This window comes from Paracoccus sp. BR5-17, from assembly GCF_055693925.1.
Window position 1 is genome coordinate 2342590 of record NZ_JBVFUV010000003.1, and the last position, 57671, is coordinate 2400260.

General features: G+C 66.4%; 45 protein-coding genes and 11 pseudogenes (2 of these 56 only partly in view). 23 read left to right on the plus strand and 33 right to left on the minus strand.

Annotated features, from left to right (window positions below; genetic code table 11):
* The 3 genes and pseudogenes from ACZ1HC_RS13105 to ACZ1HC_RS13115 all read left to right on the plus strand — a co-directional run.
* A protein-coding gene (locus ACZ1HC_RS13105) for a LysR substrate-binding domain-containing protein (protein WP_472700378.1) crosses the window boundary here: on the plus strand, window positions 1–344 show its final stretch. The gene continues 610 nt to the left of window position 1, outside the view; only the last 344 of its 954 coding nucleotides appear in the window; its start codon lies beyond the left edge, outside the window; the stop codon is at window positions 342–344.
* 37 nt (window positions 345–381) lie between these two features.
* Window positions 382–1172: pseudogene (locus ACZ1HC_RS13110) on the plus strand (fumarate hydratase); the annotation flags it as partial.
* A 51-nt stretch (window positions 1173–1223) separates the two neighbouring features.
* Entirely contained in the window at window positions 1224–1877 is a 654-nt protein-coding gene (locus tag ACZ1HC_RS13115) for a fumarate hydratase C-terminal domain-containing protein (protein ID WP_472700842.1), read from the plus strand.
* Between the two features lie 108 nt (window positions 1878–1985).
* Here ACZ1HC_RS13115 and ACZ1HC_RS13120 read toward each other — a convergent pair whose 3' ends face one another.
* Window positions 1986–2588, minus strand: a complete 603-nt coding sequence (locus ACZ1HC_RS13120; RefSeq protein WP_472700379.1) for a TRAP transporter large permease subunit — start codon at window positions 2586–2588, stop codon at window positions 1986–1988.
* 55 nt (window positions 2589–2643) lie between these two features.
* Window positions 2644–2844 (minus strand): annotated as a pseudogene (locus ACZ1HC_RS13125) (TRAP transporter large permease subunit); the annotation flags it as partial.
* A 50-nt stretch (window positions 2845–2894) separates the two neighbouring features.
* On the opposite strand from ACZ1HC_RS13125, the pseudogene ACZ1HC_RS13130 reads away from it, so the two are divergent.
* Window positions 2895–3143: pseudogene (locus tag ACZ1HC_RS13130) on the plus strand (plasmid partitioning protein RepB C-terminal domain-containing protein); the annotation flags it as partial.
* Between the two features lie 928 nt (window positions 3144–4071).
* Here ACZ1HC_RS13130 and ACZ1HC_RS13135 read toward each other — a convergent pair.
* A pseudogene (locus ACZ1HC_RS13135) lies at window positions 4072–4668 on the minus strand (phage tail tape measure protein); the annotation flags it as partial.
* A 70-nt stretch (window positions 4669–4738) separates the two neighbouring features.
* On the opposite strand from ACZ1HC_RS13135, the gene ACZ1HC_RS13140 reads away from it, so the two are divergent.
* Together ACZ1HC_RS13140 and ACZ1HC_RS13145 are read left to right on the plus strand one after the other, a co-directional pair.
* Window positions 4739–4951 carry an AbrB/MazE/SpoVT family DNA-binding domain-containing protein gene (locus ACZ1HC_RS13140; RefSeq protein WP_036718052.1) on the plus strand — a complete coding sequence of 71 codons (213 nt, stop codon included), beginning with the start codon at window positions 4739–4741 and terminating at the stop codon, window positions 4949–4951.
* A complete protein-coding gene (locus tag ACZ1HC_RS13145) occupies window positions 4951–5331 on the plus strand; it encodes a PIN domain-containing protein (RefSeq protein ID WP_472700380.1) in 381 nt (126 codons plus the stop codon). Before ACZ1HC_RS13140 ends, ACZ1HC_RS13145 begins: the two co-directional genes overlap by 1 nt.
* On the opposite strand, the gene ACZ1HC_RS13150 is transcribed toward ACZ1HC_RS13145, so the two are convergent.
* The 3 genes and pseudogenes from ACZ1HC_RS13150 to ACZ1HC_RS13160 all read right to left on the minus strand — a co-directional run bounded on the left by ACZ1HC_RS13150 (window position 5321) and on the right by ACZ1HC_RS13160 (window position 6975).
* Entirely contained in the window at window positions 5321–5494 is a 174-nt protein-coding gene (locus ACZ1HC_RS13150) for a DUF7697 family protein (protein ID WP_472700843.1), read from the minus strand. The two genes, ACZ1HC_RS13145 and ACZ1HC_RS13150, sit on opposite strands and share 11 nt — an antisense overlap.
* A gap of 68 nt (window positions 5495–5562) precedes the next feature.
* A pseudogene (locus ACZ1HC_RS13155) lies at window positions 5563–5998 on the minus strand (hypothetical protein).
* 2 nt (window positions 5999–6000) lie between these two features.
* Entirely contained in the window at window positions 6001–6975 is a 975-nt protein-coding gene (locus tag ACZ1HC_RS13160; protein WP_472700381.1) for a phage tail tube protein, read from the minus strand.
* Between the two features lie 125 nt (window positions 6976–7100).
* On the opposite strand from ACZ1HC_RS13160, the gene ACZ1HC_RS13165 reads away from it, so the two are divergent.
* From ACZ1HC_RS13165 to ACZ1HC_RS13185, 5 genes are all read left to right on the plus strand, one after another.
* Window positions 7101–7881, plus strand: a protein-coding gene (locus ACZ1HC_RS13165) for an IS5 family transposase (protein ID WP_472700216.1) whose coding sequence is annotated in 2 segments (ribosomal slippage) — window positions 7101–7438 and window positions 7437–7881 — 783 coding nt in all. Because the reading frame shifts where the segments join, the coding sequence is not laid out codon by codon here.
* Between the two features lie 172 nt (window positions 7882–8053).
* The gene (locus ACZ1HC_RS13170) at window positions 8054–8272 is read left to right on the plus strand and encodes a hypothetical protein (protein ID WP_472700382.1); all 219 of its coding nucleotides are present in this window, start codon (window positions 8054–8056) and stop codon (window positions 8270–8272) included.
* Entirely contained in the window at window positions 8269–8769 is a 501-nt protein-coding gene (locus ACZ1HC_RS13175; protein WP_472700383.1) for a DUF2924 domain-containing protein, read from the plus strand. The genes ACZ1HC_RS13170 and ACZ1HC_RS13175 overlap by 4 nt, the downstream gene beginning before the upstream one ends.
* A complete protein-coding gene (locus ACZ1HC_RS13180) occupies window positions 8766–10088 on the plus strand; it encodes a recombinase family protein (protein ID WP_472700384.1) in 1323 nt (440 codons plus the stop codon). Before ACZ1HC_RS13175 ends, ACZ1HC_RS13180 begins: the two co-directional genes overlap by 4 nt.
* Window positions 10088–10468, plus strand: a complete 381-nt coding sequence (locus ACZ1HC_RS13185; protein ID WP_472700385.1) for a hypothetical protein — start codon at window positions 10088–10090, stop codon at window positions 10466–10468. Before ACZ1HC_RS13180 ends, ACZ1HC_RS13185 begins: the two co-directional genes overlap by 1 nt.
* A 3-nt stretch (window positions 10469–10471) precedes the next feature.
* Here ACZ1HC_RS13185 and ACZ1HC_RS13190 read toward each other — a convergent pair whose 3' ends face one another.
* The 6 genes from ACZ1HC_RS13190 to ACZ1HC_RS13215 form a co-directional block, all read right to left on the minus strand.
* A complete protein-coding gene (locus ACZ1HC_RS13190; protein ID WP_472700386.1) occupies window positions 10472–11305 on the minus strand; it encodes a protein NO VEIN domain-containing protein in 834 nt (277 codons plus the stop codon).
* Window positions 11306–11691: 386 nt separating this feature from the next.
* Window positions 11692–13314: an IS66 family transposase gene (gene tnpC / locus ACZ1HC_RS13195; protein WP_472700844.1), complete on the minus strand. Its 1623-nt coding sequence runs from the start codon at window positions 13312–13314 to the stop codon at window positions 11692–11694.
* Between the two features lie 59 nt (window positions 13315–13373).
* On the minus strand, window positions 13374–13724 hold the full coding sequence (gene tnpB / locus ACZ1HC_RS13200; protein ID WP_472699603.1) for an IS66 family insertion sequence element accessory protein TnpB: 351 nt from the start codon (window positions 13722–13724) through the stop codon (window positions 13374–13376).
* Window positions 13721–14116 (minus strand): IS66-like element accessory protein TnpA, encoded by a 396-nt coding sequence (gene tnpA, locus ACZ1HC_RS13205; RefSeq protein WP_472699017.1) that lies wholly within the window; start codon window positions 14114–14116, stop codon window positions 13721–13723. Before tnpA ends, tnpB begins: the two co-directional genes overlap by 4 nt.
* 392 nt (window positions 14117–14508) lie before the next feature.
* A complete protein-coding gene (locus tag ACZ1HC_RS13210; RefSeq protein ID WP_472700845.1) occupies window positions 14509–15231 on the minus strand; it encodes an IS110 family RNA-guided transposase in 723 nt (240 codons plus the stop codon).
* Window positions 15149–15349 (minus strand): hypothetical protein, encoded by a 201-nt coding sequence (locus ACZ1HC_RS13215; RefSeq protein WP_472700870.1) that lies wholly within the window; start codon window positions 15347–15349, stop codon window positions 15149–15151. Before ACZ1HC_RS13215 ends, ACZ1HC_RS13210 begins: the two co-directional genes overlap by 83 nt.
* 271 nt (window positions 15350–15620) lie before the next feature.
* Here ACZ1HC_RS13215 and ACZ1HC_RS13220 point away from each other — a divergent pair, with 271 nt between their 5' ends.
* From ACZ1HC_RS13220 to ACZ1HC_RS13235, 4 genes and pseudogenes are all read left to right on the plus strand, one after another.
* Window positions 15621–16442, plus strand: a complete 822-nt coding sequence (locus ACZ1HC_RS13220) for a sugar phosphate isomerase/epimerase family protein (protein WP_154449512.1) — start codon at window positions 15621–15623, stop codon at window positions 16440–16442.
* 37 nt (window positions 16443–16479) lie between these two features.
* Entirely contained in the window at window positions 16480–17790 is a 1311-nt protein-coding gene (locus tag ACZ1HC_RS13225; RefSeq protein ID WP_325063347.1) for an ABC transporter substrate-binding protein, read from the plus strand.
* 77 nt (window positions 17791–17867) lie between these two features.
* On the plus strand, window positions 17868–18728 hold the full coding sequence (locus tag ACZ1HC_RS13230) for a carbohydrate ABC transporter permease (RefSeq protein WP_233417272.1): 861 nt from the start codon (window positions 17868–17870) through the stop codon (window positions 18726–18728).
* 206 nt (window positions 18729–18934) lie between these two features.
* A pseudogene (locus ACZ1HC_RS13235) lies at window positions 18935–19375 on the plus strand (carbohydrate ABC transporter permease); the annotation flags it as partial.
* Window positions 19376–19429: 54 nt separating this feature from the next.
* Here the strand turns inward: ACZ1HC_RS13235 and ACZ1HC_RS13240 are convergent.
* Window positions 19430–20416, minus strand: a pseudogene (locus ACZ1HC_RS13240) (phage tail tape measure protein); the annotation flags it as partial.
* 70 nt (window positions 20417–20486) lie between these two features.
* Between ACZ1HC_RS13240 and ACZ1HC_RS13245 the strand changes: the two are divergent.
* A complete protein-coding gene (locus tag ACZ1HC_RS13245; RefSeq protein ID WP_472700387.1) occupies window positions 20487–20699 on the plus strand; it encodes an AbrB/MazE/SpoVT family DNA-binding domain-containing protein in 213 nt (70 codons plus the stop codon).
* Complete coding sequence (locus tag ACZ1HC_RS13250) at window positions 20699–21079, plus strand: PIN domain-containing protein (protein ID WP_472700388.1); 381 nt, start codon at window positions 20699–20701, stop codon at window positions 21077–21079. Before ACZ1HC_RS13245 ends, ACZ1HC_RS13250 begins: the two co-directional genes overlap by 1 nt.
* Here the strand turns inward: ACZ1HC_RS13250 and ACZ1HC_RS13255 are convergent.
* The 4 genes and pseudogenes from ACZ1HC_RS13255 to ACZ1HC_RS13270 form a co-directional block, all read right to left on the minus strand.
* Window positions 21069–21314: a DUF7697 family protein gene (locus ACZ1HC_RS13255; protein ID WP_472700846.1), complete on the minus strand. Its 246-nt coding sequence runs from the start codon at window positions 21312–21314 to the stop codon at window positions 21069–21071. The two genes, ACZ1HC_RS13250 and ACZ1HC_RS13255, sit on opposite strands and share 11 nt — an antisense overlap.
* A pseudogene (locus ACZ1HC_RS13260) lies at window positions 21311–21764 on the minus strand (hypothetical protein). The gene ACZ1HC_RS13255 and the pseudogene ACZ1HC_RS13260 overlap by 4 nt, the downstream one beginning before the upstream one ends.
* Window positions 21764–22705, minus strand: a pseudogene (locus ACZ1HC_RS13265) (phage tail tube protein). Before ACZ1HC_RS13265 ends, ACZ1HC_RS13260 begins: the two co-directional pseudogenes overlap by 1 nt.
* 24 nt (window positions 22706–22729) lie before the next feature.
* Window positions 22730–23149: an acyl-CoA transferase gene (locus ACZ1HC_RS13270; RefSeq protein WP_472700847.1), complete on the minus strand. Its 420-nt coding sequence runs from the start codon at window positions 23147–23149 to the stop codon at window positions 22730–22732.
* 91 nt (window positions 23150–23240) lie between these two features.
* On the opposite strand from ACZ1HC_RS13270, the gene ACZ1HC_RS13275 reads away from it, so the two are divergent.
* Window positions 23241–24524 carry a hypothetical protein gene (locus ACZ1HC_RS13275; protein WP_472700389.1) on the plus strand — a complete coding sequence of 428 codons (1284 nt, stop codon included), beginning with the start codon at window positions 23241–23243 and terminating at the stop codon, window positions 24522–24524.
* Between the two features lie 16 nt (window positions 24525–24540).
* On the opposite strand, the gene ACZ1HC_RS13280 is transcribed toward ACZ1HC_RS13275, so the two are convergent.
* From ACZ1HC_RS13280 to ACZ1HC_RS13315, 8 genes and pseudogenes are all read right to left on the minus strand, one after another.
* Entirely contained in the window at window positions 24541–25170 is a 630-nt protein-coding gene (locus ACZ1HC_RS13280; RefSeq protein ID WP_472700390.1) for a DUF6441 family protein, read from the minus strand.
* A complete protein-coding gene (locus ACZ1HC_RS13285) occupies window positions 25167–25478 on the minus strand; it encodes a head-tail joining protein (protein ID WP_472700391.1) in 312 nt (103 codons plus the stop codon). The genes ACZ1HC_RS13280 and ACZ1HC_RS13285 overlap by 4 nt, the downstream gene beginning before the upstream one ends.
* Window positions 25478–25813 carry a DUF2190 family protein gene (locus ACZ1HC_RS13290; RefSeq protein ID WP_472700392.1) on the minus strand — a complete coding sequence of 112 codons (336 nt, stop codon included), beginning with the start codon at window positions 25811–25813 and terminating at the stop codon, window positions 25478–25480. Before ACZ1HC_RS13290 ends, ACZ1HC_RS13285 begins: the two co-directional genes overlap by 1 nt.
* Window positions 25814–25886: 73 nt before the next feature.
* Complete coding sequence (locus ACZ1HC_RS13295; protein ID WP_472700393.1) at window positions 25887–27941, minus strand: prohead protease/major capsid protein fusion protein; 2055 nt, start codon at window positions 27939–27941, stop codon at window positions 25887–25889.
* A gap of 5 nt (window positions 27942–27946) precedes the next feature.
* Window positions 27947–29503 carry a phage portal protein gene (locus ACZ1HC_RS13300; RefSeq protein ID WP_472700394.1) on the minus strand — a complete coding sequence of 519 codons (1557 nt, stop codon included), beginning with the start codon at window positions 29501–29503 and terminating at the stop codon, window positions 27947–27949.
* Window positions 29503–29712 carry a phage head-tail joining protein gene (locus ACZ1HC_RS13305; protein ID WP_036706675.1) on the minus strand — a complete coding sequence of 70 codons (210 nt, stop codon included), beginning with the start codon at window positions 29710–29712 and terminating at the stop codon, window positions 29503–29505. The genes ACZ1HC_RS13300 and ACZ1HC_RS13305 overlap by 1 nt, the downstream gene beginning before the upstream one ends.
* A 9-nt stretch (window positions 29713–29721) precedes the next feature.
* Window positions 29722–30667: pseudogene (locus ACZ1HC_RS13310) on the minus strand (IS110 family transposase).
* Window positions 30668–30872: 205 nt separating this feature from the next.
* Window positions 30873–31568 (minus strand): annotated as a pseudogene (locus tag ACZ1HC_RS13315) (terminase gpA endonuclease subunit); the annotation flags it as partial.
* A 26-nt stretch (window positions 31569–31594) separates the two neighbouring features.
* On the opposite strand from ACZ1HC_RS13315, the gene ACZ1HC_RS13320 reads away from it, so the two are divergent.
* From ACZ1HC_RS13320 to ACZ1HC_RS13340, 5 genes are all read left to right on the plus strand, one after another.
* The gene (locus ACZ1HC_RS13320; protein ID WP_472700395.1) at window positions 31595–32050 is read left to right on the plus strand and encodes a hypothetical protein; all 456 of its coding nucleotides are present in this window, start codon (window positions 31595–31597) and stop codon (window positions 32048–32050) included.
* A 508-nt stretch (window positions 32051–32558) separates the two neighbouring features.
* Window positions 32559–33047, plus strand: a complete 489-nt coding sequence (locus tag ACZ1HC_RS13325) for an amidase domain-containing protein (protein WP_472700396.1) — start codon at window positions 32559–32561, stop codon at window positions 33045–33047.
* Between the two features lie 1908 nt (window positions 33048–34955).
* The gene (locus tag ACZ1HC_RS13330) at window positions 34956–40562 is read left to right on the plus strand and encodes a hypothetical protein (RefSeq protein ID WP_472700397.1); all 5607 of its coding nucleotides are present in this window, start codon (window positions 34956–34958) and stop codon (window positions 40560–40562) included.
* Window positions 40562–43933, plus strand: a complete 3372-nt coding sequence (locus ACZ1HC_RS13335; protein ID WP_472700398.1) for a hypothetical protein — start codon at window positions 40562–40564, stop codon at window positions 43931–43933. Before ACZ1HC_RS13330 ends, ACZ1HC_RS13335 begins: the two co-directional genes overlap by 1 nt.
* Before the next feature lie 44 nt (window positions 43934–43977).
* Complete coding sequence (locus tag ACZ1HC_RS13340) at window positions 43978–47025, plus strand: hypothetical protein (protein ID WP_472700399.1); 3048 nt, start codon at window positions 43978–43980, stop codon at window positions 47023–47025.
* 87 nt (window positions 47026–47112) lie between these two features.
* On the opposite strand, the gene ACZ1HC_RS13345 is transcribed toward ACZ1HC_RS13340, so the two are convergent.
* The 8 genes in view from ACZ1HC_RS13345 to ACZ1HC_RS13380 are tightly spaced (at most 19 nt apart) and all read right to left on the minus strand, a layout consistent with a single transcriptional unit that may run on beyond the window.
* On the minus strand, window positions 47113–48315 hold the full coding sequence (locus ACZ1HC_RS13345) for a hypothetical protein (protein WP_472700400.1): 1203 nt from the start codon (window positions 48313–48315) through the stop codon (window positions 47113–47115).
* Entirely contained in the window at window positions 48312–48464 is a 153-nt protein-coding gene (locus ACZ1HC_RS13350; RefSeq protein WP_472700401.1) for a DUF6127 family protein, read from the minus strand. The genes ACZ1HC_RS13345 and ACZ1HC_RS13350 overlap by 4 nt, the downstream gene beginning before the upstream one ends.
* Window positions 48465–48483: 19 nt before the next feature.
* A complete protein-coding gene (locus ACZ1HC_RS13355) occupies window positions 48484–49560 on the minus strand; it encodes a DUF2793 domain-containing protein (protein ID WP_472700402.1) in 1077 nt (358 codons plus the stop codon).
* A 7-nt stretch (window positions 49561–49567) separates the two neighbouring features.
* Entirely contained in the window at window positions 49568–53533 is a 3966-nt protein-coding gene (locus ACZ1HC_RS13360; RefSeq protein WP_472700403.1) for a baseplate multidomain protein megatron, read from the minus strand.
* Window positions 53534–53543: 10 nt separating this feature from the next.
* Window positions 53544–53978, minus strand: a complete 435-nt coding sequence (locus ACZ1HC_RS13365; RefSeq protein ID WP_472700404.1) for an NlpC/P60 family protein — start codon at window positions 53976–53978, stop codon at window positions 53544–53546.
* The gene (locus ACZ1HC_RS13370) at window positions 53975–54859 is read right to left on the minus strand and encodes a DUF2163 domain-containing protein (RefSeq protein WP_472700405.1); all 885 of its coding nucleotides are present in this window, start codon (window positions 54857–54859) and stop codon (window positions 53975–53977) included. Before ACZ1HC_RS13370 ends, ACZ1HC_RS13365 begins: the two co-directional genes overlap by 4 nt.
* Window positions 54856–55482, minus strand: coding sequence for a phage distal tail protein, Rcc01695 family (locus ACZ1HC_RS13375; RefSeq protein ID WP_472700406.1), 627 nt, complete (start codon window positions 55480–55482; stop codon window positions 54856–54858). Before ACZ1HC_RS13375 ends, ACZ1HC_RS13370 begins: the two co-directional genes overlap by 4 nt.
* Window positions 55482–57671 carry the 3' portion of a phage tail tape measure C-terminal domain-containing protein gene (locus ACZ1HC_RS13380; protein ID WP_472700407.1) on the minus strand. It continues 228 nt past the right edge of the window, so the window shows 2190 of its 2418 coding nt (coding positions 229–2418); its start codon lies off the right edge, out of view; it ends in the stop codon at window positions 55482–55484. Before ACZ1HC_RS13380 ends, ACZ1HC_RS13375 begins: the two co-directional genes overlap by 1 nt.

Below are 57671 nucleotides of genomic sequence, written 5' to 3' on the forward strand. Positions count from 1 at the left end.
ACGGCCTGCGCGAGCTTCTGCTGCGGCACGCCAAGGCGAAGGGCCGCGACCTGGACACCGTCTTCGACGTGGATTCCTATGCCAACATCAAGTCGCTGGTCGAGGAAGGCTTGGGCTACTCCATCCTTCCCGAAAACGCGATCGCCCCGGAGGTGGCCGAGAACCGCCTGCGCAGCTGGGCCATCGTCGAGCCCAAGGTCGTGCGAAGCATCCACCTGGCCCACTCTGCCAGCCGCCCGATGACCAATGCCGTCTCGGTCGTGCTGGCCCTGACCCGCGACATGCTGCGCGATCTGGCGCGAACGGGCCGGTGGAGCGGCGCGCAGGTCAGCCAGGACAGGTAACCCCCATCCCCCCTCCATCGCGCCGCACGAGGCCACCATGCCAGCCATATCCGAAGACCACGTGATCGACAGCATCGCCGACGCGCTGCAGTTCATCAGCCACTATCATCCCCGCGACTTCATCCGCGCCATGTCCGCCGCCTGGAGCGCCGAGAAAAGCCCCGCGGCGCGGGACGCGATGACGCAGATCCTGGTCAATTCGCGCATGGCCGCCCTCGGCCGCCGCCCGATCTGCCAGGACACCGGCGTTGCCAACGTCACCGCCCGGATCGGCGTCAGGGCGGCTCTGGACTGGAACAGGCCGCTGCAGGACATGGTCGATGATGCCGTCCGCCGCGCCTACCGCAGCGACACCAACCCGCTGCGCGCCTCGGTCGTGGCCGACCCGTTCGGGCGGCGGCAGAACACGCGCGACAACGCCCCGGCCATGCTGCATGTCGAGATGGTGGCCGGGGATCGGGTGGAATTCGACGTGTCGGCCAAGGGCGGCGGGTCCGAGAACAAGTCGGCCTTCGCGGTGCTGAACCCTTCGGCATCGGTGGCCGACTGGGTGGTGGAGACCGTCGGCAGGATGGGCGCCGGCTGGTGCCCCCGGGCATCCTGGGCGTCGGCATCGGCGGCAGCGTGGACAAGGCGATGGTGATGGCCAAGCAGGCGCTGAACGAACCCATCGACGCGACTGCCCTGCGCGCCCGGGGCCCCGCCAACCCCGAGGAGGCCCTGCGCCTTGAGCTGATCGACCGGATCAACGCCCTGGGCATCGGCGCACAGGGCCTGGGCGGGATCACCACCCTCCTGGACGTGAAGGTGCGCAGCTTTCCCACCCATGCCGCCTCGCTGCCGGTCGCTGTGGTTCCCAACTGCGCGGCGACGCGCCATGTGCATTTCGCGCTGGACGGCTCGGGGCCCGCGCGCCTGGTTCCGCCCGATCTTGCGGACTGGCCGGACCTGGATTTTCGCGACGCCTGGAAGGACGCTCGCCGCGTCGACCTGGACGGGCTGACGCGAGACCACATCGCGACTTGGCAGCCGGGAAAATCGCTGCTGCTGTCGGGGCGCCTGCTGACCGGCCGCGACGCCGCGCATCGGCGGATCGAGCGGATGCTGGCAACTGGCCAGCCGCTGCCGGTCGCCTTCCGGGACCGGGCGATCTATTACGTGGGCCCGGTCGATCCGGTGGGAGACGAGGTGGTGGGACCTGCCGGGCCGACGACCTCTGCCCGGATGGACCGCTACAGCGACATGATGCTCGACCGGCTTGGCGTGTCGGTGATGATCGGCAAGGCGGAACGCGGCGACGCCACGATCGACGCCATCGCCCGCAACGGGGCGGCCTACCTGATTGCGGTCGGCGGCGCGGCCTATCTTGTGTCGCAGGCGATCCGTGAGGCCCGGGTAGTGGCCTTCGAAGATCTGGGGATGGAAGCCATCCACGAATTCGTGGTGAGGGACATGCCTGTGACTGTGGCCGTGGACGCGCGCGGCCACGCCGTTCACCGGACCGGCCCGGCGCGGTGGCGGATGCCTGACTGAGCCATCCGCGGCCGAGCAGCCGTTGGGCCACCTTGCGGCAGCCCAGCGACCGTCCTCCCGCCAAGCCTGCAAGAAGGCGGCGCGCGACCGCGCGCCGCCTTCCTTGCCTCAGAAGCCCAGCAGGTCCGGCAGGAACATCGTGACCGCCGGAACGTAGGTGATCAGCGCCAGGAACAGCAGCGCGGTGATCAGCCAGGGTACGACCGCAACGGACATGGCCGTAAGCCCCAGGCGAGATATGGCCGAGCCGACATACAGGTTCAGGCCTACCGGCGGCGTGCACAGCCCGATTTCCATGTTCACCACCATCATGATGCCGAAATGGACCGGATCGATGCCCAGCGCCACGGCGACGGGGAACAGGATCGGCGCCATGATGAGGACGATGGCCGACGGCTCCATCACCATCCCGACCAGCAGCAGCAGGATGTTGACCACCAGCAGGAAGCCCACCCAGCCAAGCCCCAGGTCCACGATCCAAGCCGACACCGACTGCGGGATCTGCTCGGAGGTCAGGATGAAGGCGAACATCACCGCGTTGGTGATGATATAAAGCAGCATCGCCGACATGGCGGCCGAGGTCAGCAGCACCCGGGGCACGTCGCGCAGCTTGATGTCCTTGTAGACGAAGACCGCGATGACAAAGGCATAGACCGCGCTGACGCCCGCCGCCTCGGTCGGGGTGAAGATGCCGCCATAGATGCCGCCCATTGATGATGACGATCAGCATCAGGCCCCAGACCGATTCCCGGAACGCTATCCAGCGTTCGCGGAAGGAGGCGCGCGGCAGACGGGGATAGTCGTTCCTCCGCGCCCGCCAATAGGTCGTGACGCCCAGCATCGCCGCCAGGATCAGGCCCGGCACCACCCCGGCGATGAACATATCGCCGATCGAAGCCGCCGCGACGCTTTCGCCATCCGGGCCGGTGACGATCATCCCAGAGGTTGCGACCGAATACATCACCATCACGATCGAGGGCGGGATCAGGATGCCAAGACCGCCCGCAGTCGCAACGGGACGGCCATCTTCGGATCGAGGCGCTGAAGGACGCAGGCGAACAGGAAGTGGAGTGTCTGGTCTCCACCGACGATGAGGCCTTCACCTACAACCGCCAGGTCAGCCGCCTTGCGCCGATCCAGGAACACAAGATGATCCGAAAGGCGATCGAGCGCGGCGTGCCCGAGGAGAAGATCGCGCTCGCGCTCGATCTCAACATGAGCAGCATCCGGCGCAAGGTGCGCCTGTTGGACGGCATCTGCGAGGAACGGCGATGTCTCGGAACGCGATATCCGCCGCATCCAGATCCGCGAGACGATCAAGGCGCATTTAGACAAGGAAAAGCAGCTGTTCGCACAGGGCATCAAGGTCCTGTCGCTGTTCTTCATCGACGAGGTGGTGAAGTACCGGGACTATGGCCAGGCCGACGAGAAGGGCGAGTATGCGCGGGTCTTCGAGGAAGAGTACGAGTTGCTGAAGGCTGAGTACCTTTCGGAGCTCATAATCGACAACGAGGCGTACCGGAAATATCTCGCCAGCATCGACTCCGCGAAGACGCACAACGGCTATTTCTCGATCGATAAGAAGACGAACCGCCTCAAAGACCCTGCCGTTGGCGCCCGCTCGGTCGATTCCGACGACGTGGACGCCTACGACCTGATCCTCAAGGACAAGGAGCGGCTGCTTTCCCTTGCCGAACCCACCCGGTTCATCTTCTCACACTCGGCGCTGCGCGAGGGGTGGGACAACCCGAACGTCTTTGTCATGTGCATGCTGAAGCACAGCGACAACACCATTTCCCGCCGCCAGGAGGTGGGGCGTGGCCTGCGGCTGAGCGTCGATCAGCACGGGGACAGGATGGACCACCCGGCGGTGGTGCACGACATCAACGTACTCACCGTGGTGGCGAGCGAGAGCTACAAGGACTTCGTGGCAGGGCTGCAGAAGGAAATCGCGGAGACCCTCTCGTCGCGCCCGAGGCAGGCAACTGAGGACTATTTTGCGGGCAAGACACTCACTACCGAGCATGGTCCAGTCGAGGTGACACCCGCCATGGCCAAGCAGATATACCGCTATCTGGTGAAGAACGACTACACCGACGATGCGGACAAGATCGCAGACGCCTACCACGAGGCCAAGGCGGCGGGAAAACTGGCCGACTTGCCCGAGGAACTGAAGCCGCACGCCGAGCAGGTGGCGCAGCGTCGCCGTGTCGATCCGCGACATGGCGATGGAGCCTTCCTCGCCGAAGAGCTGGCCCGCGACCGCCGCGCGCTCGGCCGCCGGCACGAAGCTCTCGATGGCCGCGTTGATCGCGCCGACGCGCTGGTCCAGCGGCAGCGCGATCAGCTCGTTGGCCGAAAGCCCGAGCCGGTCCAGTGCGTCGGCGGCGGGGCCGGTCCCGGCGGCCGCCTGGCTGAGACGGCGCGTCAGGTCCTTCGTGGCCTGCTCGATGCCGGACATCGACACGCCCGCCAGCTCGCCCGCTCGCTCCAGCGTCTGGATCGAGGCGACGGTGGTGCCGAGCGACTGCGCGAGCTTGGCCTGCGCATCGACCGTCTGCAGGCCGGAGCGGATCATCGCCACGCCAGCGGCGGCAGCGGCTGCTACGGCGGCGGCGGCCGCGACAGCAACACGCCGCGAGAAGGCCGAGAGCCGGGCGTTGGCCGCTTCCATCTCGCGGCTCAGCCGTCCGAAGCCGCGGGATCCGGCTTCGCCCACGCCTTCCAGCTCGGCGCGCACCTGCCGTCCGCCCACGACCGCGAGGCGGACGGACACTCGCTTTTCTGCCATCGGTCAGAGTCCTTGCTTTCGCCGCGTCGGCGTCTTACGTTTTCGACATCGATCACATGAGGGTATGACCATGGCCGAGACTGCGACCCTGTCCTCGAAGTTCCAGATCTCGATCCCCAAGGCGATCCGGGCGGCGCAGCACTGGGAAGCCGGGCTGACCTTTGCCTTCATCCCGAAGGGCACCGGCGTCCTGCTGGTGCCGGTGCCGAAGCGGGAGGCGCTGAAAGGGCTCGCGCGCGGAGCATCTGCCACCGACTATCGCGACCGCTCGGACCGGTTCTGATGATCCTCGTCGACACGTCGGCCTGGATCGAATGGCTGATCGGCTCGCCAACTGGCGAGAAGCTGTCCGGGCAGTTGCCCGAACAGGCCGAGTGGATTGTCCCGACCATGGTTCAGCTCGAGCTGGCGAAATGGCTGACCCGCGAGGTCGGCGAGGACAAGGCGGATCAGGTCATCGCCTTCACGCAGGTCTGCCAGGTCGTTCCGCTCGATACCGAGATCGCGCTCGCAGCGGCGGAGGCGTGCCGGGAGCATAAGCTGGCAACCGCCGACGCCATCATCTTTGCAACTGCGCGCGCGCAAAGTGCGACGCTCCTGACCTGCGACGCACATTTCGAAGGACTGCCGGGCGTCACCCTGATCGAGAAGATCAAGGCCTGACACCCGGGCCGCCGTTCGCACTCAGCTCCTCGTTCAGCTTCCGCACCATCACCGCTTCGATGACCGGTAGCAGTTCGGCCATCGCGAGCGGCGGGACGCCGAGCGCGTCACCGAGCGCCAGCGCCGCCGACAGGTCCCAGCCGATCACCGCGCCCGGCAGCACGCGCAGCTGACCGCCGAGGCGGCCGACGAGGTCCCAGACCTGCCAACCCTCCGGCGTTTCCGGACGGTTCAACCGCGCCGGGCAGTCCGGGCACGTCGTTTGGCAGGCGTCGCAGTATCGCTCGCCCCCGCCGAAGGACCATTCGGCGAGGGCGCGGAGGCGTTTTTCCTGTTCCAGCAGCAGGCCCTTCGAGACGTAGGTCAGCTGGAACGCCTCGAAGATCGGCCAGACGTCGAGTAGCGCGTCGATGGCCTCGGGGCTCGGGTCGATGGGCTGGCCGTCGGCGTCGCCAATGCCGTCCCAGGCAAGCACCGCCCGCCGCGCCAGCGACTTGGCGAAAGCCACCGCGCGCTCCTCGTCGGAAGCCTCCTCCGGAACTGCCTCGACGGCTAGATCGCTGCGCGTCGCCACCATCAGCGCGGTGGTCAGCGGGCGGAGCTGCACCCGGACGCCGGGGGCGAGGTCATGCCAGCGCGGCGCGTTGGTCAGGTCGAGCGTCAGCATCCTCAATACTCCTCTATGTCGTTGATCAGGGTGGCGGTGCACATCCGGCCGACCACGCTGTCGCGCGCCGCCTGCCAGTCGAAGGTCGCCTGCACGCCCTGCGGCCCAGAAATCTCGATGCGCGGGCGCGGCAGGTAGACGGCGTGCACCGTGAAGGTGAAGCTCTCGCCCGAGGGCAGGACGTAGGCGAATTCCATCTCGCAGGCCTCGCCATTGATCGCCTGCGTCACCAGCGTCTGGTCGGCGAAGCGCACCTCGATCCGGCCGGTGAGCGCCGCGATGGACGGGTCGGCGCCGTCGATGCGCCCGTCCGAGCGGATCGTCTCGATCCGGTCGAGGTTGTTGGCATAGGTGATCTCGGCCGAGACCACGTTGCCGAGAGCCGTGCCATTGCGCGTAATCGACCCGTTGAAATGCCCGAAGCGCTTCAGCTCCAGCGCTGCGGGTGTTCCCGCGCTGGTCGTCGTGCCCGCCGTCTCGCCCTGCGCCACCAGCCGCGCCGTCGCGGTCAAGAGCCCCGAGCGCTGCATCTGCCAGGTGATCTGGTCGAGCACGCAGCCGGAATACATCGCGTAGCGCGGCACCTCCGGCATGCCGGTCTCGATCGACATCGAGGGCAGCGTCCAGGACCCGGACTGGAACTCGTGGGTGTAGGGAGCTTCCGCACCCGTGGTCGAGGGTGCGCCGAACGCCGCCTTCAGCCAGAAGCCGAAGGCCTCGGCGTCGAGCGGCACGACGACATCGCCGTCAGCCGTCACCGCGTCCTTGATCGGCGCCAGCGGATCGCGGCCATAGCCGAGAAGTTCAGAGTTGAGCAACGGCTGCTCCGCGCCGAGAGATGTGCTGGCGAAGGGCATGCGGGTGAAGCCGCTCACCCCAGCTATCGGTTCGAGGACGCGGTGTTCATGAAAACGCCGCTGTGGCGGGCGGCTTTGCGGCTGGATACGGATAGCGCAGTTGAACGAAAGACACGACATTAGCGTCCAGTGGGGGAGCCCCAACCGCTCTATCGACTTCCCGCGTGCGTAGGTGCTAGGTGATGTTGACAAAAGGGGTTCCACCGGCGTTCGCGCTGTGATTCAAGCTGCTCTCTACGTAGGAGATGAGCTTGGCACGCAACCTGATGTCCGACGACGAATGGGGATTCTTTGAGGGCTTCATCCGAGCCGTCCGGCATCCGAACGGGCGCAAGCCTGCGGACCATCGTCTTGTTCTGGATGGCATTTTCTGGATCGCAAGGACTGGTGCGCCGTGGCGCGACCTGCCCGAAGAGTTCGGCAAGTGGTCCTCGGTCTACCGGCAGTTCCGCCGTTGGACCCTTGCCGGGCTGTGGGAGGATATCCTGGACGCGCTGAACCACGCTGGGATCGCGCCGGACAAGCTGCAGATGATCGACAGCACCGTGATCCGCGCCCATCATCATGCGGCGGGCGCAAAAGGGGACTCCGAAAGAGGCTCTTGGCCGTTCGAGAGGTGGCTTCTCGACCAAGATCCATCTCCGCGTCAACGGCGCTGGCCTCCCGATGAGGACCGAGATCACGCCGGGGCAGGATTCCGACTACACCGGCTATGATCTGGTGATGGCCGACAACCTGCCGCAGCCAGCCGTCCTGGTCGCAGACAGGGGCTATGACTCTGATAAAATTCGGGAAGACATCGAGAGCCGCAACGCCCTCCCCATGATACCGATGCGAAAGAACCGAAGGGTGCGCAAGGCTGTCGACATGACCATCTACACCCTGCGCAACATGGTCGAGCGCTGCTTCAACAAGCTGAAAAACAGCCGTCGGCTGGCAACCCGCTACGACAAAACCGCAGAAAGCTTCCGCGGCTTCATCGACATCGCATGCATCAAGCTCTGGCTCCGCCATTTGTCAACATGACCTAAGGGCATCGTGCGCTTGCGGATGCCTCCGAGGCCATCAAGTTTCTTGATCACGAACCCGATCTAGCGCGCAGAGATGCGCGCCCTTGCGACAACCACGTGTTTTGACTTGAATTCTCTCGCCGCGACCGGCGAACACGGAGCAAACTGCCTCAGGAGGTTCGCTCCCCATGCAAGACGACATCGCTTTCGCGCCGCCGGCCGAGACGCTCACGACTGATGAGCGGCTGGCGGAACTGGCCGCCATCCTCGCCAGCGCCATCGCGCGCACCAACCCACGGGAAACGAACGAGAATTCTCCGTTCAGCGGAGACAGTTCGCTGGACATTCTGTCCCTCAAACGCCGTCGTCGGAGACAGGTGCAAAACCGAGTTGGAGACGACGCATGAGGAAAAACACAAGGAAATCAGGCGCAAAGGCTGCGCTCGCGCGGCCGGCGGAGGGGATCGACGTCCTGGCCGAACTGGCCGCGCTGAAGGCGATGACAGTGCCCGAGCTGCAGGGGAAGTGGCGGGTCATGTTCGGCGAACCCGCACCGAACGCCAGCCGCGGAAACCTGGAGCTGCGGATCGGCTACCGCATCCAGGAACTGGCCCATGGCGGGATCAAGCCTGCGACACGCCGCACACTGGACGCGCTGGCGGCCGAGGTCGCCACGGGCGCGCCGGGCCCGCTGATCGCGGATCCCCGCCGCCCGATCCCCGGCACAAAGCTGGTGCGCGAATGGCAGGGTGAGGAGCAGGTCGTCACCGTTCTGACCGATGGCTTCGAATGGCAGGGGCGGCGCTTCAAGTCGCTCTCGGCCGCAGTCCGTGCGATCACCGGTAGCCACTGGAACGGGTGGAAGTTCTTCGGGATGGCCCATGGTGCGGAGGCGCGCCCATGAGCCGCACCAAGCCCGAAGCCGTCCGCCGCCTGCGCTGCGCCATCTACACCCGCAAGTCGAGCGAGGAAGGACTCGACATGGAGTTCAACAGCCTCGACGCGCAGCGGGAAGCCTGCGAGGCCTATATCGCTTCACAGCGCGCCGAGGGCTGGGTCGCCCTGCGCGACCGCTACGACGACGGCGGCTTCTCCGGCGGTACGCTGGACCGCCCCGCGCTGGCGCAGCTGATCGCCGACATCGAGGCCGGGCTGATCGACGTGGTCGTGGTCTACAAGATCGACCGCCTCAGCCGCGCGCTGATGGACTTCTCGAAGCTGGTGGAGATTTTCGACCGCCACGGCGTCACCTTCGTCTCGGTCACTCAGTCCTTCAACACGACCACCTCCATGGGGCGGCTGACGCTGAACATCCTGCTCAGCTTCGCCCAGTTTGAACGCGAGGTGATCGGTGAGCGCATCCGCGACAAGTTCGCGGCCTCGCGCCGGAAAGGGATGTGGATGGGGGGGCCGGTGCCGCTCGGCTATCTCGTGAAGGACCGCAAGCTGGTGATCGAGCCCGCCGAGGCGGAACAGGTCCGGACGGTCTTCCGCCTCTACGCCCGCTCCAGTTCCACGGCCCAGGTGCTGAAGGAGTTGCACGCGCGCGGGATCCGCACGAAGCGCGGCGCGGTGTTCGACCGGGGCTACCTGCTGAAGTTCCTGCACAACAAGGTCTATCTCGGCCTCGCCGTGCACAAGGACGAGGTCTATCCCGGTGAGCACAAGGCGATCATCGACCAGAAGCTATGGGACGAGGTCCACGAGGTCATCGCCAACAACCGCGTCGCCCGCGGGGCGGTGGCGCGGGCGGCGCAACCGGCGCTCCTGCGCGGGCTGATCTTCACCGAGACGGGCGCCGCCATGACGCCCCACCACACCAAGCGGAAGGGCAAGCGGTACTGCTACTACACCTCGATGGACGTGATCCGGAAACGCCCCGCGGCCGAACTGCGCGGGCCACAGCGGCTGCCGGGCGCCATGGTCGAGGAAGCCGTCATCGGCGAAATCCGCCGGATGCTGCGCACGCCCGAGGTCGCGGCGCGCACCGCGCGGGCGGTGCGGAAGGACCGCCCCGATCTCGATGAGAGCACCGTTGTCGCCGCGCTGGCACAGTTCGACGAGCTGTGGAAGGCGCTCATCCCGGCCGAGCAGGCGCGCATCGTCCAGCTGCTGGTGGCGCGGATCACGGTGAGCGAGGCGGGTCTTGCCATCGACCTGCGCCACGATGGCCTCGGCGCCATCGCGGCCCTTATGGCACCGCCCAAAAGGGAGGTCGCCTGATGCCCGCGCCCGAAACCCTGCGCGTCCACATCCCGCTCGAACTCCGCCGTCGCGGTGGTCGCCCCCGGATCCTTCCGCCGAAGCATGTCGAGGCCGCCATGGGGCGCGGACAGGATCCCCACCTCTTGCGCGCCATCGGCCGCGCATGGGGCTGGCGGCAACGGCTGGAACGCGGCGACGTCGCCACGCTCGCCGATCTCGCCGCCGACGAGGGCCTGTCCGACCGCTACGTCAGCCGCCTTCTGCGGCTTGCGTGGCTGGCGCCCGACGTCCTCGAGCGGCTGGTCGTCCACCGCGAGCCTTCGACGATCAGCATCTACGACCTGTGCTTCGTCGCGTCGCTACCGTGGGAAGAACAGCCGGCGCGGGTGTTCGACTGAGCCTCAGTGAAAGCTCGCCCGATACGACGTCGCCGTCAGCGAGACATGGGCATCGAGCGGTGGGCGCAGTTCGAACGCCTTGGGCTCGCGTGAGAAGTTCCACAGCCGGAACAGGCACCATTCCATGCGCCGCTCCTCGGCCACGGCCAGTTCATTGCGCGTAATGTGAAATGGCGTCCGGTCCCAGCCGTTCGTCGTCTTGACCTCGATCAGCCGCGACCGGCCATCCTGCTCGAAACTGGCGATGTCGTAGCCGGCACCGTCCCCGTCCTCCTCCGACACCCAGCGAACCTTGCGCGCCAGGTCATCGCGCCCCGCTGACCGCAGCACCGACCGCTCGTAGGCCAGCACGCGTTCCTCGCCGGCACGGCCGAGGGCGCGGTTACGCTCGTCGCGGCCGGCCACGTCTGACTTCCTCGCGATCCGCAACATCAGGTCCAACTCCTGCGGTGGTGGCTCGTTGGACAGCGTCGGCGGCGGCCCGATCCAGATCTGCGCCGCATCGTAAAGGCCGGTGGGTGGTCTGCCTTCGGGGGACCGCAAAACCCACTCCGGATGCGAGTTCATCCATCGCAGGACGGCATCCTCGAGCGAGCTCTGGAAGTTGAAGGCGGGTGCGAGGCCAGTCAGCCAGGTCTCGCCCAGCGCCTTGAGCACGGCACTGATGTTCTGGTGCTTGTACTCGATTGCCTTCGCGGACCGATGGATCCGGTCTGCAAGCTGTCGATATGATGCCGCCTTGTTCAGGGGTTTCCCCGCGAGATCGTCGACCAGCATCGCGAAGTAATCCGCGACGATCAGATCGTTCTCTTCATCCGTCCAGGGCCCGTTCGACATTGCGCCAGGCTACGGACGGGAAGCCCTTCTGTCATCAACGTTTTCCGGAGTTTTCCCGGGCAAACCACCGCCACCGCTACCCACCATTCGGCCAGCGCACCCAGCGGCTGCGCCTACCGCCCGTTGCGGCTCTGTTCCCCTCGAAGGCGATGGACACAGGGGCCGAAGTTTTGGCGGAGTTGAAACTCAGGCCATTGGAAAAGCATGAAAAAATCCGACCGAACCGAATTTGGCGAGGTTCGCCCGAACAGAGACGGAGGGCCGTTCAGAGCCCCGAACGGGCCAGGCGCGCAGTCTCAGGGGTTCGCATGGGGGAGGCAAAGCCCTTTGAATACACAACTATTTCCGCGCCGCGATGGGCGGTAAGCATCCGGCGTAGGCGGCGGTCATGCAGCGAGTTGGCGCTCCGATGGCTGCCACGTCCATGGCAGAAGGTCCTGCACGCGTGAAGCCGTTGTGTTGGGGAGCTTGGCAAGGACGTCGGCGAGCCAAGCCTGCGGGTCGATGCCGTTCATCTTGGCGGTGACGATCAGAGAATACATGAAGGCGGCGCGGTCTGGGCCGCGCTCGGATCCAGCGAAGAGCCAGGACTTCCGTCCCAGCGCGATACCGCGCAGTGCGCGCTCGGCCGCGTTGTTTGTCAGGCAGACGCGCCCATCCTCGAGGAAGAGCGTGAAGGCGTCCCATCGGTTCTTCTTGAACATGTAGGCGATCGCCTTGGCGACGGGGTTGTGCTTCGACATGGTTCCCTGTTCGGCCCGCATCCAGTCGTGCAGCTCCTCGACCAGGGGGCGGACCAGCCGGTGCCGGGCGTCGAGCCGGCTGGCGATGTCCAGACCGTTGATCTGACGCTCGATATCGAAGATGGCGTCGATCTTCTTCACGGCTTCCAGCGCGACAGGCGATATGTCGTGCGCGGGCTTCTTCTGACGGGCATTTTCCTTGATGTCGGCGAGCTCGAAGAGCTTCCGTCGGGCATGGCTCCAGCACAGGGCGCTCAGCACGGCCCCCGGATCACGATCACCGCGATAGAGGTCGTTGTAGCCACCATAGGCATCGGCCTGGAGAACGCCCTGCCACCCCGCAAGATGCCGGTTCGGATGCGCCATCTCCCTGTCGCGCGAGAAGTGGAACAGCGCGGCCGGTGGCGCGCCGCCGCCAAAGGGCCGGTCGTCGCGGACATAGGTCCAGAGCCGCGCTGTCTGCGTCCCTCCCTTCGCGAGGAGGGGGACCGTTGTGTCGTCGCCGTGGAGGCGCTCGGCCGCCAGAACATGGTTCCGGATCAGGGCGTGGATCGGTGCCAGAGCCGCGGTGCAGGCCCCGACCTGGTCGGCCAGCGTCGAGAGGCTGAGATCGACGCCTTCCTTTGCATAGCGTTCTGCCTGTCGGTTGAGCGGCTGATGCTGACCGAACTTCTCGAACAGAACCATCGCCAGCAGGTTCGGTCCAGCCCATCCCCGCGGCGCGGGATGGAAGGGCGCCGGCGGCTGGCTGATCTTCTCGCAGGCCCGGCAGGTGAACTTCTCACGCACCGTCTGGATCACCTTCCACTGACGCGGGATGACCTCGAGCGTCTCGGTAATGTCCTCACCCATCTTCACGATACGGTCCGAGCCACAGCAGGAGCACGCTGTCGGTGCCTCGATCACCACCCGCTCGCGCGGCAGATGGTCCGGGAACGGCTTGCGCACCGGGCGGCGACGCTCGAACCCGGCGACCGCCGTGGTCTTCGCCTTCCCGGCGGCAATCTCGTCCTCGGTGGCGGCGGCCTCGAGTTCCTCGAGCTGCAGCTCCATCTGGTCGATCAGGCGGGCGCGGCGCTCGGCGCTATGGCCGTAGTGGTCGCGCCGGAGCCTGGCGATCTCCAGCTTGAGGTGTTTGATCATCGCTTCCGAGGTGGAGACCACCGCCCGGGCCTGCGCCAGTTCGCTCTCGGCGGCCTCGGCACGGGCTTGCGACGCCGCAAGTGCGGCACGCAGTCGGGCAATCTCGGAAGCGGTATCGGACATGCCCGAAGCATACCTCGAGCTGGCGAAACGCCCAACAAAATATGGGCTTTCGCAAACTATTATCCCGCCTTTGTCGGGCGTTGTGTCCACCGCGGATTGCGCCAGTCCATCCCTTCCAGAAGATAGCCGAGTTGCGCCGCCGAGATCTGCACGGCCTCGCCGGTGCCGCTGCTCGGCCAGATGAACTTCCCGGCCTCCAGCCGCTTGGTATAGAGCGACATGCCGACGCCGTCGTGCCAGAGCAGCTTGACCAGGTCGCCCTTGCGACCGCGAAAGCAGAATATCTCGCCCGCATGTGGATCGCGCCCCAGACCCTGCTGCACCGTCAACGCCAAGGTGTTCATGCCGCGCCGCATGTCGGTGACCCCGCCAGCGATCCACACGCGCACCCCCGCCGGGAAGGCGATCATCGGCCCTCGATAACCAGCAGGAGCCGGGCTAATGCGTCCGGGTCCACCGACGAGGACACGAGCAGGCGCCGTCCGTTCCGCAGAACGATCTCGAGCTGGACGTCGGGGGCCGGCTGCCGCGGCGACTGCGCATCAATGTCCGGCGCCATCTTCACCGGCACGAAAGCAGGACCGCTTGCGATCGCAAGTTCGCCGTTCCGATACTGTCGCCGCCAGACGGTCAGCAGTGAACGCGAGATACCATGCCGCCGCGCCGTCGCGGTGACCTGGCGAGACCCCCGATGGCTTTCCTCGACCACCCGGATCTTGTCCGCGTCGCTCCAGTGCCGCCGCCGCGGCGCGTCCTCGGCGGACAGGATCTCGATCTGGGGTGTGAACGTAAGGTCGACCATAAGGTCGGACTTATCATCCCCCACAGCGCCCCGTCAGACGGCCCCCGCCGAAGGGTTACGATGGGCGCATGTCCGTGTTCGCAACAGGGATGATGGCGGAGGGAAAGGGACTGCGGTCCAACCTTCTCTTGTGGGTGCCGCTCTCATTTGCAAGGAATTTCCGAGCCTTAGACATGTGATCGAGTGCGGACTCTTGTCAGGCCTGTTCGTGCGGCCCGATAGATGCCGCTGGCCGAGATGGTGATGCGCGGACCGGGGCCAGATCTCTGAGAGCGAGCTCGAGGCTCGGAGAAGGTTTCTGGTTCGCCCAACCCGGATCATGTCGATCATTTGCCCATGCAGTTCATGTCTTCCTCACAACTTGGTGGTCCGGTTCGAACCGTGCCGCCGGATCAGGCAGCTCTTGCGATCTCCGGGCCGCGATAGTCTTCGCCCCGCGTCAGCATCGCCCAGATGCCACGCGCCATCTTGTTGGCCAGCGCCGAGGCGGCCAACATCGGCGGCTTGCGTTCCAGCAGGCGCGCCAACCAGGGATTTCTCGGTGCGCCATGGCGCAGCGCCCAGCGGATCACGGCCATCGCGCCGGTGATCAGCAGGCGGCGGATATCACGCTGGCCCATCTTCGAGGTTCTCCCGAGCTTCTGCTTGCCGCCGGTCGAGGCCTGTCGCGGCACAAGCCCCAACCACGCTGCGAAGTCGCGACCGCGTTTGAACTGCTCCATGGGAGGTGCAAAGGTCTCGACGGCCAATGCGCTGATCGGGCCCACACCCGGCATGGTCTGAAGGCGGCGGGATGTCTCGCCTTCCCTTGCGATCGCGTCGATTCTCTTTTTCATGGCATTGATCCGGCCAGTCAGATGCATGATCTGGTCCAGCAACTCACGACAGATTTCCCGGGCGAGCGGTGGCAAATCCGAGTTCGGATCCTCGAGGACGGCACCGAGACGCGGGAGATAGCCGATCCCCTCGGGCCGATGAAGCCGAACTCGTACAGGTGCGACCGCAGCGCGTTGACCGCTTCTGTGCGCTGCTTCACGAACTGCTCGCGGGTGCGGAACAGGATGGACCGCGCCTGCTGAGAATGCTCTCGGCTTCGGAATGGAAGCGGCCGACAAATTCGGCGAAGCGCACCTGTTCGTCTCGGACACGTTGTGGTTCCAGCGTGCCGTCGATCTCGTAGGGTCCTTCGGGCGGAAGAGTTCCGGCAGCGGGCGCGATCCTGACCTTCTTCACATTAGCCTCCGTCCAGATCGGACAAGCTGATCGGGTTCAGCCTGTCCGGCCCGACCATGCTATCGGTCCATTCTGGACGCAGGCAACGCACTTGTATGGCGGCCACGTGTCCATTCTGGACGAATCGAGGGGTATGCTCGTCGCGGCGGATCGATATTGTCACGGCATCGCATCGACGCAGACGTCACAAGCGGCCTTCCAAGGGCGCGTTCGAGGCGGCTCTCCTCCCCGGGGAGCACGCCCAGCCGTTTGCCGCCTGAGAGGAGCAGGAATGAAACTGTCATTCAACACCTGGGTCTATTCGAGCTTTCCGGTCTGGGTCCCGGCCTACCCGCTCGACGAGGTCATCCGCCGGCTCGCCCGCATCGGCTACGACGGGATCGAGATCGGCGCTGCCGCGCCGCATGCCTTTCCCGACTACCTCACCCGCGATCGGATCGCCGAGATCCGCGGATTGCTCGACGACAACGGGATTGCCTGCTCGTCGATGCTGCCTGCCCCTGGCGGTGGCCCCGGGTTCAACGTCGCCTCGCCCGACCCAGCCGAGCGCGCGGCCGCGATCGACCAATACAAGAAGGTCGCCGATCTCTGTCACGCCTGGGGCGCGCCCACGCTGATGTATGTCGCCGGCTGGCAGATCTTCGGCACCGACCGCAGGCAGGCCTGGGACTGGAGCGCCACCGCCCTGAAACAGATCGCCGATCACGCCGGCAGCGACCTGACGGTCGCCGTTGAGCCGACCTCGGCCGACAGCAACCTGATCGACAGCTGCGACGACGTCATCCAGATCATCGAGCAGGTCGAACGCCCGAACGTCGCGGCGATGTTCGACACCTATCACACGCTCTACCGCAACGAAGTGCCCACGGACTATGTCCACCGCCTCGGGTCGCGGCTGAAGCACGTCCACCTCGCCGACGTGAACCGCGACCCGCCGGGGAGCGGCGTCGTGGACTACCCGTCGCTGATCGAGGCGCTGAAGGCAAACGGTTACGAGGGCTATCTCACGATGGAGATCGGCTTCAACCGCCGCAATGTCGAGCCTGACGATCTGGCCCGGCGCGCGCTCACCTACCTCAAGACCATCATTTGAGATCACATCCGTTCCCTGCGCGCCGGGGGAGGCGGCAGTGGACGAAACCAAGAAGGGAGACGGACAGATGAAGCGAATTGCACTCTTGGCTACGATCGGCCTCTCGGCCGGCCAGGTCGCGGCCCAGACGGTCGTCACGCAATGGGACCAGTTCTCGCAGGCCGGCATCACCGCGGCCGGACCCGCGATGGACGAACTGATCAAGACCTGCGCGCCCGCGCTCGGCGGCGCAGAGGTCCTGCGGACCGTCGCGCCGTCGATCGGCATCCGCGACAGCTACCGGCTTGCCGTGGCCGCGGGAAAGACGCCTGACCTTGCATATACCTGGCCTGCCGCTTCGGTGCTCGCAGGCTACGCGCGGATCGGTGCGCTGGCGCCGCTCGACGACTACTATGCCAAGTACGGCTGGAAGCACGTCAACGATTTCTATCGGGGCCGCAACTCTTACGAGGGGCACATCTACGGTTTGCCGATGGAGCAAGACCTGATGGGGGTCTACTACAACAAGGCGCTGTTCGAAGAGCAAGGCATAAAGGTGCCCACGACCTACGACGAATTCGTCGCAGCGGCGAACGCGTTCAAGGAGGCCGGCATCGTGCCGATCGCCTTCGGGAACCGCGACCGCTGGCCGGCCACCAACACCTTCTCGCTGATCCTTGGTCTCACCGCCGGCAAGCAGACCGAAGAGCAGGTCTTCTTCGGCGACACGCCCTGGACGAACGAGCAATTCCTCAAGTCCGCGACGGTGTTCCAGGACTGGGCCAACAACGGATGGTTCCCGCGCGGCTTCAACGGCGTCGGCTATGACGAGGCGAACGCGCTCTTCCTGTCGGGCCGCGCCGCGATGACGATAACGGGCACCTGGGTGATCCAGGACATGATCCGCGGTTCGGGCAAGATCGACCTGGGCGTCTTCATGCTGCCGCCGATCGCCGAGGACATCAAGCCCGGGACGATGTGGGGCGAAGGGTCGCAATGGCAGCTCTCGGCCACGGCCGACCAGGCCACAAAGGATGCGGCGGCGGCTTATCTCGACTGCCTCGTCAGCGACGACAGCCGGAAGATCTGGGTGCAGAAGGGCTATACCGTGCCGATCGGCACCACGCCCGAGGAACTCAGCGAATGGGGCGCCGACCCCGTGGTCCATTCGTTCTTCGAGCAGGGACTCGCGACGCCGGACACCAACTTCTACGACCTCCACACGACGCTGCCCGAAAGTGTCACTCAGGTCCTCTACCCGGAACTGCAGCGCCTTGCCGGCGGCGACACCACGCCCGAGGAGTTCCTGCAAGCGATGCAGACCGCCTGGGAGACCGCGATCGCCAACGGCGAGCGCTGGGTCCCCTGAACCTTCACCGGCGGGCCGGCACGACCGGCCCGCCAACTCTCGCCCGCCCGCGATCTTTCGCCCGTACGAGGAAACCCATGCACTCGCCCCGCACCGCCTACTGGTTCCTGGCCCCCGCACTCATCCTCTACCTCGCCTTCGTGGCCGTGCCGATCGCGCAGGTGGTGGGCTACAGCTTCTTTTCGTGGGACGGCGGTCGGCTCGACCAATTCGTGGGGCTGGCGAACTTCGCGCGCCTGGGATCCGACACCGTCTTCTGGGCCGCCTTGTGGCACAACGCGATCTGGGTCGTCCTGACGCTCGCATTTCCGCTCTTGGCCGGCCTGCTGCTCTCGGCGATCCTTGCCGAGCGGCGACCGAACACGGTGCGGGCGCTGGCGGCGATCTACTTCATCCCGCGCACCATACCGCTCGTCGTCGCGGGGATCATCTGGGGCTGGATCTACAACCCGATCTTCGGTCTGCTGAACTACGGTCTCGAGGCCATGGGCCTCGGCCAGTTCGGCCACGCCTGGCTCGCCGAGGAGTCCACCGCACTCCTGTCGCTCAACGTGGTCGGCGCCTGGACATTCTTCGGCTTCTGCGTCGTGATCTACCTCGCGGCGATCCAGTCGATCGACCCGTCGCTCTACGAGGCGGCGGATATCGACGGCGCGGGCTGGGGCGCCAAGTTCCGCGACATCACCGTTCCGCTGCTGCGAAACTCGACCCTATTTCTCGGGCTTTATGCCGCGATCGAGGCGATGCGCTTCTTCGACCTGATCTGGGTCACCACGCAGGGCGGTCCGGGCTACGCCACCGAGGTGTTGACCACGCATGTCTACAAGACCTTCTTCCTCGTCGGCGACTTCGGCTACGCCGCTGTGCTGTCGGTCGTCCTTCTCATCATCGTGCTCAGCCTCGCGTCCCTGAGCTTCTGGCTGCTGAGGTCGAAATGAAAACCACGACCCGCCCGATCCAGACCCTGGTCCTCGCCGTCTTCGCGATCTACGCGCTGGCCCCGGTCTACCTCGTCGTTCTGGCCTCGATGCGCAGCGAGGCGGACCTGTTCTCCGGTCCGCTGTCGCTGCCCTGGCCGTTCAACCTCGAAAACTTCCGCCGGGTCTGGTCCGAAAGCGGCTTTTCCACCTATTTCTGGAACTCGATGGTGATCTCGCTCAGCGTCACCATCATCGTCCTGCTGACGGCACCCCTCGCCGGGTTCGCCTTCGCGAAGGTGCGGTTTCGCGGGCGCGAGGCGCTTTTCGCCCTGTTCCTCGCTGGACTCGTGGTGCCCGCGCCCTCCGTCATCGTAGCACTCTATGGCAACCTCCAGGCGCTCGGGATGATCGACAGCCGGCTCGGCGTGATCCTGCCGCAGGCTGCCCTGCTGACGCCGTTCTCCGTCTTCATGATGCGCACCGTGATGCAGGACGTCCCGGACGAACTGATCGAGGCCTCCACGATGGACGGCGCGAGCCTGATCCGGACCTTCGTCGGCGTCGTGCTTCCCGTCGTCCGACCCGGCCTGATGTCGCTGATGCTGATCGTGTTCCTGTTCTCGTGGCAGGAGTACCTGCTGCCCCTCGTCGTGCTTCAGACCGAGACGCTGAAGCCGATCACCGTCGGCGCGGCGAGCCTGCAGGGGCGCTACGGCGTCGACTATGGCGGGATCGCCGCGGCGGGTCAGCGCGCCGCGCAGGACGACGAGCGCCGTGGCAAGGCCGCGCACGGAGAGCGCCGCAGCGGCCATGCCAGCGACCCAACGTCCCGCGAGGAACGCGGCGAAGGTGGCGGCATAGGTGGTCAGGCGGCCGATGTTGTCGAAGAGCCCGCGGATCGCGATGCCGAGCGGACCCGTGCGGCTCGCGACCGCAGCCATGGCGTTGGCGACGGCCTCAAGCGCAGGCGCTGCGGCGACGGCGAGCTGGTTCGACAGACCGCGCCAGATCAGCCCGAGCCGGGAGATCGCATCGTTCGTCCGCTCGATCTGGTCGGCATCCTGCTCGGAGACGACAACGCCGAAGGCGAGGACGTCCTCGGTCGCCTGCCTCAGCGTGGCCGTGTCGATCCGGCTCATGGCGATCGAGCCTTCCTCGCCGAAGAGCTGGCCCGCGACGGCCGCGCGCTCGGCCGCTGGCACAAAGCTCTCGATGGCCGCGTTGATGGCGACGACGCGCTGGTCCAGCGGCAGCGCGATCAGCTCATTGGCCGAGAGCCCCAATCGGTCCAGCGCGTCGGCAGCAGGGCCGGTCCCGGCGGCCGCCTGGCTGAGACGGCGCGTCAGATCCTTGGTGGCTTGCTCGATGCCGGACATCGACACGCCCGCCAGTTCGCCCGCCCGTTCCAGCGTCTGGATCGAGGCGACCGTGGTCCCGAGCGACTGCGCCAGCTTCGCCTGCGCATCGACGGTCTGCAGCCCGGAGCGGATCATCGCCACGCCCGCGGCGGCGGCAGCCGCCACGGCGGCAGCGGCGGCCACGCGCACCCGGCGCGAGAAGGCCGCGAGCCGGGCGTTGGCCGCCTCCATCTCCCGGCTCAGCCGTCCGAAGCCGCGCGACCCGGCCTCGCCCACGCCTTCCAGCTCGGCGCGCACCTGTCGCCCGCCCACGGCCGCGAGGCGGACGCTGACGCGTTTCTCGGCCATCGGTCAGACTCCTTGCTTTCGCCGCATAGGCGTCTTACGTTTACGCCATCGATCAAATGAAGGTATGAACATGGCCGAGACCGCGACCCTGTCTTCGAAGTTCCAGATCTCGATCCCCAAGGCGATCCGGGCCGCCCAGCACTGGGAGGCCGGGCTGACCTTTGCCTTCATCCCGAAAGGCACGGGCGTCCTGCTTGTGCCGGTGCCCAAGCGGGAAGCGCTGAAGGGGCTCGCGCGCGGCGCGTCCGCCACCGATTATCGCGACCGGGCGGACCGGTTCTGATGATCCTCGTCGACACGTCGGCGTGGATCGAGTGGCTCATCGGCTCGCCGACCGGCGAGAAGCTGTCCGAACATCTGCCCGAACAGGCCGAGTGGCTGGTCCCGACAATGGTCCAGCTCGAGCTGGCGAAATGGCTGACGCGCGAGGTCGGCGAGGACAAGGCGGATCAGGTCATCGCCTTCACGCAGGTCTGCAATGTGGTGCCGCTCGACACCGAGATCGCGCTGGCGGCGGCGGAGTCTTGCCGGGAGCACAAGCTCGCGACTGCCGACGCGATCATCTTCGCAACCGCTCGCGCGCAGGGCGCGACACTGCTGACCTGCGACGCTCATTTCGAGGGACTGCCCGGCGTCACCCTGATCGAGAAGATCAAGACCTGAATTCCGGGCCGCCGTTGGCCGCCAGTTCCTCGTTCAGCTTCCGGACCATTTCTGCTTCGATGACGGGCAACAGTTCGGCCATGGCGAGCGGCGGCACGCCGAGCGCGTTGCCGAGCGCCAGCGCCGCCGACATGTCCCAGCCGATCACCGCGCCGGGCAGGACACGCAGCTGACCGCCGAGACGGCCGACAAGGTCCCAGACCTGCCAGCCCTCCGGTGTTTCCGGACGGTTCAGCCGCGCCGGGCAGTCCGGGCAGGCTTGCTCGCGGCCCTCGTAGGGTGCGCAGGCTTGGCAGTATCGCTCGCCCCCGCCGAAGGACCACTCGGCGAGAGCGCGGAGGCGTTTTTCCTGTTCCAGCAGCAGACCCTTCGAGACGTAGGTCAGCTGGAAGGCCTCGAAGATCGGCCAGAAGTCGAGCAGCGCATCGATGGCCTCGGGGCTCGGATCGATGGGGTTGCCTTCGGCGTCGCCGATGCCCTCCCAGGCGAGCACCGCCCGCCGCGCCAGCGCCTTGGCGAAGGCGACGGCACGCTCCTCGTCAGAGGCCTCCTCGGGAACGGCCTCGACTGCCGGGTCGCTGCGTGTCGCCACCATCAGCGCGGTGGTCAGCGGGCGCAGCTCCACCCGGACGCCGGGGGCGAGGTCATGCCAGCGCGGCGCGTTCGTCAGATCGAGCGTCAGCATCAGTAGGTCTCCACATCGTTCACTAGGGTGGCTGTGCACATCCGGCCGACGACGCTGTCGCGCGCGGCCTGCCAGTCGAAGGTCGCCTGCACGCCCTGTGGTCCGGAAATCTCGATGCGCGGACGCGGCAGGTAGACGGCGTGCACCGTGAAGGTGAAGCTCTCGCCCGAGGGCAGGACATAGGCGAACTCCATCTCGCAGGCCTCGCCGTTGATGGCCTGCGTCACCAGCGTCTGGTCGGCGAAGCGCACCTCGATCCGACCGGTCAGCGCGGCGATGGACGGGTCCGCTCCGTCGATCCGCCCGTCGCTGCGGATGGTCTCGATCCGGTCGAGATTGTTCGCGTAGGTGATCTCGGCCGAGACCACGTTGCCGAGCGCCGAACCGTTCCGCGTGATCGCGCCGTTGAAATGGCCGAAGCGCTTCAGCTCAAGCGCGGCGGGTGTTCCGGCGCTCGTCGTCGTGCCCACGGCCTCGCCCTGCGCCACCAGCCGCGCCGTCGCGGTCAGCAGGCCCGAGCGCTGCATCTGCCAGCTGATCTGGTCGAGCACGCAGCCCGAGTACATCGCGTAGCGCGGCACCTCGGGCATGCCGGTTTCGATCGACATGCTGGGCAGCGTCCATGACCCCGACTGTTACTCGTGGCTGTAAGGGGCTTCCGCACCCGTGGTCGTAGGTGTCCCGAAGGCGGCCTTCAGCCAGAAGCCCAAAGCCTCGGCGTCGAGCGGCACCACGACATCGCCGTCGGCAGTGACGGCGTCCTTGATCGGCGCCAGAGGGTCGCGGCCGTAGCCGAGAAGTTCCGAGTTCAGCAGCGGCTGCTCCGCCCCCAGCGAAGTGCTGGCGAAGGGCATGCGCGTGAAGCCGCTAGCCGGCGGCGTTCCATAGGTCGTCTCGAACGCAAGCGCCATCAGCGCCCGCGCCCCCTGGGCTCGTGCCATCGTCGTCTCCTGTGGTCGGTTGGATCAGGCCAGTTGGTCGGCCGTGGAATAGTGCAGCACCACCGGGATCACGGCGGCCTTCAGGCTGGCCGCGCCTTCGACCGGCAGATCGACAGGCCGCGGCGCCTCCGCCTCGACCCAGTCGCACAATCCGCCCAGTGTTCGGTCGGCGGCGAGCGCCGTGCCAATGCTGGCGGTCAGCGTGTCGAAGTCGATATCACGCGCTGCGCCCTGCACGACTGCCTCGATTTCGGCGCGGTGCTGGTAGTGGTAGGCGAGCGGCGACAGCGTCACCTCGGGATCCCCCGGCTCGCCGTCACGCAGGATCAGCAGCCCCTCGGCCGGCACGCGCTCGGGCAGCACCTCGCCGCGCAGGGCGGCGGCGGGCAGCGCCGACAGCCGCGCGTGCAGCGCGGTGAGGATGGTTTCGCGTATCGTCATGATTGTCTCGACGGGTTAAGCTTCTGGGGAAGTGACGCGATTCGGAGCTGGGCTGTCGGCGCATTGATATTTTAAGCGATTGCAGGACCTTTGTATGTCTGAATCCAAAAATCAATTGAAGAAGAGCCCCCCTTCATATTATGCCGGATGGCTATTTAATAAGATTTCCAACGTCGCGTTTATTATGTCGGTTGTTTCGTTTCTAAATGGCCTCGAGACATTTCACCAAATTCGTGAAATTTTCTATGGAACGCTAGGCGAAATCCGCATTTTCCTTGAGCGCCTTGGCGACTTCGTTTCGATGTTAGTCTGGCCATATGTAGTTTCAAGGGACTATGTTCTAGACTTGCTTCAAGTGTCGCTCTCAAGTGCCCAAGCGGATGCGCTGTTCATCTCTTCACTTCTGTTCTCGATATGGCTCTCAAAGCTCTATGCGGGATTCGCGGGCTCCATGTACAAAACTGCCTTTACGTATTACATGTTGCTGAAGCAAATGATCTCGCAGTCGTCCGACGCGAAGGATCCAAAGGCATTAAGCAAAAGCATACGAACTCTCGTGGAGAAGAATAAGCTTGGACATCTTGCAGCTGGCCCTGTGGAAGATTTAGCGAGGGGGCTCGACGCAGGAATGAAGGGGGAATATCTATCGGATCGCATCCGCGCCGCTGATCAGACTGTCAACTATGCTTTCGAGAACCTTGGCACCGCTTTTGCGGCTGAAATTACGGATTATGATCAAGGAATTCGAGGAATAAAGCTTAAAGTCTATGTCTCATCCTTCCTGCTTTGCCTTTTCGTCATTAATCACCTGCTCTCAGGTCAAAGTGTTGAGATTATTCGGATCGCTCTCTTCATTCCATCATTCGCCCTTACAATTATGGTTGCGTTCTTTGGGTTCTATTTCGCCATCGTGGTTCTCGCGCTGCTGATATTCGTAGCTATTGCATTGATATCAAAACGGTTCCCGAATTCATTCGTGGCAAAGAAAGTTGGTGAGCCACTTTCAAAATTTTTCCGTACGATATACCTTGTAAGTTTCTGGTCTCCAGCCTCGGGCACTCCACCAAAAATTGACTCGATGTCGCCTAATTTTGGCGAAGCTGAAGTCTTTCAGAGCACTTTGAAGGATGGATCGAGCTGCCTCGTGTTCAAGCACTCAAAGGACCTTTCGTACTCGATGATCAAAGGGATCACCTTTCAAGTGAGTTTATCGAAAGTCACCTTTCACGCAGCCACCGGGCGGACATTTTTAGGTAGCGGCTCCATAAAGGTTCTAAATGAGCTGAAGAACCTACAGACCGGGCGCGTCAATATTCAATTTTGCCCCGACGAAGCTATTGTTGATAGTGTTTGGCGGCCCGTTGAAATTTTACCTTAAGACCGATTGAGTGCGTTCACCTCTTTGAACTCACCCAGTTCCCCACGATCAGCCCCGGCACGCTGTCCAGCGCCCTGTCTGCGTCCCGCGCCAGATCGAGCCGCTTCGGCAGCTTGACCTGCGGCACCAGCAGGAAGATCGGCGCGGTGACCTTGCCGCGCCCGGTCTTCGAGCGCGACACCACCGCCTGGCCCTTCGTGTTCAGCCGCCCCTCCGCCACCAGCAGGCTCGGCCCCGTCCGCCGATAGACGAAGCGCAGGCGCAGCCCGCGTCGTCGTTCCCACTCGCCAGGAGTGATCCGGCCGCCGCGCAGGGACTTGCCCGCCGCGGGCAACGGGATCGCCAGCCAGAACCCGTTCTTCGAGCGGATCAACGGCCCCGTGTCATGCGCGCCCACGATCACCGGGGCCTTCGACCAGACGAGCGCCGCGGCGTCCAGGCTCTCGCCCGACCTCGGGAAGTTCTGGCTGCGGATGGAGTTGGCGAGCCGTGTACCAAGCCCCGCGCCGGTGATCTGCAGCCGCCACGCCGACTTCAACCCGGTCCCAGCCTCGCGCACGGCTGCGGTTACGGCGCGTTCGCCCGCCGCCACCTCGGCCGCCATCATCGCGACGATGTCGGGATCGATGTCGAGCTTCAGTTTCACGCGGGCCTCAGATCGACGGTCCAGACCAGCCGCTCGCGGTCACGGACCGGCTCGCCCTGAATGAGGAAGGCCTCGCCGTCGATCTCGACGCGGTCGCCGGGGCGCGGGTTCTCAACCTCGGCCACCAGCAGGTCGATCCTCGTGGTTTCGGACCACAGCCGCGCATCGCCGAAGTCGGTGACCGCATCGGCACGCCGAGCAACGACGCGCACCAGCACGGGCGCGCCGCCGTCGGCGATGTAGACCGCGTCCCGGCCGATGTTCGGATCGGCGAAGAGCGCGCCCACGGCAGCGGCGAAGGCGCTCATCAGAACGTCGCGTTCAGGCGGACCCGGCCGATGGTGTCGCCCGCGCCGCTCGCCACCGCCTCGACGGCCACGCCGATGAGCGTGTTGTCGGTCGCGACGGTCGTGGTGCGCTTGTTGGTGTCGTCCCAATAGACCTTAGCGCCGACGGTCCAGGCCTGCGAGCCGACCTTGGTGATGTCGAAGACGCCGACGAGCGTGGTCTCGACGGGTTCAGCGATGGCAGCATCCCCGGCGGCGACGCCGAAGATGGAGCCGACGAGCAGGCCGTCGCCGGAGGCGACGGCATAGGGCGCGGTCAGGGTGATGGTGTTGCCGGGCTGGACGAAGTTTTTCATGGGGATGATCCTCGTGGAAAAAGAAGGGCGGCCCGATTGGACCGCCCGGATGTCAGGGTTCAGGAAGCGCGGGTTACGCGCCCGGGTTCTTGTAGAGACCGCGCCAGTCGATGGCCTTGGCGCCGAAGTCGAGGCGGCACTTGATCTCGACGCCATCGACGTCGAAGCCGTTGCGGGTCTCGATGTAGGCGCCCTGTTGGCCTTCCAGATAGGCGTACTCGATGGTGTCGATCTGGTTGGGCGAGGCCGCCAGATACCAGGCGGTCTCGCTGGCGGCGTCGAGGCGCGGCTCGCTGATCGGCGCGAGGGTCCGGATCGACTGCGGCACGACGCTGGCCGTCGCGGCGGGGACCAGATTCTGCGCGACCAGCTGCTCGGCCTTCAGCTCCAGCGATGCGGGCACGATCAGGAAGGCCGGGCGGACGTTCAGCACCGTCTTCTTGTCGAGCCCCGTCTGCTTGGCCATCGCGGCGCGCGCCGCACCGACACTGCTCACGTCGAGCGCCGCGCCGGTGCCCGCGAGGTTCTTGTGCGTGGTGTGGAACAGCGCGTTGCCGTCGGCCATCGCCGGGTTGGCGGTGATGATGCCCCAGACCACATCCGACTCCAGCTGGGCGATGGAGTTGCCGTACATCGCCGGGATCCGGGTGAAGGCGTCGAGATCGTCGTTGATCAGCGTCTGGCGGGTGATCGCGACCACCCGGCCATAGGTCTTGACCTTGTAGCTCTCCTTGCTTTCGCCGAGCGTCCCGCGCTTGAACTCGCCGCTTTCGCCGACCTCCAGCAGCTGCGGGGCTTCGCCCAACTGCACCCGGTGCATGGCCTTGAAGTCGGTGGCGAGCACCTGGCGGCAGAACAGCATGAAGGTGCGGGGATAAGCCTCGTAGGCCTGCCTCAGCGTCTTGTTGGTGACCGCCGACAGGATCTCGGGGAAGTCCGAGGTCGAGTGCAGCGCGCGTGTCGCCACCTCGTCGCGCGAGAGGCCGCGCGTGTTGACCCCGGCATTGCCGAGGCTTTCGCGAGCCAGTTCCAGCAGGGTCATGCCGCGATACTGCCGGGCGGCGTCCTCCAGCTGGAACAGCGTCGGGCTGTAACGGTGCAGGAGCGCGTTCGCCACCGCGTCGCGGCGGGTGATGCGCTCGTCCCGACCGCCGAGCGGGACGGAGACATGCGGGAAGGTCCGGGTCTCTTCCGACTTGGCCGCGACCTGGTCGAGGATCAGGCGGCGGGACTCGTCGACGCTGACGCCGCGCTTGACCAGGTCCTCGGCGAAGCCGCGCTCGAGGTTCAGCCGCCCGGCCAGATCGTAGATGGTGGAGACGCGGTCGCGCTCGGCCTCGCGGGCGCGGGTGGCGACCGCCTCCGTGTCGGGCGCAGGGATTGCCTGCGTCTTCGGCTGGGTGCGGGTTTCCACTGCGGCGACCTTCGGGTCGGGCGCTGCCGATTTCGGCTCGGTCATGGGGGTGTCCTCGGTTTCGACCGGCGCGGTCGGCTGGGTGGTGGCGGGGGTTGCGGCGTCGCTCGCCGGGGTCTGGGTCTTGTCCGTCATCGGGGATGCTCCTTGCGGTGTGGGGGCGTCCCGGCGGTGAAGGACGCAGTCGTGAAGGGGATGCTGGGCACGGAAACCGGCAGCGGGGTCGGCTCCGACCGCGACGGCGGAGACCTCGAACGGGGTCCAGTCCACCGCGCGCCAGAGTTCGCGGGCGGCCTCGGGTTTCGAGACCTCGAAGCGGTGGACCTGGTAGCCGATGGAGACCGCCCGGATGTGCCCGGCCTGGATGTCGCGCCAGATCGGCTCGACATCGGCGCGCTCTGAGATGCGCACCAAGGCGATGCCCCGGCCGTTCTCGATCCGCGCCGAGCCCGGCACGACCGAGCCGATCACCGCGTCGAGCGTGTCGAGCTCGTGCACCTTCAGGAACGGCGCGCCCGCGTTCAGCCGGTCGAGCCGGACATGGGCCGGGTCGAGGCTCAGTTCCTCGTCGTAGGGCTCGCCGAAGAAGGTCGTACGCCGGACGCGGGCCCCGGTGGACCAGACCACCTCGACGGTGCGGCTGTCGGCATCGGCCGTGTTCGGCGCAAGCTCCGCCGACCGGCGCATGGCCGGCAGTTCGATCATCGTGTCCATGAAGGTCAGTCCTGTTGGGCGGCCTGCGCCGGGTCATTGTCCGCGTCGGCGGCCGGGTCGTCGGCGGTGGTGTCGTCGGCGGCCGGATCGGTCGCTGGATCGCTTGTCTGGGCGCTGCCGGTCTTGGTGACCCGCCGCGGGTCGCTGTCGAGCACCAACCCCAGCGCATCGAGCTTGGCGTTCGTCGCGGCGATCTCTGCCAGCACCGCGTCGGGATTGCGGCCCTGTTTCGCGATCACCTCCGCCAGCGTCATTGTGCCGGAGCGGATCGAGAGCAGGTTCGCCATCGCATCCTTCTGCGGATCGACCGCCTCGAACTTCGGCGGCGACCATTCCACCGGCACGATCGGCGACGGGATCTGCCCCGCCGCCCACGCTGCTTCCGTGAACCAGCGCCAGACCGGCGCACAGAACATCGGGATGAACAGCTGCCACTGCACCGCGTCGATCTGGCGGCGGAACTCCACGAGCCCCGCCCGGATCGAGGAATAGTTGACTTGAGACAGGTCCCCGGTCAGCAGCTCGTAGGGCACCCGGAACCCGGCCGAGATCGTGTGCAGGCTCGCCCGCTTGTACTCGCCGTAGCCGCCGGTGGCGGCGGGCTGGTTGAACCGGATGTCCTTGCCGCCGCGTGCATAGGCGATCAGCCCCGGCTCGAACTGCTCGACCCGGTTGCCGTCGGCATCGACGACGGAGGGCGCGATGCCCTGCTGGGCCTCGTCGTCGCCGAAGACGATGGCGGTGACGCAGGCCTCGGTCTTCTTGCGGACCAGTTCCGCCACCTCGTAGTCGTCGAGGTCGCGCAAGCTGCGGATCACCGGGGCGCCCCAGGGAACGCCGCGTGCCTGCGTGCGCTGCTTCTCGTAGATGTGCGCGATCTCTGTTGCGGGGACGGGGCGCGAACCAAGCCCGCCCTGCAGCGCGCCCCAAGCATCGCCGGGATGCCCGGCGTGCAGCCAATAGGCCCTTCGCTTGCCGACCGGATCGAACTCGATCCCCTGCACCAAACGTCCGTCGCCCAAGGCGCCGGACTTGGTGGCGTCGAGGAAGTCCGCCTCGAGCACCTGCAGTTGGAGCGGCACCGGCAAGCCATCGCTTGCCCGCCGCAACCGGCGGCGCACCAGCACCTCGCCCGCCTCGACCATCTCGCGGCAGATCAGCGTCTGCAGACCATAGAAATCGAGCTGACCATCGGCGTCGCACTCCGCCGTCCAGCGTTCGAACAGCGCGTCGACCTTCCGATCCAGCGTGTCGTCGCCGCTTGCGGCGCGCGGCATGATACCAGCGCCGATGATGTTGTTGACCAGCACCGCCACGGCCTTGGCCGCATGCGGGTTGTTGCGCACCAGATCGCGCATCCGGTCCCGCAGCAGCGCCCCGGCGACGCCGATCTCGGTGTCGGCCGAGGATCCCGGCGCGCGCCAGCCCTCGGTCCGCCGCCCGCGCGCGGCGCCGTCATAGCCCCGCGTCAGGGTCTCGAAGGCCTGCCGCGCCATCACACGGCGCGCGGCCATGCGCGGCGCCACCGTGGCGATGGCGTGATCGAACCAGGTCGCCGACATCACCGGTCCCCGCGCGAGAAGCCCGCGAGCCCGGCCACAGGCAGCGGACGGCCCACGCCCGCGATGGCGCGCTCGATGGTGCGGATGCGGGCGAGCAGGTCTTCAGCCGAACCGTAGTCGACGGACTTGCCGTCATAGCTCACCCGGGTCGTGCCGCTGGCATAGGCGCGGCGCAACGCCGAAAGCTCGGTTTCCGTCCAGTCGGTCATCTTCAGAAGTTATCCGTTTAGATCAAGGCGCGGTTTCGGCCCATTTTCGGTCATCCCTGATCAGGGCGTTCGCGAGGATCAGGAGCTTTCGCATCACGGCGGTGATCGCGACTTTCGCGGGCTTTCCCGCGCTGCAGAGCGCCTGATAGGTCTGGCCAAGCTGCCGGTTGTGCCGGGTGGCGACGAGGGCCGGCATGTAGAGCGCCCGCCGCAGTCCGCGGCGCCCGCCGCCGATCCGCGACTGGCCCTTCCACCTGCCCGACTCGCGGGTGATCGGGGCAAGCCCGGCGAGGCTGGCCGCCTCCTTGCCGTCCATCGTGCCCAGCTCGGGCATCTCCACCAGCATGGCGATCGCCGCGACCAGACCGATGCCGGGGATGGACAGCAGGATCCCGAAGCGATGGGCGAGCGCCGGATCCTTTGCGACGAGGCGCTGGAGTTCGGCGTCGATCTGCTCGATCTGGCGGTCGACCTGCCGCAGACGCGAACGCAGCTGCGCCAGGACGACCTTGTTGCGTGCCGCCTGCAGACGGTTGCGGCAGGCGGTGCGATCCTTGATCAGGGCGAGGCGCGCGATGTACAGTTCCCTGATCTCGTGCATGGCTTCACTGCGAACCGGCGTTGCCTCGAGCTCGAGCACCGCGCCCATCCGCGCGAGCATGGCGGCATCGACGCGGTCGGTCTTGGCCCCGTAGCCTGCAGCCTGTGCGAACCGGCGTGCGCGGCCGGGGTTCACCTTGACCAGCGCATGGCCCGCCACATCCAGCGCAGCCTCCATGTCGCGGTGATAGCGCCCGGTCGCCTCGTAGACGACGCGGACGGGCGCCTTGCCGATCCAGCGGCGCAGGGCCGAGAGACCCGCCCTGTCGTTGCCGAACCGGGCATGCCGGCCGTCGGACTGACGGTGAATGTCGAGCATGTCTTTGGAAATGTCGATGCCGATGGTATCCTGCATTGCCTTTCGTCTCCTGTGCTTGTCGTACGGGGCAATGCGTACAGCACCCCCCACCTATCCGTTCAGGACATGCGAAAGGCGGGGGCGATCCAACTTCTGACCGGTCCTAAGAACCTCCATCCTTTCGACCCGTCCCCCGCCGCTCTCCGGCATGTGTGAGGTGCCGGAGAGCGGCTCCTGTATCGCACAGGAGCCGGGACCGATCTTAAGACAACCATCCTCCGCGCCGCCCGAGCCAGTCGGAGCGGCGCTTGCCTTGCGGGGCCTGTCCCTGCCTGTTGATCTGCCCGGCAGGATCGGTGTCGGTGGGGGCCGCCCCGAGCTGATCCTCGAGGTCGCGCCATTTCTCGTCGGGCCAGCGGTCCGCGCCCGCGATCCAGGCGGCGGCGCGGGCGTAGACCCGGCAGTCCAGCGCCTCGTTGCGTTCCCGCAGCTTCTGCCATTCCAGCCGGGCGAAGCCGCGCTTGGTGCGCACCGTCACCAGCTGCTCGGCGACGAACTGCTTCAGCCATTCGTTCTCGACCCAATGCGGAAGGTGGACCGAGCCGGGCGGGAACGCGGCCCCGTCGGCCATCTCCTCTTCGGTCGGGCGCGCCAGCCGCAGGAAGCGGTAGGTCTCGGCCTTGAAGGTCGAGACCGCCACGGTCCAGAGCCGCGCGCCGCGCCGCAGGCGTTTCCCGCCCTCGGTCGCGTCGACGAAGGTCGGGCCCGAGACCGGGCTCGAGCGGTTGAACCCCTCGACGCCCTTGACCGGCGACACCTGCCCAAACCCCTGTGCCCGCGACCAGGAATAGACCGCCGGGGCCTCGTAGCCGGTGTCGATGGCGAGCCGCGCAATCCTGAGATGTGCGCCGCGTTCATGCGGCCAGGACCGGTCGAGCAGCGCAGTCAAGTCCGACCAGGCGTCGTGTCGATCAAGCGTTCGCCTTGGACGACGAGATTGCGCTGCGCTTCTTCCGGCTTCAGCAAATGACCGAAGGATCGATAGACCTGTCCGACGGCGAGGCCGACCCGCTCAAGGGTCCAACGGACGTGGGCACGGCCCGATCGCCCGACGAAGAAGTGGCTCTCTCTAGCTTGATCGAGAAGCTTAACGAGCGCTTTGGTACCGATTTCACTGAGGCCGATCAGCTCTTCTTCGATCAGATACGCGTGAGCGCTGAACAGGACGAGAAGATCGTGGAAGCTGCGCGTGCGAACAACTTGGCAAATTTCTCGTCGTATCTTGAGCGGATGCTAGACGAGTTGTTCATCGACCGCATGGAGGGCAACGAGGAAATTTTCTCTCGTGTGATGACGGACAAGCAGTTCCGCGCCGCGGCGCACGAGCACCTCGCCAGTGAAATCTTCCGCCGGGCCCAGAAGACAGATCCTGTTGAGTGAACCGCTGAGGAGGTCGCCAGGCATTTGGATTTCAGGTGCGCTCGCAAGGCGAAAGGAAAACACAACTATCATGCGGGTGCAGCTTGAAAAAATGGATGCGTTTCAGGGTGTTGGTGCTGTGCACCGGATGCGAAGCGGTTCACAGCCCCGGAGAATATCGGCCCTGAGAGACCGCCTCCGAGCCTCCAGGCCCCGGGGCCAGTGCTCAGCCCCTCCCGCATAACCCTCGAAAACAACGAGAAAATCCGGCTGCAACCGGATCGGGAGAACGCTTTCGCCAAGGCAAGTGGCGGAGGGGATGGGCCTGACGTCCAACCTTCTCCGGTTTAACTAATTGATTCTATTTAATAAGTCTATCTGGATGGCCAGAATCCGAGCGTCAATGCTGTCGTCCCCTCGGCGCGCGCACGTTTGGAGCAAGTCATCACCGAAGCCGGAGGCGAGTATTCTCTTGCCTTGCAATCTCCTCCGGGTAGCATGGGCAGAGGGTGCACGGGGGGACAGGAGCATGGCCAGACATCCGTACAATAATATTTCGGCAATTAACTATGCAAAGAAATATTGCGGAAAAACTGGAAAAGAGGGCAACTCCTGTGGTGAGTACCTTTCCGGAGAAAATAAATCAGATTGCGCTCATTTTTTGGCACATTGCCTCGCTGCTGGTGGAATAAAAATCACTAACACAAACCCTGGCACGGCATTCTGCCCGGACGGTCTTGCAGTACGCAACACTGATATAGAGGCCGAGCTCAAGCGGCTCGGGAAGAAGTTCGACAACATCAAGGAAATTGATCTGTCGAATGCCATTGTTGGAGACGTTGGTTTCCTTCAGGCCCACCGCCCTTGGCATGCATTCATGGTTTGCGAGGTTTGGAATGTCGGCATGCCGACCTCGACACCCAAGGTATGGGCGCATTCTACCGCCAGATGCTGCGAAGAAATGGACACGGGCTGGAAGCATTGGTTTTCCTCGGCCTATCGGCTGGAGGACGGCTGACCAAAGCGTATTTGAGGGAGGGGATCTTGCTCAATGGCCCTGGCTTTTGTTTCTACGGTGATTTCGAGTGGCCGCCGTCACCGAACAAAGCGGATCGGACCGAGGGCACTGCCGCGGGCGCGGTCGTGGTGCGCTTCGCCGAGCATCCGCAGACGCCGGGCCGCAAGGCTGCTTGGATGGTCTGGATCCCCGCCGCCATCCTGCGAAAGGTCGACAGCTTCGCCGACCTGCCGCCACTGGAACTGCCGCAAGAGGACGTCTACGACGCCGACGACATCTGGCGGACATTCGACAAGAATCAGCTTCGGTCGCTTTGGCTGCATGACCAGACGCCTGTAGTTGGCAAGACGGCGACGAGAGACCGGCTCTGGTTCACCGGCGGCTGGCTGCTCGACGTCTTTCACACTTCCACTGCCGCGACCCCCAGCCTGCGCCTGCCACTGGCGCGGCGGTTCGGCCTCGCGAAGGGCGCGGTCCAGTACTCGCGACTGATCTTCGGGCAATCGACCAACACCAATTTCAGGTTCGATCTGGGCCTGCCGGTGCCCGTCGAGCAGACCAATCGCAACGGCTGGGCGAATTCGTCCGTTTTTGTGTTCTCGGTACTGTATCAGCCGACGCCCGATGCCGGCACGAATCCGATGGTAATCGACACCGTCGTCGCAGGGCGGGCCGAGAACGGTTCCAAGAAGCTGGGGAGCAACAACCTGCCCCCGCGCGAGACCCGTTTTCTGGGCTCCTTCGGCTTTGCGATCGGTTCGAACGACCGAACTGGTTTTGCCAATTTCAAAGGAATAGCGGGGAGCAACCACTGGCCCACCTCAAACCAACAACCGGTCCTGAGGGCTATCGAGCGCCTGGGCTTCACCGTGGTGAAGCTTTCGAGCTACACGTTCCTGACGACGAGTGCCCTGAGCGGCTCGATGGACGACGAACTGAGCCTCGCCTTCGCGAGCAATGGCGTGCGACACGAGTTACGCTACAAACTGCGTCAATCGGTGGAGATCGGTGGCAGCCATGTGAAGCCCGATAACGACGACGATGTCGTCCGGCGCGATCGGAGCACTGGCAACAAGGAAGCCGATAAGGAAAAGGTCCTGCATATTCGCTTCCGCCACGACACTGGCCGGTGGCTGAACGCCGAGACCAAGGCCATCGACTATGACTTCGTCTGGTCGTGGAACAAGGCGAAGGATGCTCCTGGTCACACTATGGCGGCCCTCCTCGACAATGGGCAGAATGACCTTCTCTCACCTGAGATAGACGTACAGCTGAGCTGGACTCAGCCAATCGAAGAAAGGGCCGGTCGCGACGTCCCGCTCGAAAACGAGCAGGAGGACACCGACAGGTTCGGTCTCCTCGACGGCGCGATCCGGTCGATGCGCTCGGCGCGGCGGGCGCTGCAGCAGGCCGAGGGCGCGCAACCACAGAGCTTTCTACCCGAGTTGGAGCTGCGCAAGCTCAAATACGCGGACAAGACGGATGTTGACGAGGTTCGCTTCGCGCTCTTTCCCCAGAACCTGCGCGCCCGACTGGACGATGACGGCCTGCTCGACTGGGGCAATCCGAAGCCCGAAAGCTCCGGCCGGCGACAGTTCCGGCTGAGCCTGGCGAAGTGTCCTGCGGACACCCCGAACGGCGACGCCTGCAAGGTCCACCGACTGAGCTTTCGCGCCTGGTTCGCCTCGGCGCTTGGCGAGACGCCGAACTATGCCCAGCACTCGCACCTCATCCTCACGCACGACGAAGAAGCCGCCGCGACCGGCGGCGGCGACACGAGCTTTGCCAGCTACCGAGATCCACAACGACGGGGAGGGCGACGCGGCAGGCTCAGACGAGCACCAGGAGGGCCACAAGACGCGCCGCTATGTCCTCGGCGCGCTCGATTTCCACCGGTCCGCAAGCCTGGTGCTGCACGACGATGCCGGCGACCTCTATTCTCAGCTGGCGATTTCGCGCGGGGCGCTGGGGCCCAAGAGGATCATCGAGAAGGAAACAGTAGCCGGGGCGCCGCTTGGCGTCGATCTGACCCTGCGCCTTGCCATCGACCGGGTCATGCCGCACACTGTGGATCTGCCGCGCGGCAGTCGCGCCGACCGGACGGCCCCGATCCTGATCCCGGCCGAGACGGTCAAGGACAAGCCTCAGGACGCGGCGGAATTCATTCTGGACGTCGCCGAGCATGTGGGCGACCGAAGCGACTGGCGGCTCACCGCGCGTCTGACCGACGTTTCGGCCGCCGCGACGGGCGAGAAGGTCGGCTATGTGGTGATGAGCGAGCAGCCCTTCGGCCTGTTCCGCTTCTTCCGTGCCCCCTTCGGCGAACAGGGCGATGCCGGTCGCGCGGTGGTCGCCGAATATGACAGCGTCGCGCGCAGCTGGCAATTCCTCAATTCCGCCTCGTACAGATACACCTTGCCGGCGCAATCCTTGGGCGAGGGCGCGGACAAACCACGCCGGCTCGAGATCCATGACCCGGTGGCCGACGACTTCGCCGCCCACCGGCCCTATCCCTGGGACACGGTAGGCGACAAGGCACGCGATACCTCAAGCTTCGTCGTCGATTATCGACTGACGCCTCCGGCCGACCTCTGGATCAGCCCCAGCGACGTCGAGCGCGGTTATGCCCTACCGGAATGGTCGGCGCACGACATTTTCCGTCAGCGCGGCGATTTCGGTCTTGGCGTGGCGATGCAGGGTCTGAGGGCCGAGTACCTCTATGGCATGCCCGTCGGTGTTGCCACCTCCCGTGAAACCGGCCCGGGCCGCACCGCGCGCGTGGCTGAGATCGAGGCGCTGACGGGCGAGACCCTGGACGCGGCCACCCTTAATGCGCCGTACAAGCCCTTCGACCAGCGCTGGAGAGCGGTGCAGCAGGCCCTGCGTAACCGTCCCGAGCGGCTGGAGGTCTGGACACTGGACGCCGCCGGCGACCGCCCGTTCGGCAGCACTCGGTTCACCGACGGCACAGCGTTCGCGCTGCGCCACACGGCGCTGCATCGTCCGCCGATCGCCGCGCCGGGCGATCCCCTGGCCGAAGATCTGCCGGCGACACCGCGTCCCGGCATCAGTCCGCGGTTTCACGAACAGGGGCTGAGCGGCGGCGCGCTCTGGCCACTCGAGTCGCGCAACTTCTTCGACCGACTGCTCGAGCGACCCGAGAGCGCCGGCGGCACTATCGAGCGTCTGGCCTTGTCGCCCTTCGGCGGAGACGCAGACCAGACCGCCAGTTTCCTAAACGGGACGTTGCGCGTCATCAGCCAGACCCGGAACGGGCGCATCCAGCGCCAGCGGGTGGAGATACTAGGCCGCTGCGCGGCGTTCTGGCATCGGGCCAAGCATGTCGTCGTCTACGAGCCCACGGTGAACGCGTCGGCCCAGTTCGCACCCGATATCGACCCGGCGAACCCGTCCGCGCACAAGACCCGCACCCGGCGTCCCGTGCTGCGGAAGGTGGCGGAGTATGTCGAGCTCATCGAGCCTACCCGCTGCTATCCGGATTTCGACGGCGTCTCGGCCAGAATGACAGGATTCCTCGATTCTGTGCGATTCAACGCGCGCATCATCAACGTCGACAGTGCCTGGTCCGAGGATGTCGGAACCGAGGGCTGGAAGATCCCGCTGTGGAACCGGCATGCGGCGCGGCGGCGGCCAAAGGTCTATCCCCGGCCCGACATCAGCTTTGTCACCGTGGCCGACGGTATCGGCGAGCGTCCGCTTGTGGCGCAGGAATGCCTCGATCCGGAGAACATCTTCTTCTTCGCCGAGGCGCTGGGGAACCCCGACACGGACACATGGAAGCCGTACCTCGGGGTCGATTATGCCAACGTGCTGGACGCCGGAGAGATGCTCCGCTGGTTCAACGACAACGCCCCCCCGCAAGAGGCAGACCGCTACGACAGCCCGCGCGCCCGCAATGCCAGCCGCATCCTGCCCGGGTATCGGCGTTTCACATGGCGCCTGGCCCCGGCCGGCGCGCGCACCCGACTGAATGCCGAGCGCGGGCAAAGACCGATCTATTCCGGGCTGGAGAGCGTGACCTTCATGCGGGCCGGCGCCGGCGAAGAAGACGACGCGGTCAAGATCAAGGTCCAGACGCTGCTGACGGAAGCGGCGCGGCTGACCGGCGACCTGGGCAAGACCGCGCCGCCGATCTGGACGCCGAGCAGGGTGCCCAAAGGGCTGGAGTCGGAACGCGCGGCTTTCCAGGCCGTCCTCGATGCGGTCGATACCGAGGACAAGGCAGCGGCCAAAGATGCGTTTGACGCATGGGTCAAGGCTCATGTTGGAGAAGTCGGAAGCCGCCCGGTCATCGATACCCTCCTGAACAATGGGCTTGGGACATTTGTCGGCGGTGTGTCTGGCAGGTTTGCCGACTTGCTCAAGGCGGGCGAGAGCTTCGAGAAGGGCCTCGGCTCGAAGTGCGGTGAGCTGCGTGACCGGGCGCGGCGCGAGATACAACAGAAGCGGCGCCTGATCGCCGAAGATATCCGCGACTTCCGCGACACGCTTGACGCAAATGGCTTTCCTAACAACACCAAGGCCGAATGGATCGATCAATGGGTCGGCGACCTGACGGAACGCCTCGACGATCTGCTGGAGCCGGCCCGGGCCGATGTCGGCAACGTGCGGGCCGGTATCGAGACGATCCGTGCCGCCGTGGACGATGCCGAGGCCGACATCGACGCCGCGCTGCGCGCCGCGGCAAGCCGGATCGACCAGCTTGTCGCGTCGTACGATCAGGCTAAGCCCTGGTCCCACGCCCGGCTGGCGGAACTGCGGGCCAAGCTGGTGCACGAGCTCGACGCGATCCGGGCCGACATCGACGCCGCGCTCGACGAGGCCCGCCAGCGGATCGCCACGGAACTGGAAGACACCGCGCAGCGCATTGGCGCCGCCGCGACCAAGCTTCTGGGCGATATCGCGGCGGCCAAACTCGGGTCGCTGGACGCTCTCAACCGGGCCAACGATGCGATCCGCGGCATCTTGGCCAAGGCCGATGGCCCGGTGTCCAAGGCCGACCAGGCGCTTGGGAAGGCGGAAGACGCGATCGCCAAAGCGCTGGCGAAGGAGCCCAACAAGGAGATCTATAAAGACGCCAAGACGGCGGTCGACGGCGCCCGGGTGCTGGTGGACAGCGTCGAGGGCCTTATTAAGGGCTTGGCCAGCGACGAGGCCAACCTCGTCAATAACCTGCGCGTGAAGATCCCCGAGATCGCGGACAGGGCGGCGGGCGTGGTGGATTCCGTGCGCGCCGCTCTGATCGACAACGTCGACTGGATCGATGAGCTGGCCACGGACGGTCTCGAATCGTCGTCGGACGAGCTGAAAGCGCTGCAGGACGATCTTGCGGTAGCACTTGACGTGTACGCGGACTGGGCGACCAAGGAAGCGAGAAAGGCCTTCGACTATGCGCTGCACTTGGTGCGGCCGCTTCGCGACTGGCTCGACAGCGAGCTTCGAGTGGCGATCCGCGCGGCGGCGACGCTCAACGCAGAGCTGATGGCCGAGATCGACGGGCTGGCCGCGCAGATCGACGGCCAGGTCGGGAAGCTGCAAGCCGCCCTGGCCGGGTCGCCAAGCGTCGTTGCGACAGGGATCGGCAAGGCCGTGTTCCGCCCGGCGCTCGAGAATGTCCTGGCCCCGATCACCGAGGCTGACCTCAAGAACGTGCAGAACGGCCATACGCGGGTGCAGGCGGCGCTGGACGAATTGGCCGACGAGGTCGAGCAGCGACTGAAGGATGTCAGCAGCGGCGCCTTGGGCGCGGTCGACGAACTGACCGAGGCCTGCCAGGCGATCTCGGCCGGCGTGAAGGACGTGCGGGCCTATCTCGAGCGCGACCTTGCTGCACTAAGAAACGATTTCGAAGCGATCTATGGCGACCAAGTCGTTGCGTTGGAGAAGGTGCTCACGGAGTTCAAGGAGTCGCAGACCGTGCTGCGCGAGCTGCGGGCCTTCGACGGCAGAGTTAGCGCGCTATACAACGATGCGGCATCGACCGTCGAGTATGGTCGCGCCTATGCCGACCGGGTTCTCGACGAAGCGGGAAAGCTTGGGACCGGCGGGCTGAGCGCCGCGCCGAACAATCTGCTGCGGCTCTATTCCGCCGCCACCTCGGCGCCCGAGCTGGCCATGCTGCAGACCAACATCGACCGCATGCGCACCACCTTCAGCGAGGCCGAGGACTTCCTGAGGTCGTCCAAGGCCAAGGCGTTCCTGGGGCGACTCGGCGATGCATTGAAGGCGATGGGGCTGGACCTGCCTTTCGACGAGTTGGGTGATCAGTTCCGGATTCGGAGCAAGGATCTGAAGGGCCTCGATCTGTCAAAGTTGTTCCGCAATTTCGGCGGGATGAAACTCGACGGGCTGTTCAACGGGGTGACGGTACCCGAAGACGTGCGGAAGGCGATCGACCGCCATGTCCGGGTCAGCCACGATTTTGACCGCAAGGCGGCCCGGGCCTGGGTGCAGGTGGATGTCGACGTGCCGATCCGGGGCACGCGCACGCTGTTCGAGATCGGGCCGTTCAAGGCCAACCTGCGCGATTCGACGCTGATCGGGCGGCTGCGACTGGAAGCCTCGAAGGATGCCGACCGCGTGCAGGAGACCGGCAACGCGGTGATCGCCACCGCGATCGAGTTGCAGGTGACCGGTCAGACCATGGTGACGCTGGAGCAGGTGGCCCTTCGGTTCTCGAAGGAAGGCGGGATGGATTTCGAGTTCGATCCCAAGCGGATCCGACTGAATCCCGCGTTCCAGTTCATCCAGGACACGCTGGGCAAGCTTTTCCCCGACGAATTCGGCGGCCTGCAGATCCTCAAGGAGAACGGTATCCCGGTCGGGCTGGAGCATGTCTTCACCATGCCGCCCGTCAGCCTGAATTTCGGCACTTCGGGCGTGTCGAACATCGCGATCTCGAACCGGTTCAGCCTGCGAGCCTTCCCGGACTTCGTCATCGCGGACCGGTTCAACCTGAGCCGGTCGGAACTGCCGTTCATCTTCTCAATCTTCATCATTGGCGGCACGGGCTACATCCAGATCGACACCGAGTATCGGCCTTTTGACAAGCGGCTGTCGGTGATGGTCGAGGCGGCGGCCGGCGGGTCGGCGGCGCTCGCTTTCGCGCTCGGGCCGGTGGCCGGAGGCGTCTACATCGCGCTTTCGGTCGCGCTGACCTACCGTAAGGTAATCGGCTCGCCCGAGGGCGGGCTGTCGGTGGGCGTGGTGCTGGTCATCGCGGGCAACGTCTCGCTGTGGGGGATGGTGACGATCCTGCTCACCATCATGCTGCGCATGACCTACCACGACGACGGCCGGATCGACGCCGTGGGCAGCCTCAGCGTCGAGGTGCGGGTGTCGCGGTTCTTCAAGCTCAAGTTTCGCAGCGCGGTGACCTATCAACTGAGGGGTGGGCGCGCGACGACGACGGTGGCCAGCAGCATCGATACTGAAATCGACCCGGAGTTGAAGGAAAAGGCCGAGCGGCTGAAGAAATTGCGGGAGAAGCTGTAATGCAAAAGCGCGTTCTGCACATCACCGCCGAGCCCGAGCCACAGGCCTTTCACGACACAGCGTATGCTCATGCCTTCGGGGTGACGGTGGCCCCGGAGTATCTGGCCGAGGACCCGCTTTCGGAAGCCCAAGAGGCTGAGGCGGCGGCGTATCTCGACCGCGCGCTTCCGAAGCTGAAATCGGCGAAGCTCTATCTCTACAAGGTGAGCAACAGCGCGCCGCCTTTTGCCCTGACGCTCGAAGGCCAGGTAGACGAGGTCATGTCAGGGCCCGGCGGACCGATGGTAAGCGATTTCGCCGCGTGGATCGTCGAGAAGAACAAGGCGCTGGCTGAAATAGAGGCGCGCCAACACCCCTATGCCACTGCGCCCATGGATGACGTGACGCCGGACGGGGCGGAGGCCTCGGTCGGGCAGATCCTGCGGGCCTCGCAGATGCTCGAGGCGCCCGTCCCGCAGCGGCTGGGCCTTGCGCGCCTCGCGCGGCTCGACAGCTTCGAGCCCGGGCCGGACCCTTGGCATGTCTTCCTGATCTTCGCCGAGGACGTGACGCAACCGGACACGCTGGAAGCGGTCGCTCGGTCGGACGACAATGGCGGCGCGCTGTTCCGGATCGAAACGGGATACATGCCCTTCGACGACATGACCGAGGTGGCGGTAGAAACGAACGCGCTGCGCGCCTTGCCCACGGACCTGGGCCTAATCGACCCCGACACGGGCTTTCTGAAGGTCGAGGTCCAGGATCTGGCGCTGTGGACGGCGCTCAAACGCTTTGAGGACACCGCGGCCAGCCAGCTCTGGTCCTTGCCGCGGCTCCTGGCCGCGGCCGAGGAGGTTCCGCGGGGCGACACCCTCAAGACAGAAGCGGCGGCCCGCAGCTGGCGCCGCTGGCTGGCCCTTGCCGGGTGCGTCTCGGCGTTCGACCCGATCCTGCATGCCCTGTCCCCGGCAGAGGCCGAGGGGCAGGCGAAAAGCGACATCCGGACCGAGGGGCAGATCCTGTCTGCCATCGTCGAGCCGGCGGCCGAGCTGTACAGACAAGCGGTCGAAGTCTATAATAAGGAGTTTCCTGCCACCCCGCTCACACTGCGCCTGGCGGCGATCATCGAGCATGTGCCGGCGACGCTGCTCACCTTGGCAGCCGAGCGGGTGGCCGAGGTGAAGCCCGGCGGCGCGGCCGATCCGATCGGGTTGCTAGAGGCGCTTGGCGACGCCGAGGTGCTAGTGCCGCTCAGCGACGCGCTGGCCGGCGCAGGCGGTCCGCCGGGCGACTACGCGCACGAAGAGCCCGCGGTCGTGCAGGCGCTGAGCGCGCTGATGTCGCTTCTGCAGGAGGAAAGCGGCGCCGAAACGGTGATCAAGGCCCTGCTGGGCCCGCTGTTTCACAGCGAATCGGTGCCGCCGCGCAGCAGATTCAGCAAGGAGCTGATCGACGCCATCGAGACGCGCGGGGCGATCGGCGATCCGGAAAAGGCTCTGCTCGCCGACTTCGTGGCGCAGCTCTGGCGTCGGGCCGAGGCGCATTTCGAGACCCGGTTTAACGGAGCCGAAGCCGTTCGCCGCACCACGGGCGAGGCTTGGCTGAAGGCCCTGACCGACGATGCGCGGGGGCCGAACAACGACAAGCCGCTTTCGCTGATGAGGTGCCGGGGCGCCCTAGTCGATGACACCGGTTTCGCTAAGGCCGATCCGCCGCTCTACGCCTATCGCTACCGCATTGCCGATGGCAGCGCGGATACTCGCCGGCTGGCGGTCATGGCGACACGGTTCTGGACGCCCGATGACCATCTGCCCGATCAGGCGGTCTTGGACCTGCTCTTCAAAGTCCCGCCCGGGGCTCAGAACGATCTTGGGGCGCAGCAGGTGGCGCAGGTCGGCGCGATGTTCGGCATCGTCGAGCCCGCGGCAGAGAATCTGCGCTTGATGCAGCCTGACCCGGTGCCGGCGCCGCTGCCGTTGCGGATCGCCGACGACATTTCGGGCGAGGATCTGGCCGAGTTCCAGCGGGTCTTCGATGGGTTCGGGGTTCTCGTCCAGCGCGAGAACGGCGACACGGCCGAGCCGTGGCAGCATGCCAGCGCCATCGAGCTCGGGACCTTCGCCGGGGTCGATGCCAAAACCGCGCCGAAGTATACGGCGCTTCCCGACCTTGCGATCCGTCCGACGAACCCGATGCCGGTGGACGGGCGCATGACGCTGTTTCTGGACTATCACGGCCTGCCGCTGTCGGGTGCAGCGTTCGACAGCGCGGTGTCGTCGGATACCGCACCCGCCGCGCCGGTGAGAACCGCGTTCAGCGCCTTCACCGCAGCCGCGGATCCTTGGACCGACAGCGGCGTGCGGCTGCCGGGGCTGTCCTATGGCAGCGTGATGCGGGCCGCCGCCTTCGGCGTGACCAAGACCGGAAGCCTGCCGAAGTCGCTTCAGGCCGGCAAGCCCTGGCTGCCCGGGCCGACCTCGGTGCCCGACGGCTGCAAGCTGGAGGTTTCGTATCAGCGCCGCACCGCCATCGGGCGTGTGGCGCTGGACGTCGCGGCGATTTTCGATCTGAACCGCTCGGCGGTGAACGGTCCCGCCGATCTGAAACGGGCACTGGCCGGGTGCCAGGCGCTGTCCGACGACTATCCCCGCGTGGCGGCCTCGGCGATGGCGGGCGGCACCGGCCGGCTGGATCTGTTCCGCAACACCGACGGGCGCGGGGCGCTCTTGGGCAAGGACGGCCCAAGCCGAGAACTGACGCTGAAGGACCTGCAGGCCTGGGGCGGCGACGTCCACCTGTCGCTGGCGTTCCACGTACTCGATTGGGACAAGGGGCTGGTGACGGAGCGTGCGGCGCACGACGCGCTGCTCCTGTCTGTCGCGCCGCACGGACCCTTCCTAGACCTCGTCGTCAAGATAGCGGCCGATGGCACAATCGAGGCCGAGTATGGCGGCCGGACGGTCTCGCAGCAGGTCGATCCGGGCGCGCTGGCCGGGCCGCACTGGCTGCGCCTGTCGGTGGCCGCGGCGAACCCGCAAGACAGTGTGGCGCTTTCGCTGGGCGCCCCCGACGGCAACGATGCCGGCGCGCCGGAAAAGGTCGAGTTCTATGCCCGGCCGGATCTGACGGCGGCGACGCTCGTGGCGCCGGCGCCAGGCGACGGCGGGCGGCGCGACTGGAAGCCCGGGGTGCCGGCCCAATACGACTATGCGGTGTCGTTTCCCCGCGTGACTTTCGCCGATTTCGACCGCTGGACCGAGAATACCGGTCTCCGGAAGGGGCTTTGGGGCCTTGACGACACGTTGGCCGACAGGACCGTGGAGGAAATCCTGGCCGCCTATGTCTATCGCCACACGGCCTATGAGGGGGGCGGCCCGAAGATGCCCCGCTGAAGGACCATGTCGACCGGCTGCCCGATCCCGCCGTCTCGTATCTGGTGTTAGACCTGATCCCGCAGGACACGCTGACCGGCCAGACGCTGACCCCGGAGCGCCGCGAGATCTCCGCGGACAAGCTTTTGTCCCTGACCAAGTACGACATCCCTGCGACCGGACGGGACAAGTTGAGGGACTACGAAGAGTTTCTGAAGAAAATCGACGCGGCCTTCACGCTGAACCTAACCGTCCGTGGTGTCGACAAGGGCGCTCCGGATCTGAAGCTCGACTTGGGGTCGCGGCGGATCGAGGTGACGCTGCCCAAGGGCGTTGTGGCGCGGCTTCTGATCCGGCCTGCGGTGCCGGCGGCGCACTTCGAAGCGACGGCCGGCCAAGTGGCCGCCTTCGACGCCGGTCTGAAGCCGCACCACCGCGACGTCTTCGCGTCCGGCGGGGTCGACCATCTGATCTTCGCCGGGGCCGAAGCGGTGTTCGAGGCGATGCTGGCCGATCTCGATGATCAAGACAACAAGCTGCGCGAGATCGTCAAGAATACAATCGTCTGCGATGCGGGCGGGGCGGAGCGGGGCTATGCGCTCCGCATCGTCGAGCCCGGGACCGAAGGCGACCGCCGGATCTGGCGGCGCCTCGCTCGGCTCGACATCCTGACCCAGCGCTGGCGGTTTTCCGGCAGGCCGATCTACAACTGGCCCGATCCCGGCAAGCTCGCGCAGCCGGGCAACCCGGTGGTGCCCCTGCCGCGCATATTCGCGATCGACCATACCGACAAGATCCACGATGATCCCGCCGCGATCCGCGATCCCGTCTACAGGCATTTCGAAGAAGAGGCATTCTTCGACCGGGCCGACAGCGACGCCGACCGAGTGTCGGTACGGCTGGAGCCGATCATGTTGCGCGATCCGGTCGTCGTAGACGGAAGGCCCGAATACGGGCAAGAGGTGCTGCGCGTCGATTGGTCGTCACCTACGGCGACCCTTTTCCGGCACCGCTTTGAGATGGCCAGCCGCTATGCCGGCGCCATGCTGGCCCGGTCGCGCCCGGTCGTGACAAGCTGGAAAGCCCCCGAGAACAGCGCGCGGGTGCAGACCTTCGAGCGCCCCACAGACGAGCGGTTCGACACATGGACATTGCGCGTCGCCATGTTGGCCGACCGCGCCAGGGTGGCGCTCAATCGGCCGCAGATCCGGGCGCTCTTGCCGCTGACCCAAGCGCCGCACGACGCCGAAGCTGCCACCGGCGACGTGGTCTCGCCACCGATTCTGGCGGTGCTGGAAGATCGCCCGCTGGCTCAAGGCGGGCTGGCGGAGCGCATGGTCGGGGAGATCCGGACCGGCATCCATTTCGGGTTTCTAAGCACGGACAAAACCGTCGAGCCAGTGGACCTGCGCAAGGAGTTCGGCCCGGATCCGCGGATCGAGCTTGTGCCCACCGATGCGTCCGAGGCCCAGCGCCTGACCTTGGAACAGGAAGGTCCGGTCGGCCTGACCTTTGATAGCCGCAATATCGCCGCCCCCGCCTTCCCCAATTGCCAGCACATGTTCCGTCCAGTCCGGCTCGACGCCGACGGGCGCGGTCTCGGCTATTGGCAGGAGCATGCCATGGGCCTATCGCTGCGCCGTGTGCTGGATCCGGGATGGACGGTCCGGGACGGCAACGACGAGGCCGTCGACAGGCTGGATCTGAACCGTGGCTGGCGATACGATTTTCCCGATCTTGGGAGTTTGACAGCCCACGGAGTTACCGTGCTGGATATCGTGCGCGGCGGCGATGGCTCGCGCGAGGTCAAGGTCCTCAACACCGCTGTCTACGAGACTGGGCAGGACGAGGAGTTCCTGCCGCTGTGCGTGGTTCCGGAAGGGCCGATCTCGATTCTGCACCAGCCTCTTGCCGATGGCAGCTATATGGCGAGCGTGCTCTACGCGCCCGTGGCGGACGATCCCGAGAAACGGCTCTCGCAGGGGTTCGACAACGCGCCGCGCCTGCTGGGCAGCATCGCCTGGAGCATTCCGCCGAACGCCGTTCCAACTCCCGAGCCCCGCGGGTTGCAGGCCGTGGGGGCCACGTCGGTGGTGCCCGCAAGCGCCAGTTTGGCCACCGAGACGGAATGGATCACGCAGGCCCGCGATGCCGCGGCGGTGCACCTGACCGGCAAGGACGGGCTGCCTGACGACACGCCCACCCACGTGAGCAAGTTACGCGCCGCCGTGACGGATGGTCCGGAGGTGAAAGTCTACCGAGTCGAGGATGCTAAACCATATCCAATATCGGTGCCGGTATGGGTGCAGCCGCGCATCGGCGAGGCCAGGATCCCGAAAAGCGTGCACCGCCATCTGGCGGTGATCGGCACCACATGGTCGACCGGTTTGGGCCGACGCTACGAAGTATTTGCCTCGAAGGTCATGGCGACTGGGTGTCTGATCCCGCTCGACGCTGAGGCCCCGCTTCCCGATCGGCTTCGGTTCGTTGAGTTTGAGACCCCGGCATTGCCGGTCTGTGCCAACCACTGTGACTCCGTCCCACCCCGATATCGAAGTGCCTATTTCGATCTGGTGGCTACGGGCGGCACCGAGGCGGCGCACTACCGGTTCCTTCTGCGTCCCGTGCGCGGGCCGACCGATCTGGTGACCAATCTCAAGCTCTCGGTCACAACCGACGATAACCCAGACAATGACATCTCACTTGAGTTGGAACTGAACGAGACCGGGCCGGAAGACCGGGCGGCTTTCGTCGAGATGAACTGGACTATGGAGGACAGCGACGCCAAGGTGACCGCCAGAAAGATCCTGGCAGACGGAACGGCGGTGAACCTTCAGTTGCCCGTGCCTCGCATCGCCGTGCAGCGGACGCCCGGTATCCGGTTGAAAAAGATCGTTACCGACGGGCAAGGGGGGCATCTCTGGTTCGACATCTCGGTGCTGCACCGCGCAAAGGCAGGCACAGCCTTCGACTTTGACTGGGTCTTCGGCAACAACCATCGCGACGAGACTGCGGCCTTAGGCACACAGCCTGACGCTCTGGCCGCCTTGAAGGAGGCGCAGGCTCGTATCGTTGCTGTGTCGCCGGCGCTGGAACTGAACCGGGGCGGATAGGATACCAGATTTGCTTGCGGCTTCGTTGGGGCGTTCGCCATTCAATTGTTAGAGCGCCAGTTCAGCCAGCGAGGCCACAGACCAATTTCACACGTCCCTTATCACGACCGTCACGTTGGCTCCGTTGGACGGCATGATGCGGCCTAGGATTTGCTCCATCTTGTCACTTTCCACTGCGAAGCAACCATCCGAGTTCTCGGGGCCGGCTCCCCGATGAATAAAGATCGTATTGCCCCCCGAAATCTTAGACTTCGCCCCGGCGACGTAAATTGCTGGGATCTTGAGCTTGTCCATGGTGGTCTTTGAACAATTCGGATAATCTCCAGCGTCTATCCGGTTACCCTTATCCCACCAGCAGGTCGCGGTAATCGTTCCGTGAGCATCATTAAAGACCAGCTTCCCCGTCTCGATGGCGTGGTCCGACGGGCGATCGATGAGAACATTATAGAGTGCGCCGGTGGTCAGGACGACTGTTGGCGAGACACCTGTTGTGGGCTGCGCCGGGGCTGTCTCGCGCAAGGCTCTGGAGCTTGACAGTGTCGTCTCACCGAGTCGCAGAACCTCTTCAACTAGCTTTGCGACGCGGTGGAACAGACTTGCACCGCCGGCCATAAGTCCGGCTGAGATCAGCACGTCCACGCCGAACCACACCGCGGATCGGATCAGACCCGCATCCGCTGCCGGATCGGCGACTGTGTTGAGGATGCGCGCCCCGCTCGCTGCGACTAGGAGCCCGATCACCAAGCCGGCGCGCATGGCTGGCTGGCTGGCGTCGGTGAGCTTGTCGATCTGCCGGGTATCCGGGTTCACGATCTCCTTCCCGTCTTGGCCGCTGGCCTTCAGATAGACATCGACGGAGCGCTCGATTAGAATTGAGAGCACTGCCAAAACTTGAAACCGGGCCCAGAACGCATCGAGCCAGCCGTTCTCATTCGATTTAAACTCTAACTTTGCGTCGAGCCAGTAGGCGAGAATTCCTGCGCCGAACGCGCCTGCGAGGAGCAGTACGTAGAACCACCACCCTACGCTGGGATTCGGAGTATGTTTCGCGCTATGCAGTGACGTTTCGGGCATGGTGCGGATTCCGAAATGGTGTCGCAAACCTTTGTCAGAATATCGTGGATTGTGCGGCGGCTTGGCGATGTTCTCACTATGAGGCTTACTTAGGCGGAGACAAAGCGTTTTTTCGCTCTGCTCAGCAGCGCCAGCATTGCTGCGGCGGGGATCATGCGGACGGCGGTCTGCATCGCGGTGCGGCGCACAAGCCGGATGCAATCGAGCAACGATCACAGATCCCGGATGGCCATCCCAGCCTCATCGCCATCGAGGCCGACATCGGCCAGCACCCGTCTCGTGCCTTCTTCGGCGGCCCGGGTCAGGATCGCCTCGAACTCGGCGTCGGGCATGCGCACGAAGCCGTCGGATCGGCGTGGTGTCATGGGATCCTCCTTCCGCCGCTCAGCCGACCTTGCAGCCCCAGAAGGACGTGTGATCGGCGGCGAAGTAGCCGTCCGCGACCCGGAAATACCCCTGCAGCTCGACGGTATCGCCCGCGGTCAGCGGGACCATGGTCTGCAACCAGATGGTGGTGGCGAGCGAGACATGGGTGGCGGAACTCTCTCCGCGCGATCCACGGATCTCGGTCGTGCCGTTCAACACGAGCCGCCCGCTCATCCGCGCGGTGGTGCTGGCGTTCACCTTGTACATGAGCGTCGCGCCGAAGAGGTAGGTGCCGTCCACGGGCGCCACGAAGCGGTTGTTCGCGGCGTCGAACGCCCCCTGATCGTTGTAGTCGGTGTTGTTAAGGCCGATCTTCGTCCAGGTCCCGACGCCCACGTAGTTGTCGTAGTTGGTGTACGCCTTGAAGCGCGGCAGCCGGGGCTGATCGACGATGCCGTTCGCGTTGTCGACGCTCAGCCCGTCGAAGAAGGTGCTGCCGTCGGCGGAGACTGCCAGCCGGAAGCGGTCCGAGCCGAAGAGGCCGACCAGCGCCTTGGTCACGAAGCCGGTCTGGAGGGTCAGCCCGAGATCGTCGCCCGCGGCCTCCTTGTTCATGGTGTAGAACAGATCGCCGGTGCCGCCCTCGGCCACGGTCTTCGCCGTCCAGAGCGCGGCATTGAGTTTGGCCGAGAACGGGTTTGCGGCATCCGCCGTCGTGCCCAGCCCGAGCAGAGCAAGGTTCTGCAGCGCGGCAGGCGTCGTGCCGATCCAGCCCGCGCCGTCATAGACCAGTAGAACACCCTCGTCCTCCACCCATGCCCGCCATCCCGTGCGCGGCGGCAGGCGCAGCCAGGCGCCGTCAGTCCAGAGCGCGACGTTCAGGTCCCAGCCTGCCCACGCCCCGGTCGCGCCGGAGGCGACGATGTAGCGATCGCCATCGGTGGGAGAACCGGGCGGCGCGGTCAGGTCGCGATCCTTGACGGAAAGCTGCACAAGCCCGTCGAGGATCCGCAGCGCCTCGTTGTGGGTGACGTGCTTCTGGGCCTGCGCCGCCAGGATGTAGGGCAGCAGGAGATGGGTCGTGGCGTCGGACATGGGGTCCTCAGAATGTGAGCGTGACGGTTTTCGGCGCGCCCCGCCCGACGAGGGCGGAGAGCTGGAAGATGCGGATCGTGAGGTTGTCGCCGGGGCCGAGCGGCGCACCCCAGTCCGCAGTCTGGTCGGCGCTGCTGTAGACCGCGCTGGACGTGGTCGTGCTGAGCACCCGCTTCACGGTGGCGCCGTCGAGGATCTCCACCTCATAGGCTTCGAGTTCCTCGGCCAGCGGCACCTCAAGCCCGCCCCAATTGTTGGCCGCGAGCGTGCGCGACCGGCGCGTCCAGCGGATCGTCAGATTGCCGAGCGCGCGTGGCGTGCGCCACGGCTGCTCGACATGGGCGACGGAGAACGGCCGCAGCCCCACGCCCACCGGCGTGAAGGCCTGCGCCACATAGGTCTCGTCGCTGACCGGGCGGCTGGCCGGACCGATGCGCCAGTTCCACGGGATCCCCAGATCGGCCTCGGCAATCGGCAGGGACGCGAGCGCGGTGTCCAGCACCACGACCCGCGCGCCCGCGGGCGCCGGGTCGCCCATGGCGCCCTCGGTGCCGCGCTGACCGCGCAGGAGACGGGTCAGGCGATAACGGCCGGGCGCCAACAGTTCGGCCGCGCCTGCCTGCACGATCTCCCAGGTGCCGGGCGCGCTCTCGATGGCCAGCGCATTGGCGCCGCCGAACAGGGTCAGGTCCGTGACGCTCTCCAGCGTGCCGGTCAACAGATCGACGACAAGCGCATTGCCGAGATCGAAGCGCGAGGTGGGCCCCGCGTAGAAATCCGAGACCAGCATCCCGATCCGGGCGCGACTGCCGAACGTGGTCAGCAGGTCGAAGCCATCGGTCGAAGGGCTGCGGAACACAGCCATCTCGCCGGGCCACGGAACCGCGTGCGCCGCCACAAACGGCCGATGCGCGGGCTGGTCCTCGGTCAGCTGCGGCAGGTCCGTCAGCACCGCATCCGGCGCACCGAACACCACGGCGCGCGTCAGCGACGCTGCGCGGGGATCGCCGGGCGGCAGGTCGTAGGTCGCGCGGTCCTGGCGGACCGCCTCGATGCCGCGCGCCTCGGCGTCGGCGATGGAGACCAGCCGCAGATCGACCAGCCGCCCGTCATGCTCCAGTCGGATCGCATCCGCCGGATCGAGCGCGAGGCGCGAGGGCGGCAGACGGAACGCCGCGGTCTCGCGCCCCACCCACGCCTCCATTAGCGCGCGGCGGCAGCGCCGCTCGGCCTCCTCGGGCGGCACCGCCATCGGGAAGGACTCCGAGGCGATCCGGGTCGTGTCCACGGAGATGCGTCGCGCCTCGACGAGGGCCGCGTCGTAATCCTCGTCGGCGCGGGCGACCTGCCATTTCAGGGCCTGCGGCAGTTCGGTCTCCTGGCCGCGCGTCAGCTCCAGCACGTCGCCCTCGCGGGCCACGACCAGATCGTCGGGCGCGAGGGTGGCGACGGAGGCCCGCCCGCGCATGACGAAGCGGATCACGCCCTCGGTCTCCACGGCGTCGAAGCCGAAGTGGCGCGAGAGCGTGGTGATCGAGGCGCGCGGACTCTCCAGCGCCGTGATGGCGTAGCCCTCGACCGCGCCCCAGAGGCCGGTGACGTCGATGCGACCCTCGGGCAACCCGGCGCGCAGGCAGAGGTGCCGGACCAGCGCGGCGAGCGACACCGCCCCGAGGCGCCCGGTCAGCCAGTGGCCGAGCCGCCAGTTCGCCCCGTCCGTCCAGACATCGGTCAGCGCCGGGAAGAAGGGATAGGGCCGCGCGTCCCAGGTCCAGGCAGCGCATTCGGGCACATGCACCATGCGGCCGCCGTAGACCGACGACAGCGGGTTGTTCGCGGTCTCGCCCCACCAGAGGTACGTCGCCTCAAGATAGGCGCGCTGGATGGCGTCGTCCCGCCAGCCCCGCGAGAAATGCGGCGTGAAGCTCTCGGACGACTTCGGATCGAAGAAGACGTTGGGCTGGTTGGTGCCCCGGTCGATGGCCGGACAGCCCAACTCGGTGAACCAGATCGGCTTCGACTGCGGCGCCCATGCCGTCGGCGTCCCGACCTCCACCCCGCCCGGGCGATTATAGTGCGGGTTCGCCCACCAGGCGCGCACATCCTTGTAGCGGAAGACCCACGGCTTGTCGGCGGCGCCGTCGGTGATTGCGGTCCGGATCTGTGCCGAACGATCGGCCGCGCTGGCGTAGAACCAGTCGAAGCCTTCGCCGCCCGCGATGTTCGCCTGCAGATAGGCCCGGTCGTAGATCGCGGGCCAGCCCTCGGCCGCATCGGCATGGTCGAATCCGTCCCGCCAGTCGGAGAGCGGCATGTAGTTGTCGATGCCGATGAAGTCGGTGTTCGTGTCGGCCCAGAGCGGATCGAGATGGAAGAACACGTCGCCGCTGCCGTCGTCCGGCTGGTGCCCGAAATACTCCGACCAGTCGGCCGCATAGCCGATCGCCGTGCCTGAACCGAGGATGGACCGCACATCGGCCGCCAGATCCCGATACGCCTGCACGGCGGGATAGCTGCTGGCGCCCGAGCGGATCGTCGTCAGCCCCGGCATCTCGGTCCCGATGAGGAACGCATCGACCCCGCCCGCTGCCGCGCAGAGATGGGCGTAGTGCAGCACCATGCGGCGCAGTCCCCAGTCGCCGGAGGGTCCGATCCAACTCACGCTCTCGCCCGAGACGCTGAAGCTCGCGGGCGTCGCCGCGCCGAACAGCGCCGCGACCTGACTTGCGGCCGTCGCCGTCTTGTCCACGGTTCCGGCGAAACCCGCCGCAGGCGAACAGGTGATCCGGCCCCGCCAGGGGAACGCGGGCTGGCCCGTCTCGGCGGCGTTGTCGGAATACGGGTTCGGCAGCGTGTTGCCGGGCGGCACGTCCATCAGGATGAACGGATAGAAGGTGACGCGCAGCCCGCGCCCCTTCATCTCCTGGATCGCCTGCACCACCGCGAAGTCGGACGGCGTGCCGCCATAGACCGGGCGACCCTCGGCGTCGCGGCTGACGAGGAAGGCATTGGCGCGGCTCACGCCGTTCACCGACCAGCTGGCGGGCGTGGTCGACTTCGCCGAGACCTCGACGCCCGGCCGCACCTTGCAGGATCCCGCGCGCAGATCGTCGCCGAACCAGGCGACGACAAGGCTGACGCTCTCGACCGCCGGGGCCATCGCCTGCAGCCGGTCGAGCGCTTCGACCATGTCGGTGGAGTCGGCCAGCGCGTTCAGGTTCTCGGGCACCGTCACGCCGCCATCGGTCTTGCGGATGGCCTGCGTGGCGTAGGTGAACTCGCCCGAGGCGGGGATCATGGTGACGGCGCGGGTCAGCCCCTCGGCGGTGTCGGGATCGGCCAGCGGCCGGAAGACCTCGAAGGAAAGCTGCGGCAGCCGGTTGCCGTAGGTCGAGAGCGCCAGTTCCTCGAAGACCACATAGGCGGTGCCGCGATAGGCAGGGGTATTGGTCGCGCCCATCTTCGCCGCGATGAACGGATCTGCGGTCTGGGTCTCGTCGCCCGGATACCAGCGCCACGTGATCCCGGCGGTGTCGAGGAGCTTGCCGTCGGCCCAAATGCGGCCGATTCCGGTGATCGGGCCTTCGCACAAGGCCACCGCGAAGCTGGCGTAGTAGAGATACTCGGTGGTCTTGACCTTGCCGCCCCCGCCGCCCTTGCCGCCGCCCTGCGTCGTGGTCTTCGTCTCTTCGCGGAAATCCGTCGCCCAGATGATGTTGCCGCCCATCCGCATGCGCCCGTAGAGCCGCGGGATCACCGCGCCCTCGGTGGCCGAGGTGATGCGCAGCGTGTCGAGCCGCGCGCCCTCGATGCGCTGGGTGGGCGCCAGCGACGAGATGATCCAGCTGTCGACCACCGAGCCGATGGTGGAGCCGATGAAGCCGCCGATGGTGGCGGCGCTGACGCCGAGGATCGCGCCGCCGATCGAACCGCCAATGGCGGCGCCGGCCGCGCCGAGGACGAGGGTGGCCATGTTCGGGGTCTCAGCGTTGCGGAAACAGGAAGGCGAAGGCGATGCGCCGCCGCCACGATGGTGTGAGCGGTTCCTCGATCACGCCAAGCCGCTCGTAGGCGTGGAGGAAGGAATCGGGACCGGTCAGGATCCCGACATGCTTGGCGATGGCGCGGGGCTTCATGCGGAAGAGCACCAGCGCGCCGGGACCGGCCTCTACCGGAGGCACCTCGATCATCATGGCGCGCGCGCCGTCGGCCAGCACCTCGCGCGGGCCAGTCTCGCCCCAGTCCCGGCTGTAGGGCGGGATCGGGAATGGCTCGGGGCCGGCGATCTCGCGCCAGACGCCACGCGCCAGCCCGAGGCAGTCGCAGCCGACGCCGCGCAGGCTCGCCTGGTCGTGGTAGGGCGTGCCGAGCCAGGACCGTGCGATGGCGATGACGCGGGTGGGATCGGCCGAGGTCACAGCACGCCTCCCTCGTGCCCACCATCCTTGGTGGCGTAGCGCAGGACCGCGTCCTGGCCGGGGATGTGCGGGAAACCGCGGAAACTGGCGGTGTTTGCGAACTTGGCCCCACAGGTCTCCATGCGCTTGTCGCAGCCCGCACGGATGGTGAAGCTGTCGTTCTCGGCGATCGCGCGCACCGGCGCTTCGAGCAGAGTCAGGATCGCAACGCCGTCGGTCACGTCATGGCCCAGCACCTCGGTGCGCCGTCCCATGTTCGCGCCGCTCGTCCAGTCCAGCGTGCCGAAGGTGAACCAGCCGGAGGCGAAGCCGCCGAGACCCGAGGCGCTGAAGGCCCGGTCGCGCAGGAGATCGATCACGGCACCGGAGCCCTTGAAGGCGGGGGCCTCCAGATCGACGCCGCAGCGCGCGTCGCCGAGCGCGGCATCGCAGGTCGCCTGAAAGGTCCGCCCGACCGTCTGGCCGAGGACGTGGGCGAGCGAGCGGACCTCTGCGACGAAGGCCAGCCTCCCGCGCCGGATCTGGCCGATGGCGCCGCGGCGCATCAGCACGCGCTGGTCCGTGTCGGCCCAGTTCACGCGCCAGACCTCCACCTCGGCATTGTCCCAGCGTCCGTCGAGGATGTCGGTCTCGGTGATCCGGTCCGAGGTCAGCACGCCTTCGGCGTCCTGCGCATCGACCGACAGGTCCGATCCGGAGCGGACCTCGGATGCCGTGAGCCCGCTCTCGGGCTCGAAGTCGGTGCCATCGAAGGCGAGCGTCCGGTCGTGATCGGTGAAGCCGAAGCTCACGCCGTCGGCGCGGGCGATCCGCCAGCACCAGGCGAGCGTCGTCGTGCCCTCGTCGAGATGGGCCTGCAGGGCGGGCGAGAGTGATTTCATCGGCGCAGTTCCAGAAGCGGAATGGAGGTGATCGAGCCGAGCCGTTCGAAGTCGAGCGTCACGTCGAGCACGTCGGTGTCGAAGCGGACCGGCACGTCGAACTCGAAGCCCGCGGTGATGGCGACGCCAGCACCCGGCGCAGCGCTGAAGGTGACGACGCCGGTGGCGGTGTCGACCGACCAGCCGGAGAGCTGCTCGACGCCCGCCAGCGCGATGCGCACGCTGCCCGCCACCGGCTTGGCGATGGCGCGCGTCCAGGATTGCGCCCCGGATGCGTAGCGCTTCACCAGCTGGAACGCAGTGGCGGTGCCGTCGCCGGTGCCGATCGACTGATCGGTGGGCGACGGCGTGGCTGACGGCAGGCAGGACTTGTGATCGCCCCAGTCCTTGAAGCGGAAACCGTGCAGGCGACCGTTTCGCGCCTCGAAGAAGGCGACGACCGCCGCCAGATCGTCGGCGCGGCGGATGCCATAGGCGACGTCGTAGCGGCGGCGCGAGTTGGCCCAGCTGGCGTTGCGCTCCTCGTCGCCCGAGGCGAGTTCGACGATCTGGGTGCGCCGCTCGGGCCCGCCCCGTGCGCCCCGGCTGATGTTGTCGGGAAACCGGACCTCGTGAAACGCCATCACATGCCCCTCCGCCCGAGCGACACGGCGCGAGCGATGTCCGCCGCGACCTGCGTGCGGGACTGCCGGAAGCTCTCGGCGTCGCGGGCCATGATGGTGACGTTGACGCCACCGCTTGCGCCGTAGGTCTGGGCCTCCCGCCGCGACAGCACGCGCTCGCCGCGCTGCAGGATCGCGGGCACCTCGTCGTGACGAAGCCCGGCCATGCCGTCTGAATGCATCCGGGGCGCGGCGGCGAAGGCCATCGCCGGGACCATGCGCGAGGGCCCGGCAGATCCGACCATCCCGCCCGCATGCAGGACGTTGGCGAAGATGCCGCCAGCCCCGGAGAAGACGCCGGAGAGTGCGTTTGCGATCGGCCCGAGGATGAACCGCCGCGCCGCGAGCTGAGCGAGATCGGCCAGCAGCGAGGTGACGAGGTCGCGGAAGTTCAGCTTGCCGGTCTTCACGAACTCGCCGACCGCGTTCTCGGCCGACTGGAAGGCGCCGACGAGGCTCTGGCCGATATCTCCGCCAATGTCGCGGGCCTTGCTGGCGTAGTCGGACAGCGCCGCGGTGACCGCCTGCCACCCGGTGACGGCGGCCTCGGTCGCGGGCTCCGCGGCAGCGGCGGCGGCTCCGGCCGCCGCGCCCGCACCTGTCGCAGCGCGTCCGGCTTCACCAAGCGCCGTCTCCAGCCGCTCGGCCGCGCCTGTGGCCTCGGTCAGGGCATCCGCGCTCGCCTCGTCGGTGCCGCGCACGGCATCGCGCAGGGCCTGCCAGCCTTCCAGTGGCGCGCGGGCGCCTTCGGCCAGATCGCGCGCGGCGCCACGGTAGAGGTTCGCGGACTCGAGCGCCCTGTTCGCCGCCTCGGTCAGGCCGAGATCGGGCGCGGTGAGCGGGTTGTCCTCGAAGGCCCGGTCGAACGCCGCCTGTGCCGCCGTCGTCGCGGCGGTCGCCGCGCCCTCGAAGCGGTTCTCGATCTCGCCGAGGTCGAGGTCAGGAACCAGCGAGATGCGGCGCTCGGAGCCGAGCGCTTCGAGACCCTGGTTGATGCCGCCGATGAAGCCGTTGATCCGCGAGACCACGCCGTTCAGCATCGCCTCGACGCCGTCGACCAGGCTGTTCGCCGCCTGGAACGCCAGATCGCCGATGGCGGCGGGCAGCAGGCCCCAGATCGCCTTGATCGCCTCGTAGGCGCCTTCGAAGGTGTTCGCGGCCGTGTTGCCAAAACCGATGACACTCTCGATGGCGCTCTGCATGCCGGACGCCGCATCGGCCTTCAGGTCGAAGAACATCGCCGTGGCGGCAGCGCCCGCCGCTGCAGCACCCATCCTGATCCGTTCCCATACCTCGACCGCTAGGTCCTTCAGGAGTGACATCGCCTCGCCGAAGCCGCCCGCACCGGAGACCAAGCGGGTGAACTGGTAGACGAGCTCGCCCGCGCCCACGATCAGCGCGCCGATGCCGGTGCGGATCAGCGCCCCACGCAGGACGACCAGCGCCGTGGCGAGGCCACGGACAGAAAGGGCAGCAGCGGCCATGCCAGCCACCCACCGTCCCGCGAGGAACGCCGCGAAGGTGGCAGCGTAGGTCGTCAGGCGGCCGATGTTGTCGAAGAGACCACGTATCGCGATGCCGAGCGGCCCGGTGCGGCTGGCGACCGCCGCCATGGCGTTGGCGACGGCTTCCAGCGCAGGCGCTGCTGCGACAGCTAGTTGGTTCGACAGCCCGCGCCAGATCAGCCCGAGCCGGGAGATCGCGTCGTTCGTCCGCTCGATCTGGTCGGCGTCCTGCTCGGAGACCACGACACCGAAGGCGAGCACGTCCTCGGTCGCCTGGCGCAACGTCGCGGTGTCGATGCGCGACATGGCGATGGAGCCTTCCTCGCCGAAGAGCTGTCCCGCGACGGCCGCGCGCTCTGCGGCGGGCACGAAGCTCTCGATGGCGGCGTTGATCGCGCCGACACGCTGGTCCAGCGGCAGGGCGATCAGGTCGGTGGCGGAAAGGCCCAGCCGGTCCAGCGCGTCGGCAGCGGGGCCGGTTCCGGCAGCCGCCTGGCTGAGACGACGCGTCAGATCCTTGGTGGCCTGCTCGATCCCCGACATCGAGACGCCCGCCAGCTCTCCCGCCCGCTCCAGCGTCTGGATCGAGGCGACAGTGGTGCCGAGCGACTGCGCGAGCTTCGCCTGCGCATCGACCGTCTGGAG

Coding starts and splice junctions, on each gene's coding strand:
- ACZ1HC_RS13120 (WP_472700379.1), bottom strand. CDS start 2,588: ATGGGCGGCATCTATGGCGGCATCTTCACCCCGACCGAGGCGGCGGGC.
- ACZ1HC_RS13140 (WP_036718052.1), top strand. CDS start 4,739: ATGGCCGAGACTGCGACCCTGTCCTCGAAGTTCCAGATCTCGATCCCC.
- ACZ1HC_RS13145 (WP_472700380.1), top strand. CDS start 4,951: ATGATCCTCGTCGACACGTCGGCCTGGATCGAATGGCTGATCGGCTCG.
- ACZ1HC_RS13160 (WP_472700381.1), bottom strand. CDS start 6,975: ATGTCGTGTCTTTCGTTCAACTGCGCTATCCGTATCCAGCCGCAAAGC.
- ACZ1HC_RS13170 (WP_472700382.1), top strand. CDS start 8,054: ATGCAAGACGACATCGCTTTCGCGCCGCCGGCCGAGACGCTCACGACT.
- ACZ1HC_RS13175 (WP_472700383.1), top strand. CDS start 8,269: ATGAGGAAAAACACAAGGAAATCAGGCGCAAAGGCTGCGCTCGCGCGG.
- ACZ1HC_RS13180 (WP_472700384.1), top strand. CDS start 8,766: ATGAGCCGCACCAAGCCCGAAGCCGTCCGCCGCCTGCGCTGCGCCATC.
- ACZ1HC_RS13185 (WP_472700385.1), top strand. CDS start 10,088: ATGCCCGCGCCCGAAACCCTGCGCGTCCACATCCCGCTCGAACTCCGC.
- ACZ1HC_RS13190 (WP_472700386.1), bottom strand. CDS start 11,305: ATGTCGAACGGGCCCTGGACGGATGAAGAGAACGATCTGATCGTCGCG.
- tnpC (WP_472700844.1), bottom strand. CDS start 13,314: ATGTCCGATACCGCTTCCGAGATTGCCCGACTGCGTGCCGCACTTGCG.
- tnpB (WP_472699603.1), bottom strand. CDS start 13,724: ATGATCGCCTTCCCGGCGGGGGTGCGCGTGTGGATCGCTGGCGGGGTC.
- tnpA (WP_472699017.1), bottom strand. CDS start 14,116: ATGGTCGACCTTACGTTCACACCCCAGATCGAGATCCTGTCCGCCGAG.
- ACZ1HC_RS13220 (WP_154449512.1), top strand. CDS start 15,621: ATGAAACTGTCATTCAACACCTGGGTCTATTCGAGCTTTCCGGTCTGG.
- ACZ1HC_RS13230 (WP_233417272.1), top strand. CDS start 17,868: ATGCACTCGCCCCGCACCGCCTACTGGTTCCTGGCCCCCGCACTCATC.
- ACZ1HC_RS13245 (WP_472700387.1), top strand. CDS start 20,487: ATGGCCGAGACCGCGACCCTGTCTTCGAAGTTCCAGATCTCGATCCCC.
- ACZ1HC_RS13250 (WP_472700388.1), top strand. CDS start 20,699: ATGATCCTCGTCGACACGTCGGCGTGGATCGAGTGGCTCATCGGCTCG.
- ACZ1HC_RS13275 (WP_472700389.1), top strand. CDS start 23,241: ATGTCTGAATCCAAAAATCAATTGAAGAAGAGCCCCCCTTCATATTAT.
- ACZ1HC_RS13285 (WP_472700391.1), bottom strand. CDS start 25,478: ATGAGCGCCTTCGCCGCTGCCGTGGGCGCGCTCTTCGCCGATCCGAAC.
- ACZ1HC_RS13290 (WP_472700392.1), bottom strand. CDS start 25,813: ATGAAAAACTTCGTCCAGCCCGGCAACACCATCACCCTGACCGCGCCC.
- ACZ1HC_RS13295 (WP_472700393.1), bottom strand. CDS start 27,941: ATGGACACGATGATCGAACTGCCGGCCATGCGCCGGTCGGCGGAGCTT.
- ACZ1HC_RS13300 (WP_472700394.1), bottom strand. CDS start 29,503: ATGTCGGCGACCTGGTTCGATCACGCCATCGCCACGGTGGCGCCGCGC.
- ACZ1HC_RS13305 (WP_036706675.1), bottom strand. CDS start 29,712: ATGACCGACTGGACGGAAACCGAGCTTTCGGCGTTGCGCCGCGCCTAT.
- ACZ1HC_RS13325 (WP_472700396.1), top strand. CDS start 32,559: ATGGCCAGACATCCGTACAATAATATTTCGGCAATTAACTATGCAAAG.
- ACZ1HC_RS13335 (WP_472700398.1), top strand. CDS start 40,562: ATGCAAAAGCGCGTTCTGCACATCACCGCCGAGCCCGAGCCACAGGCC.
- ACZ1HC_RS13350 (WP_472700401.1), bottom strand. CDS start 48,464: ATGACACCACGCCGATCCGACGGCTTCGTGCGCATGCCCGACGCCGAG.
- ACZ1HC_RS13355 (WP_472700402.1), bottom strand. CDS start 49,560: ATGTCCGACGCCACGACCCATCTCCTGCTGCCCTACATCCTGGCGGCG.
- ACZ1HC_RS13360 (WP_472700403.1), bottom strand. CDS start 53,533: ATGGCCACCCTCGTCCTCGGCGCGGCCGGCGCCGCCATTGGCGGTTCG.
- ACZ1HC_RS13370 (WP_472700405.1), bottom strand. CDS start 54,859: ATGAAATCACTCTCGCCCGCCCTGCAGGCCCATCTCGACGAGGGCACG.
- ACZ1HC_RS13375 (WP_472700406.1), bottom strand. CDS start 55,482: ATGGCGTTTCACGAGGTCCGGTTTCCCGACAACATCAGCCGGGGCGCA.